Source organism: Streptomyces sp. NPDC005551 (assembly GCF_042871785.1).
Lineage (GTDB): Bacteria > Actinomycetota > Actinomycetes > Streptomycetales > Streptomycetaceae > Streptomyces.
Map to the genome: position 1 here is coordinate 111,606 of NZ_JBIAJE010000010.1, position 56,719 is coordinate 168,324.

The following is a 56,719-nucleotide window of genomic DNA, read 5'->3' on the forward strand; positions in this document are numbered from 1 at the left end:
CGACCCCGCCCCCCGCCGGAACCGAAGCCCCCGGAAACGCCGCGTGCCCCGGCCACAGGGGCCGGGGCACACACACAACGGGGCGAACGCGAGGTCACTCGTCGTCGTCGGGATCCTCGGCCTCCGTGGCGGTGGACGCACCACCGGCCTCCAGCAGGCGGCCGAGCTGCCGCCCGGTGATGCGCTTGAACTTGCGCTGCTGCGGACGCGTACGGTCCAGGACGGCGACCTCCAGGCGCTCCACGGGAATCTCCCGCTCACCGCCGTTCGGCTCGCGCGACAGGGACTGCACGGCCAGCTTGAGCGCCTCGGCGAGCGTCATGCCGTCCTCGTGACGCTGGTCCAGGTAGCTGCTGATCTGCTCGGCGTTCCCACCGACCGCCACCGAGCCGTGCTCGTCGACGATCGATCCGTCGTGCGGCAGCCGGTAGATCTGGTCGCCCTCGGCGGTCTCCCCCACCTCGGCGACCACCAGCTCCACCTCGTACGGCTTCTCGGCGGCCGAGGAGAAGATCGTGCCCAGGGTCTGTGCGTAGACGTTGGCGAGACCGCGGGCGGTCACGTCGTCCCGGTCGTAGGTGTAGCCGCGGAGGTCGGCGTAGCGCACACCGCCGATCCGCAGATTCTCGTACTCGTTGTACTTGCCGGCGGCGGCGAAGCCGATCCGGTCGTAGATCTCGCTGAACTTGTGCAGCGCGCGGGACGGGTTCTCGCCGACGAAGACGATGCCGTCGGCGTACTGCAGCACGACCAGGCTGCGGCCACGGGCGATGCCCTTGCGGGCGTACTCCGCCCGGTCGGCCATCGCCTGCTGGGGAGAGACATAGAACGGCGTCGACACCGGTTAACCGTCCCTTTCTGTCGAAGTCACAGGGTCACCTGGGCCAGGAGGAAGCGGGGTCAGAGCAGCGCGGCCCGCGGGCCGTCGGGCTGCTCGAGGCGCCGCTCCAGGATCGCGCGGGCGATCTCGGAGGACTCCGGCTCGGTGAGCCTGCGGAATCCCTCTTCGGTGATCACGGTGACGATCGGGTAGATCCGGCGGGCGACATCGGGACCGCCTGTCGCGGAGTCGTCGTCCGCCGCGTCGTACAGGGCCTGGACGACGAGCGTCGTGGCCTGCTCCTCGGTCAGGTCGTCGCGGTACAGCTTCTTCATGGCGCCGCGCGCGAAGATCGAACCGGAGCCGGTGGCGGCGAAGCCGTGCTCCTCGGAGCGGCCGCCGGTGACGTCGTAGGAGAAGATGCGGCCGCGCTCGCGGTCCACGTCGTACCCCGCGAAGAGGGGGACCACGGCAAGACCCTGCATGGCCATGCCGAGGTTGGAGCGGATCATCGTGGAGAGACGGTTCGCCTTGCCCTCCAGGGAGAGCGTGGCACCCTCCACCTTCTCGAAGTGCTCCAGCTCCAGCTGGAACAGCTTCACCATCTCGACGGCCAGACCCGCCGTGCCGGCGATGCCCACCGCCGAGTACTCGTCGGCCGGGAAGACCTTCTCGATGTCCCGCTGCGCGATCACGTTGCCCATCGTGGCGCGCCGGTCACCGGCGAGTACCACACCGCCGGGGAACGTGACGGAGACGATGGTGGTGCCGTGCGGTGCCTCGATCACGCCCTGGGTGGGCGGCAGCTGCCGGTTGCCCGGGAGCATGGCCGGCTGATGCTCGGACAGGAAGTCCATGAAGGACGACGACCCGGGCGTCAGGAAGGCAGCTGGTAGACGCCCGGTGCTACGAGTGTTGGCTTCCACGCGATTCCTTCCACGTAAGCAGCAGCCCGCCTTATGGCATCGGGCCGATCCTTGAACTGCCCCAGTGCGGCGTTGCAGCTGAAGCACAGTACGCCTCGGACCCTACCCGTGCTGTGGCAGTGATCAACATGCTCGGCCGGGGCTACGAGGCAGATGCAGCAGAGACCATGCTGCTCCGCGACCATTGCTTCCAACTCAGCGGGCGTCAGGCCGTACTTGCGCTGGAAGTAACTGATCCGGTTGCGCTCCGCCCGGCACTCCCGGCAGTAGCTCGACCAGCCATCCGAAGAGGACTTGTTGCGTTCCCATTCCGAATGCGGCTTCACCTCGGTGCACTGCGGGCAGCGCTTGTGCCCTCGCGGCACCGGCACCTTCACACGCACCGACCTGCCCTTGGCCTCCTGGCGCTGCCGGTAGTACTCGGCAGAGCACTCCCGGCAGTACGCCTGGAGACCGTCGCGCATGGATCTGTTGCTTGCGAACCTCGCCCGCGGCAAGTACTGCTTGCACCGCGAACAGCGCCGCAACTCCGGACTTCCGGTCAACTCCAGCCCCCCGCGTCCACCTTCGTTTCGAAGGTGAAAGTCGCCTACTCCCCGCCCTTCTGAACGAATGACCTCACGAAATCCTCAGCATTCTCTTCGAGCACATCATCGATTTCGTCCAGTACGGAGTCGACGTCGTCGCTCAGCTTCTCCTGGCGCTCCTTGAGGTCCTCGGAGCCCTGCGCTTCCTGCGTCTGCTCCTCGGCCTCCTCGGTGGAACGCGTGGCCTTCTGCTGCCCGCCGCCGGTGTCCTTGGTCGCCATAACCCTCACCCCGCTCGGTTCGACGTTCTTGATCAGACCCTACAAGCAGGGTCCGACATCGGCCCCGCTGTTGCTACAACATCCCGGAGCCACCTCGATGATTCCCGGACGCCGCCTGTTTCCACCCCGCCGCGGCCACCCGGCCGCGGCGGGGCACATCAGCCGCTCAGTGGCCCGACAGGACCCTGACCAGGTCTTCCGCCGTCCGGCAGCGGTCCAGGAGCTCCTTGACGTGATTACGCGTTCCGCGAAGCGGCTCCAGGGTTGGGACGCGCTGGAGCGAGTCCCGGCCGGGCAGATCGAAGATCACCGAGTCCCAGGAGGCTGCGGCGACGTCGTCCGCGTATTGCTCGAGGCAGCGTCCGCGGAAGTACGCCCGGGTGTCCTCCGGCGGCTTGGTGCGGGCCCGCTCGACGTCCGTCTCGTCCAGGAGGCGCTTCATCCGCCCCCGGGCCGCGAGACGGTTGTAGAGGCCCTTTTCGGGCCGTACGTCGGCGTACTGGAGGTCGACCAGGTGGAGCCGCGCCGCGTCCCAGTCGAGGTCGTCCCGGCGCCGGTAGCCCTCCATCAGCTCCCGCTTGGCGACCCAGTCGAGCTCCCGGGAGAGGCTCATCGGATCGTTCTCCAGGCGGTTCAGGGTGTCCTCCCAGCGCGTTAGGACGTCCTTGGTCTGGTCGTCCGCGTCGGCGCCGAAGCGCTCCTCCACGTACTTGCGGGACAGCTCGAAGTACTCCATCTGGAGCTGCACCGCGGTGAGGGTGCGGCCGCTGCGGAGCGTGACCAGGCGCTTGAGCGTCGGGTCGTGGGAGACCTGGTGGAGCGTGCGGACGGGCTGGTCGACCGCCAGGTCGACGGCGATGAAGCCGTCCTCGATCATGGAGAGGACCAGGGCCGTCGTGCCCAGCTTGAGATAGGTCGAGATCTCCGACAGGTTCGCGTCGCCGATGATCACGTGCAGGCGGCGGTACTTCTCGGCGTCCGCGTGCGGTTCGTCGCGCGTGTTGATGATCGGCCGCTTCAGGGTGGTCTCCAGGCCCACCTCGACCTCGAAGTAGTCGGCGCGCTGGCTGAGCTGGAAGCCGTGCTCGTGGCCGTCCTGGCCGATGCCGACGCGTCCGGCGCCGGTGACCACCTGCCGGGAGACGAAGAACGGCGTGAGGTGGCGCACGATGTCCGAGAACGGGGTCTCCCGCTTCATCAGGTAGTTCTCGTGCGTGCCGTAGGAGGCGCCCTTGTTGTCGGTGTTGTTCTTGTAGAGGTGGATCGGCTGGGCGCCCGGCAGCTGGGCCGCGCGCTCCGCCGCCTCGGCCATGATGCGCTCGCCGGCCTTGTCCCACAGGACCGCGTCCCACGGGTTGGTGACCTCGGGCGCGCTGTACTCCGGGTGCGCGTGGTCGACGTAGAGACGCGCGCCGTTGGTGAGGATGACGTTGGCCAGGCCGATGTCCTCGTCGGTGAGCTGGCTGGAGTCGGCGGTCTCACGGGCGAGGTCGAAGCCTCGCGCGTCCCGCAGCGGATTCTCCTCCTCGAAGTCCCACCGGGCGCGGCGCGCCCGGTGCATCGCCGCCGCGTAGGCGTTGACGATCTGGGATGAGGTGAGCATGGCATTGGCGTTGGGGTGGCCGGGGACGGAGATTCCGTACTCCGTCTCAATGCCCATTACTCGCCGTACGGTCATGCGGCCCTCCTTGCCCGGCGGCGCCCCCGGTCGGGGGCGCTGCTCAAGTACCGCTGGTGCTCCGGTGCGTGCGCGGTGCCCGTCCCCGCATCACGCGACTCGGCGGTACGAAAGAGCCTAGAACGCCTTTGCGCTGGTGGGGAGATCATTTGCGTCATTGCCTTGCTCCGGCCGTGGCCGTGGCCTGAAAAGCAGTCGGCTGCGGATACCCGCGAAGGGCACCCGCAGCCGCCCTGTCTTTTACAGGTACTGACCCGTATTCGCCACCGTGTCGATGGAGCGCCCGGTGTCCGCGCCCTGCTTTCCGGTGACGAGGGTGCGGATGTAGACGATCCGTTCGCCCTTCTTGCCGGAGATGCGGGCCCAGTCGTCCGGGTTGGTGGTGTTCGGCAGGTCCTCGTTCTCCTTGAACTCGTCCACGCATGCCTGGAGGAGGTGGGAGACCCGGAGGCCCTTCTGGTTCGCGTCGAGGAAGTCCTTGATGGCTGCCTTCTTCGCGCGGCCGACGATGTTCTCGATCATGGCGCCGGAATTGAAGTCCTTGAAGTAGAGGACTTCCTTGTCGCCATTGGCGTAGGTGACCTCGAGGAAGCGGTTCTCCTCGGATTCGGCGTACATCTGTTCCACCGCGGTCTGGATCATGCCGTGGACCGTGGCCTCCCGGTCCCCGCCGTGCTCACCGAGGTCGTCGGAGTGCAGCGGGAGGCGCGCGGTGAGGTATTTCGCGAAGATGTCCTTCGCGGCCTGGGCGTCGGGACGCTCGATCTTGATCTTCACGTCGAGCCGGCCGGGGCGCAGGATCGCGGGGTCGATCATGTCCTCGCGGTTCGAGGCGCCGATCACGACCACGTTCTCCAGGCCCTCCACACCGTCGATCTCGGCGAGCAGCTGGGGGACGATGGTGTTCTCCACGTCCGAGCTGACACCGGAGCCGCGGGTGCGGAAGAGGGACTCCATCTCGTCGAAGAAGACGATGACGGGTGTGCCCTCACTGGCCTTCTCCCGTGCACGCTGAAAGACCAGGCGGATCTGCCGCTCGGTCTCGCCGACGTACTTGTTCAGGAGCTCGGGGCCCTTGATGTTGAGGAAGAAGCTCTTGCCGGTGGCCTGTCCGGTCACCTCGGCGACCTTCTTGGCGAGCGAGTTGGCGACCGCCTTGGCGATGAGCGTCTTGCCGCATCCGGGGGGCCCGTAGAGCAGCACGCCCTTGGGCGGCCGCAGTTCGTGCTCCTTGAAGAGGTCGGGGTAGAGATACGGGAGCTCGACCGCGTCGCGGATCAGTTCGATCTGGTTTCCCAGGCCGCCGATCTGCTCGTAGCCGATGTCCGGGACCTCTTCGAGGACGAGCTCCTCGACCTCGCTCTTCGGCACGACCTCGTAGACGTAGCCGGACCTGGGTTCGAGCAGGAGGGCGTCGCCGGGGCGGATGGTGACGTCCAGCAGCGGCTCGGCGAGCCGTACCACCCGTTCCTCGTCGGTGTGCCCCACCACGAGGGCGCGCTCGCCGTCCTCGAGGATCTCCTTGAGGGTGACGATGTCGCCGACGCTCTCGTACTCCATGGCCTCGACCACGTTGAGCGCTTCGTTCAGCATCAGTTCCTGGCCGCGGCGGAGCTCTTCGAGCTCCACGCTCGGGCTGACGTTCACCCGGAGCTTGCGGCCCCCGGTGAAGATGTCCGCCGTGCCGTCCTCGTTCGCCGTGAGGAAGACACCGAAGCCGGCCGGCGGCTGGGCCAGCCGGTCGACCTCCTCCTTGAGGGCCACGATCTGGTCGCGGGCCTCACGGAGCGTATTGGCGAGCCGCTCGTTCTGAGCGGACACGCCGGCCAGGTTGGTCTGCAGCTCGACGATCCGCTCCTCGAGAATCCTCGTGTGCCGCGGAGAGTCGGCGAGCTTGCGTCGCAGGACGGCGATCTCCTGCTCAAGGTAGGCAACCTGCCCGGCGGGGTCATCGGACCCTCTTCCCGGGCGGATGCCGCGGTTCATGTCGTCGTCGTGGGCTGCCACGGTCCTCACCTCCTCCAAGGGGAGCTGGACGCTTCCAGACCCTACCTGGGTGGGTGTCGATTGAAACCCCTAGATCACAAAGACTGTCGAGGAGTGTCCGATCTTCACCCTTGCGCTCTCCCTCACGCCAGGGGAATACCCACCCAACATGATTGGGAAGCGGACGGAGGTAGGGTCGAAGTGTTCAACACCCGTCAGAGCTGGCCCGACTTGCCGGCGAATCGGATCGCTCGACGCAGGAAACGGCAGGAGAAATGACCGTGCAGCAGGAGGCAGGAGTCGGCGGCGAGGCGCTCGAGGTCTGGATCGACCAGGATCTGTGTACCGGCGACGGCATCTGTGCCCAGTACGCGCCCGAGGTCTTCGAGCTGGACATCGACGGTCTGGCCTACGTGAAGAGCGGGGACGACGAACTGCTCCAGGCGCCGGGCGCCACAACGCCCGTACCTCTGCCGCTTCTGCGGGACGTCGCCGACTCCGCGAAGGAGTGCCCGGGCGACTGCATCCACGTGCGGCGCGTTTCGGACAGGGTCGAGGTCTACGGGCCGGACGCCGGGTGATCTGACGGGCACCGGGCGTCACCGCCGGTGCGGATACCTCACACGGTCCGCGCCTCGGCCGGCTTCGAGCGGACGAAAGCGCCGTCGTTCCACTGCCACTTGGCTCGCTGCTTCACGTCCGGGCAGCAACTCGGTACGGCGGCCGAGGAGTAGCCGAGCAGGGTCGCCGTGACGGCTCCGTCGCGCAGCGCGAAGTCCGAGACGCTCAGGCGGTCCTCGGGATCGACCAGGGTGGCCACGATCCGCGGCTTGTCGGCGCCCTCGCCCCGGGTGAGCACGTAGACCCCGTTCGGCGGGGTGCCGGAGCCCGCGTCGCAGCGGACGACGGCCACGGTCTCCGGGCGGCCGTCCCCGTCGAGGTCCCCGGACGCTGTCTTCTGCACCAGCACCTTCGCGGAACCGCACTCGATCGGGAAGGCGACCGCCGCGGGGTCGGGCGGCGCGGTCGCGGCCGGGGCGGCCTTGTGGTCGGTGCCCGCCGCCTGGGCCGCTGTCGCCGCGTCGGGCTGCAGGACGGAGGACAGCGCGACGACTCCCGCGAGGGCGGTGGCCGTGGCGACCCAGTGGACGGGGCGGGTGTGCGTGTGTGCCAGTTCCGGGACGGCGGATTGCTGCACTCGGAGCGTCTCCTGTGAGGGCTGTACCGGTGGGGGTGGCCTGCATGGTGCCACACGTCACAGTGCGGCGGAACCGCGGGGTGGGTACCCGTACGGGTTCTTCAACGGAAAAGCACTGTGGCCGAGTTCCCGGTCGTTTCCGGGAACTCGGCCACAGCGGTGGTGCGTTGGGTATGCCGAGGGCTGTGCCCGTCGGGTCAGCGGCCTCCGCCGTCGGCGTTGGGGCCCGCGTAGTCCTCGCCGTAGGCGCCCTTGGCGGGGCGGCGGCGGCGCATGGGCGGCTCGACGCCGTCCGCGAGACGGCGGGCGGTGAGCAGGAAGCCGGTGTGGCCGATCATCCGGTGGTCCGGGCGGACGGCCAGGCCCTCGATGTGCCAGTTGCGGACCATCGACTCCCAGGCGGTCGGCTCGTTGAAGCAGCCGATCTCGCGGATGGACTCGACGGTGCGCGCGAGCTGGGTGGTGGTGGCGACGTAGCAGCACAGGATGCCGCCGGGCACGAGCGCCTTGGAGACGGCCTCGAGGCACTCCCAGGGGGCCAGCATGTCGAGGATGACCCGGTCGACGTCCGTGTCGCTCAGGTTGTCCTGGAGGTCGCCGACGGTGAGCTGCCAGGCGGGGTGCGGGCCGCCGAAGTAGCGCTCCACGTTCTGCTTGGCGATCTCGGCGAAGTCCTCGCGGCGCTCGTAGGAGTGCAGCATGCCCTGGTCGCCGACGGCGCGCAGCAGGAAGCTGCTGAGCGAGCCGGAGCCCACCCCCGCCTCCACGACGCGCGCGCCGGGGAAGATGTCCGCGAAGGACAGGATCTGCCCCGCGTCCTTGGGGTAGACCACGGCGGCGCCGCGGGGCATGGACAGGACGTAGTCGGGGAGCAGGGGGCGCAGCGCGAGATAGGCGACGTTCCCCGTGGTGCGGACAACGCTGCCCTCGGGAGCGCCGATCAGCTCGTCGTGGGGGAAGGAACCCTTGTGGGTGTGGAAATTCTTCCCGGCCTCGAGCGTGAACGTGTAGTGGCGGCCCTTGGGGTCGGTCAGCTGAACCTGGTCCCCGACCTCGAAGGGCCCGCGCCTGCGGGCGGCACCGGTCGGTTCGGACATGTGACCAGCCTACCGGTCCCGGCGGGGGCCGCGGACCACCCGCAGGGGGTCCCGGCGGGCGGGCCGGGAGCCGCCGTGCGCTGCTCCGCGGCCGCCCGGGGTGATCGCTAGGAGGGGCGGGCCATCGCCTTGACGAAGGCGCGCTCGACGTCGGCCGCCGAGAGGACGCCGTAGATCTCGCCCGAGTCCTCCACCACCAGGTACTCGGTGGCGGGGGTGGCCCGCAGCACGTCGAGGAGGTCCTCCCCCGCGAGCTCGGCGGAGATCCGCATGCCGTCGGTGAGGTCCTGGGCGAGTCCGCCGACCGCGACCCAGGGGCGACGGTGTTCCGGTACGCCGACGATGGCTGCCTCGCGGACCAGCGAGAGGGGTTCGCCGTCGGCGCCGACGACGACCAGGGCGCGGGCCCCGGCCTCGTTGGCGCGGCGCAGGGCCTCGGACAGGGGCGTGGTGGTCTCCACCGGGACCGCGCGGCGGGTGAGCGAGCGGGCGCGCAGCTCCGGCAGGTGCTCCCGCAGGCGGGCCATGCGCAGGCTGTTGCCCGCGCCGGTCCAGATGATCGCGGCGAGGATCGCGGCGAGCAGGGCGTCCATGACGGTGTCCATGCCGCCGATCTCGTCGGGTGCGTCGCCGAGCGCGCCGGACTGGGTGAGCAGGGGCAGTCCGATCAGTACGGACACGGCGAGCGCGCGGCCGACCCAGGCCGCGGCGATCGTGCCGCTCATGGGCCTGCCGGTGATCTTCCAGACCACGGCGCGCAGCATCCGGCCGCCGTCCAGGGGCAGTCCCGGCAGCAGGTTGAAGGCGGCGACGATCAGGTTGGAGATCATCAGGCCGGCCAGCAGTACGCCGGGGACGGTGCCCGGTTCGACGGCCTGCACGGCCAGGTAGAAGAGGCCCGCGAGGATCAGGGAGAGCAGCGGGCCGACGAAGGCCAGCACGAATTCCCGGCCGGGTGTCTCGGACTCCTTCTCGATCTCCGAGACCCCGCCGAAGAACTGGAGCTGGATCCGGCGCACCGGCAGCTTGAAGCGCAGGGCGGCGACGGTGTGGGCCAGTTCGTGCACCAGCACGGAGGCGTAGAAGGCGACGGCGAAGAAGAGGGACACGAGGTAGCGCAGGTTGCCGAGTTCGGGCAGCACCCGGTCGAGCTGGCCGCCGAACACCCAGGTGATGAGCGCGGCCACGAGGAACCAGCTGGGGGCGACGTAGACGGGGACGCCGAAGGGGCGTCCCATGAGCAGCCCGCCGCCGGGCTCCTTGCCCCGTCGGGGCGGTCGGCCCTTGCGGTTGCCGGGCGGGGGCGTCCGCCGGCCGCCTCCCGTCGGGCCGCCGGTGCCCTGCGCGTCGGCTCCCGGGGGAACCGTCGGGGCCGGACCGCCGGCCGGGCCGTCACCGCGGTCGCGGTCGGGCCGGGGCTGGGGGCCTTCGGGACCGGCGCCGGCCGGAGTGGTTTCGGCGCGGGGCTCGGGCCGGCCTGTGGGGCCGGAGGGCGCCTCGGGTGTTCCGGGATGTTCCGGGGCGGCCTCGGCGTGACCGGCCCGCGCCGGGGCTGCGGGGCTGACGCCGGGTGCGGCCCCGGCGTTGTCCTGGCCGGCAGGGGTGTCGCCGGGCACGTCTCCGTGGGCGCCCGCGCCGGCCGGGCCGACGCCGGGTGCCGTCCCGTGGGGGCCCGCGGCCGCAGGGTCGGCGCCGGGAGCGCTCCCGTGCCGGGCCGGTCCCACAGGGCTACCGAGCGGAGGCGTCGGGTGGTCGCCGGGCATCGGATGGCCGTCGCCGGAAGGTGTCACGCCGCCGAGCGCCGCCTCGTGGGGGCCCGCGCCCGCAGAGCTGTCGCCGGGAGCCGTCCCGTGGGGGCCCGCGGCCACAGGGACGGCGCCGGGAGCGCTCCCGTGCCGGGCCGGACCCGCGGGGGTGTCGGACACAGGCCTGTCATGGTCGCCCGGGGCGGCAGCGCCGGCGGCGTGGGCCGTGCCGTGGTCGCCGGTCGCCGAGGCGGCCGGAGTCGCCTCGCGAGCGTCCGGCGTCGCGGCGCCGGGGCCGTGGGTGCCGCCTTGGGCGTCCGCAGCCGGAGCACCCTCGGGTGTCGTCCGGGCGCCGGGCGCCGTCCCGTGGCCGACTGGTGTCGCGGTGGTGTCACCCGGGAGCGTCACCTGCGTGCCGGCCGGGGCCGGAGCACCGCCTGTCGGCGCCGGGGTGCCGTCGCCGGGAAGCGTCTCGTGGGTGTGGCCCGGGGGCGCGGGCGTGGGTTCCTGGGGTGTGTCGTGCCGCCGCGCCACCGGGCGCCCGGTCCCGGCGGCCGTGGGTGCCGACGGATCCGTGTGAGCCCCGGTCGCCCCGTCGTTGCCGGACCGCGGCTGCCCGCTCCCGCCGCTCTCGTCCACGATGTCCCCTCGTTCGAAGCGTCCCCCACTCCCGATCATGCAGGGCGGGAGGGTCTGCGGTCGATGGTATGCGGCCGTCGCGGCGCGTTCCGCCCCGGCACCCCCTGGGTTTTCCGCGCCGTCGCCCCAGCCGCGGCTGGGGGACTGTCGGTGCCGGGCCGTATGGTCTGTCGTCATGGACACCAGCACCGAGGACGCGGCTGCAACCGGCGTCGGCGACGTGGCGCGGACCGATGCGGCCGGCACCCCGCAGGCCCCGGCGGACGGCATCGGCACGGCCGCGCCGTCGGAGGTGGCCGGGGCCCCGGTGACCGTCGTGGCGGACGCCGTGCCCGCCCGGGCGGCAGAGCCGGTGACGCCCGCCGCCCTGACCGCCGTCGCCGAACCGGTCGCCGTCGCCGGACCGGTCGCCGTCGCCGGACCGGTCGCCGTCGCCGGACCGGTCGCGAGGGCCGCGCCCGCGCCCCCCGCGTCGCTGTCGCCCTCACGCGCGGGCGATTTCATGCAGTGTCCGCTGCTCTACCGGTTCCGGGTGATCGACAAGCTGCCGGAGAAGCCCAGCGAGGCGGCCACGCGCGGCACGCTGGTGCACGCGGTGCTGGAGCGTCTCTTCGACGCACCGGCCGCGGAGCGCACGGCGCCGCGCGCCAGGTCCCTGATCCCCGGTCAGTGGGACCGGCTGCGGGAGACCAGGCCGGAGGTCGTGGAGCTGTTCGCCGACGACCCCGAGGGCGAGCGCCTGGCGCGCTGGCTCGGCGAGGCGGAGCGGCTGGTCGAGCGCTGGTTCACGCTGGAGGACCCCACCCGGCTCGAACCGGCCGAGCGGGAGATGTTCGTCGAGGCGAGTCTGGACTCCGGGCTGAAATTGCGCGGCATCATCGACCGCGTCGACGTGGCACCGACGGGCGAGGTGCGGATCGTCGACTACAAGACGGGCAAGGCCCCGCGCCCGGAGTATGCCGAAGGCGCCCTGTTCCAGATGAAGTTCTACGCCTTGGTGGTCTGGCGGCTGAAGCGGGTCGTCCCGCGCCGGCTCCAGCTCGTCTACCTCGGCAGCGGTGACGTGCTGACGTACGACCCGGTGATCGCGGACCTGGAGCGCGTCGAGCGCAAGCTGCTCGCGCTGTGGGAGGCGATCCGGGAGGCGACGGAGACGGGCGACTGGCGGCCGCGGCCCACCAAGCTCTGCGGCTGGTGCGACCACCGGGCGGTGTGCCCGGAGTTCGGCGGTACTCCCCCGCCGTATCCGCTCCCCGTCAGGGCGCCCGAGTCCGCTTCGGGCGCGCAGGGCAGAATGGGGCCGGACTAGCGAAGGAGACTTACGTGGCCATCCGCGTCCTACTGGTCGACGACCAGCCGCTGCTGCGTACCGGCTTCCGGATGATCCTGGAGGCGGAGCAGGATCTTGCGGTCGTCGGCGAGGCCGGAGACGGCCTCCAGGCACTCGACCAGGTACGTGCCCTGCAGCCCGATGTGGTTCTGATGGACATCCGCATGCCGAGGATGGACGGGGTCGAGGCGACCCGGCAGATCACCGGCCCCGGCCGGGACGGTCCGGCGAAGGTTCTGGTCCTGACCACCTTCGACCTCGACGAGTACGTGGTGGAGGCGCTGCGCGCCGGCGCCAGCGGCTTCCTTCTGAAGGACGCGCCGGCCGACGAACTGGTGCAGGCGATCCGGGTCGTCGCGGCGGGCGAGGCGATGCTCGCGCCGAGCATCACGCGCCGCCTGCTCGACAAGTACGCGGGCCATCTGCCGTCCGGGGACGAGCAGGTCCCGAACACCCTGCACACGCTGACCGAGCGGGAGGTCGAGGTGCTGAAGCTGGTGGCCCGCGGCCTGTCGAACGCGGAGATCGCGGCCGACCTGTTCGTCAGTGAGACCACCGTCAAGACGCATGTGGGGCACGTCCTCACCAAGCTGGGTCTGCGCGACCGGGTGCAGGCGGCGGTGTACGCGTACGAGAGCGGGCTGGTGCGTCCCGGCGCCCAGTGACCGGCCCGCCCGCGCACCGGGCGGCCGTCGTGGTACGCGAGAGGGCGTCTCCTTCCGGCCGGAAGGAGACGCCCTCTCGCGTTACCGCGGGTCCCGTGGGTGCGTCGGGGGTCAGTCCTTGCTGATCTCCCAGAAGCGGAAGACCGTCGAGGCGTCGAGGCAGTACTCGAGGCCGTAGACGTCGTCCCGCACCACCGCGTACTGCTTGGCCTGCCAGACCGGGATGACGGGGATCTGGTCGGCGACGATGCTCTGGACCCGCGCGTAGTCCGAGTCGGTCGAGGAGCGGTCGCTCTCCGCGGCGGTCCTCGGGATGAGCTGGGACGTGATCGTGCTGTTCGTGTAGTTGTTGCCCAGCACGTTGCCCTTGCCGAAGAAGGGAGCCGTGAAGTTGTCCGGGTCCGGGTAGTCGGGTACCCAGCCCTTCACGTACACGCCGTACCTGCCCTCGGCGATGTCCTTCTCGTACTGGTCGAAGCCGACGGACCGCACGGTGGCGTCGAACAGCCCGCTCGCGTTGAGCTGCCGCGCGATCGCCCTGAACTCGTCGTCGGTGGCCGGGCCGTAACGCGAGGGAGTCGACCAGAGGGTCAGTTTCACCTTGCCGCTGACACCCTCCTCCCGGAGTGCGGCCCGCGCCTTCGACTCCGAGGGGCGGCCCCCGTAGGTGTCGAAGAACGCCGTGTCGTGGCCGGTGACGCCGGCCGGGATGATCGAGTACAGCGGTGTCGCCGTGTGCTCGTAGACATCGCCGACCAGGGCCTCGCGGTCGAGCAGATACGCGATGGCCTTGCGCACGCCGAGCTTGCCTGCGACCGGGTCGTCCATGTTGAAGACCAGGTGCTGCACCTCGGCACTGGCGCCCTCGATGACCTCGATGCCCTTGCCGGTGGAGGTGGCGTTGTCGAGGTCCGCGATGTCGTCGGCGGCGAGGCCTCGGTAGGCGACGTCGACGCGGTCGGCGAGCAGCGCGTTCTTCAGGGCGGAGCGGTCGCCGTGGAAGAACTTCAGGGTCACGCCGGAGTTGTGGACCTCGGCGGCGCCCCGGTAGTTGTCGTTGACGGAGAAGACGGCCTGGTCCTTGTCGAAGGAGTCCAGCTTGTACGGGCCCGAGCCGACCGCCCCGCCGTCCGTGCGCAGTCCGTCGGCGGAGTACTGCCGGTGGTCCACGATCGAGCCGGCACCCGAGGCGATCTTGCTCGGGAAGGTGGCGTCGGCGTACTTGAGCCGGAAGACGACGGTCTTCGCGTCCGGTGTGGTCACCTCGTCGAGCATGGGGAACATGATCGCGGGGCCGGTGTCGTCGTTGATCTTCAGCAGGCGGTCGAAGGAGAACTTGACGTCCTTCGAGGTGAGCACGTCGCCGTTGCTGAATTTGAGACCGTCGTTCAGGGTGCAGCGGTACACCGTGGTCCCGGTGTCCGTGAAGGCGCACTCCTTGGCGGCCTCGGGCTCGGGTTCCGTACCGCCCTTGGGGAAGCTCAGCAGCGACTGGAAGACGTTGTTGAACAGCAGCCACGATCCGGGGTCGTAGCCGGCGGCGGGGTCGGTCGCGAGGACGTCGTCGGACATCCCCATGACTACGGAGGAGCCGGCGCCGGCGCCGCCCGTGTCGGCGCCGCATCCGGCGAGCAGGCCGGCGGCCAGCCCCGTCACGACGGACAGGACCGGCCACTGGTTACGCGTATTCACTTGCATGTGCCTTGTCGTTGGAACGTGCGGCCCGGAAGACCGCCGAGGGTCCCGGGGGCCGGGGAAGCCGTCGGCGGGTCAGAGACCGCGGCCGAGCTCCCACAGCTGGAGGGTCGAGGAGGAGTTGATGGCCCACTCGGCGCCCGTGATGTCGTCGCGGGTGGCGATGTACTGCTTGCCCTGCCACAGCGGCAGCAGCGGTACGTCCGAGGCCACGATGTCCTGGATCTCCGAGATGCTCTTCGACGCGCTGAGCCGGTCGGCCTCGCGACGCGACTCCGGGATCAGCGTGTTGCGGATCTCGCCGTTCGCGTAGGGCGAGCCGAGGGTGTTGTTCTTGTCGAGGAACGGCGCCAGGTAGTTGTCGGCGTCCGGGAAGTCGGGGAACCAGCCCATGCCGTAGACGTCGTACTTGCCGGCCATCTCGGCGGGACGGAACTTGTCCCAGCCCTCGCCCTTGATGTCGACGTCGAACAGGCCGCTGTTGTTGAGCTGCGTCCTGAGGACCTCGAACTCGGCCTTGGTGGCCGTGCCGTAGTGGTCCGTCGTGTAGTGCAGGGTGAGCTTCACCGGGGTGGAGATGCCGGCCTTGGTGAGGAGCCCCTTGGCCTTCGCGGCGCTCGGGTCGCCGTACTCGTTGAAGAACGAGTTGCTGTGGCCCGTGATGGTGGCGGGGACCATCGAGAAGAGGGGCTGGGCCTGGGTGCCGTACACCTTGGAGATGAGCTCGCCGCGGTTGACGAGCTGGGCCATGGCCTGGCGGACGGCCTTGGACTTGACCGTCGACGCGGTGGTGTTGAAGCCGAGGTAGCGGATCTCCAGACCGGGCATCTCGACCAGGTCGACGTCGCCGGACTTCTTGGACAGCTGCTGGATCTGCTTCGGCGTCATCTGGCGGGTCATCAGGTCGATGTCGCCCTTGTCGAGCGCGGCGCCCATGGCGTCGGCGCTCGTGAAGGAGCGCAGCTCGACCTTGTCGTTCTTCGGCTTCAGGAGCCCCTTGTAGTGGGGGTTCTTGGTGAAGACGGCCTTGACGAGCTCGTTGTCCTTGACCTCGGACTCGAGGGTGTACGGACCGGATCCGTCGACCTGGAACCCGTCGCGCAGCTTGCCCTTCTCGTAGTCGTCGGGGTTGACGATGCCGGCGACCGGCGTCGACAGCTTGAACGGGAAGGTGGCGTCGGCCGTCTTGAGGTGGAAGACGACCTCCCGGTCTCCCTGGGTCTCGACGGTGTCGATGGTGGACAGCAGTGCGTACACCTCGCTGTCGGCCTTCAGGGAGAGCGCGCGGTTGATGGAGAACTGCACGTCCTTCGCGGTGATGGGGTCACCGTTGGAGAACTGGAGGTCCTTGCGCAGGGTGCAGACGTACCGTTCGTTGCCGGAGTCGGTGAAGCCGCACTGCTCGGCCGCCTCGGGCTGCGGATCGCCGTCGCCGCGCGGCTGCGTCATGAGGGTCTGCACGGTCTGGCGAAGGATGTTCCAGGTGCCGACGTCGTACGCGTACGCCGGGTCGAGCGGCGCGGGAGCGTCGCTCGAGACGGTGAACCGGTCCGTGGTGCCGACGACGATCGCGTCGCCGTCCTTGCTGCCGCTGTCGGACCCACCGCAGCCGGCGAGTACGGGGCCGAGCAGGCCGACGATCGCCGGCAGCACCAAAGTCTTGCGGTTCATGCTCGAGTTTCTCCAGAGCTGTCGAGTCCGTGTACCCGGCATGCAGGGGTGGTGCTGCGGATCACGGGGAGTTGTGGCGAGGTTCTCGCGACGAGATTAGTCCGCGCCTGCGCGGCGGCTCACAGGGACGGGAGCCACCCTGCCATCACGCTGCGAAACCGGGCGCGGACGCACCGAAAACCCGACAGCGGAAGGAAACGCGCACGGTTCCACCAATCAGGACACAAGGGCACACCCGGTACCCCCGAAAAGGGGGATTCAGCACAACGCCGCCTTGTTGTCGACCCCCGGATGCGTGAGGAACGTCACAGTGTCAACTCGGCTGACAGGTACCGGAATTCGGCCATCCGGCTTGGCTGTCAATTGCCCGGGCCGTCACTCCGGCAATTTCCGCGCATTCGGTCCCACACGCTGAGTGAACTTCTAGCGCATTTCCGCCGTCACGAGGCCCCGCAGAAATCGCAGATCCACCTCTTCGAGAGACGACACGACGGTGCGCCGCGGGGCGGGCGCGATGGGCGACACGGACGGCACGGCGACCACGTGGCAGCCGGCCGACTCGGCGGCCGCGACGCCGGTCGCGGTGTCCTCGATGACCGCGCACCGGGCCGGGTCGGCGCCGAGCCCCGCAGCCGCCAGCAGATACGGGTCGGGGAACGGCTTGGTCCGCTCGACCTCGTCGCCCGCGACGGTCAGCGCGAAGTACTGGGGGCCCACGGAGGCCAGGACGCGGTCGATGATGCGCCGGTGCGAGGCGGAGACCAGGGCGGTGGGGATCTCGTGCGCGGCGAGTTCCGCGAGGAGTCGGGCGGCCCCCGGCATCAGCGGGAGCGTCCGGCCGATGCGGTCCTCGAACCCGTCGTTGAGGAGCACGCTCAGCTCGGCCAGGGTGATGTCGGCGCCGGTCGCCTCGATGAGGAAGCCGGCGCTGCGGGTCATGGGGCCGCCCACCACGACATGGCGCCAGGAGTCGTCGAGGACGTGGCCGAGGGAGGCGAAGACCTCGACCTCGACGTCCCACCAGAAGCCCTCGGTGTCCACCAGGGTGCCGTCCATGTCGAGGAGTACGGCCTGCAGGGCTGAGCCCTCGGCCGTACGGGTTCCGAGCGCGGGGACCGTACTGGTCATCCGGGCGCACCTCCTTGAGGGACGGTCAGGCCGGCTGCCCCTTTCGATCAGGGGGCAGCCGGCCTGCAGTGGACCGACCAGTGTACGACGTGTCCGGCGGGTATGCCTCGGCGGACGCTCGCACATGCCTCCAGGGACGCCCGGGCATGCCTCGTGTCACGCCTGAGCCCGCCCTCGCGGGGGCGGGCTCAGGGCGTCCGGCGTGCCGGGCGTGCTCGGGAGGACTCAGCGTGCGTTGAAGTACTTCGCCTCGGGGTGGTGGATGACGATCGCGTCCGTGGACTGCTCCGGGTGGAGCTGGAACTCCTCGGAGAGGTGGACGCCGATGCGCTCCGGTTCGAGCAGCCGGGCGATCTTGGCGCGGTCCTCCAGGTCGGGGCAGGCGCCGTAACCGAGGGAGAAGCGGGCGCCGCGGTACTTGAGGTCGAACATGTCCTCGACGGCGGCGGGGTCCTCTCCCCCGAAGCCGAGTTCGGCACGCACGCGTGCGTGCCAGTACTCGGCCAGCGCCTCCGCCAACTGCACGGACAGGCCGTGCAGTTCGAGGTAGTCGCGGTAGGCGTTGGCCTCGAAGAGCCTGGCGGTCTCCTCGCCGATCCGGGATCCGACGGTGACGACCTGGAGGCCGACGACGTCCGTCTCGCCCGACTCCTCGGGCCGGAAGTAGTCGGCGAGGCAGAGGCGACGGCCGCGGCGCTGGCGCGGGAAGGTGAAGCGGGTGCGCTCGTTGCCCCGCTCGTCCAGGAGGATCAGGTCGTCGTCCTTGGACACGCAGGGGAAGTAGCCGTAGACCACGGCGGCTTCCAGCAGGTTGCCGGTCTGGAGCTGGTCCAGCAGTCCGCGCAGCCGGGGCCTGCCCTCGCTCTCCACGAGCTCCTCGTACGTGGGGCCGTCGCCCGTGCGTGCCTGCTTGAGGCCCCACTGGCCCTTGAACAGGGCGCCCTCGTCGAGCCAGGAGGCGTACTCCTTGAGCTGGATGCCCTTGATGACGCGCGAGCCCCAGAACGGCGGCTCGGGCACGGGGTTGTCGACGGCGACGTCGGAGCGGACGTGCCCCTCCTCCGGCCGTTCCTCGGTCACGACGGTGGCCGCCGGCCGTACCCGGCGCTGCTTGAGCTCCGGCAGCGCGGCCCCCGGCACACCGCGCTTGACGGCGATCAGCGCGTCCATCAGGCGCAGGCCCTCGAAGGCGTCGCGGGCGTAGCGGACTTCGCCCTCGTAGATCTCGTGCAGGTCCTGCTCCACGTATGCCCGGGTCAGGGCGGCGCCGCCGAGGATGACGGGGTAGTCGGCGGCCAGCTTGCGCTGGTTCAGCTCCTCCAGGTTCTCCTTCATGATCACGGTGGACTTGACCAGGAGGCCGGACATGCCGATGACGTCGGCGCGGTGCTCCTGGGCGGCCTCCAGGATCGCGGAGACGGGCTGCTTGATGCCCAGGTTGACGACCGTGTAGCCGTTGTTGGACAGGATGATGTCGACGAGGTTCTTGCCGATGTCGTGCACGTCGCCGCGGACGGTGGCAAGGACGATGGTGCCCTTTCCCACCGCGTCTTCGCCGTCGGCGACTTTCTCCATGTGCGGCTCCAGGTGGGCCACCGCGGTCTTCATGACCTCGGCCGACTGGAGCACGAAGGGGAGCTGCATCTGGCCGGAGCCGAAGAGTTCGCCGACGACCTTCATGCCGTCGAGGAGCGTCTCGTTGACGATGTCGAGGGCGGGACGCTCCGTGAGCGCCTCGTCGAGGTCCTGCTCCAGGCCGTTCTTCTCGCCGTCGATGATGCGGCGCTTGAGCCGCTCGTCCAGGGGCAGGGCGGCCAGTTCCTCGGCGCGGCCGGCCTTGAGGGACTTGGTGGTGGCTCCCTCGAACAGGGCCATCAGCTTCTGGAGCGGGTCGTAGCCCTCGCGGCGCCGGTCGTGGATCAGGTCGAGGGCGGTGCTGACCTGATCCTCGTCGAAGCGGGCGATCGGCAGGATCTTGCTGGCGTGGACGATCGCCGAGTCGAGGCCCGCCTTGACGCATTCGTCGAGGAAGACCGAGTTGAGCAGGACGCGCGCGGCCGGGTTGAGACCGAAGGAGATGTTCGACAGGCCGAGTGTGGTCTGTACGTCGGGGTGGCGGCGCTTGAGTTCGCGGATCGCCTCGATCGTCGCGACGCCGTCCTTGCGGGACTCCTCCTGGCCGGTGCAGATCGTGAAGGTCAGACAGTCGATGAGGATGTCCGACTCGTGGATGCCCCAGTTGGCCGTCAGGTCCTCGATCAGCCGCTCGGCGATGGCGACCTTGGTCTCGACGGTGCGGGCCTGGCCCTCCTCGTCGATGGTCAGCGCGATCAGCGCGGCGCCGTGCTCCTGGGCGAGCCTCGTGACCTTCGCGAAGCGGGACTCGGGGCCGTCGCCGTCCTCGTAGTTGACCGAGTTGATGACGGCGCGCCCGCCGAGCTTCTCCAGTCCGGCACGCAGCACGTCGACCTCGGTGGAGTCGAGGACGATCGGCAGGGTGGAGGCGGTGGCGAAGCGGCCGGCGAGTTCCTCCATGTCGGCGACGCCGTCACGGCCCACGTAGTCGACGCAGAGGTCGAGCATGTGCGCGCCCTCGCGGATCTGGTCGCGGGCCATCTCCACGCAGTCGTCCCAGCGGCCCTCCAGCATGGCCTCGCGGAACTTCTTGGAACCGTTGGCGTTGGTGCGTTCACCGATCGCCATGTAGGCGGTGTCCTGGCGGAACGGCACGGTCTGGTAGAGGGAGGCGGCGCCGGGCTCGGGGTGCGGGTCCCGGGGGGCGGGCGACAGCTCGCGGACCCGCTCGACGACCTGGCGCAGGTGCTCCGGGGTGGTGCCGCAGCAGCCGCCGACCAGGGAGAGGCCGTACTCGCGTACGAAGGTCTCCTGGGCGTCGGCCAGTTCGGGAGCCGTCAGCGGGTAGTGCGCGCCCTCCTTGCCGAGGACGGGCAGGCCAGCGTTCGGCATGCAGGAGAGCGGGATGCGCGAGTGGCGGGCCAGGTAGCGCAGGTGCTCGCTCATCTCGGCGGGCCCGGTGGCGCAGTTCAGGCCGATCATGTCGATGCCGAGCGGTTCGAGGGCGGTCAGTGCGGCGCCGATCTCCGAACCGAGCAGCATGGTGCCGGTGGTCTCGACGGTGACCGAGACGATGACGGGCAGGTCCAGTCCGGTGGCGTCCAGCGCGCGGCGGGCGCCGAGGACGGCGGCCTTCGTCTGGAGCAGGTCCTGGGTGGTCTCCACCAGCAGGGCGTCCGCGCCGCCGGCGATCATGCCCTCGGCGTTCCGCTGGTAGGCGTCGCGCAGGAGGGTGTACGGGGCGTGGCCGAGGGTCGGCAGCTTGGTGCCGGGGCCCATGGAGCCGAGCACCCAGCGCTGCTGTCCGCTGGACGCGGTGAACTCGTCGGCGGCTTCGCGGGCGATGCGGGCACCGGCCTCGGACAGCTCGAACACGCGCTCGGGGATGTCGTACTCGCCGAGCGCGGAGTGGTTGGCGCCGAAGGTGTTCGTCTCGACGCAGTCGACGCCGACGGCGAAGTACGCCTCGTGGACGGAGCGGACGATGTCGGGCCGGGTGATGTTCAGGATCTCGTTGCAGCCTTCGAGGTTCTCGAAGTCCTCGAGCGTCGGTTCCTGTGCCTGGAGCATCGTGCCCATCGCGCCGTCGGCCACCACCACCCGGGTGGCGAGCGCTCGGCGGAGGGCGTCGGTTCGGGTCCGGCTCTCCGCTGCCGCGGACGAGGGGGAAGAGGGGTTCGGCGACGAGGCCATGAATGATGCTCCCTGGAGTGCGACGGCTGTCGGCTTTGCGCTTCCCATGGAAGGCGCACGCCGTCAGGGTAGCCCGGAGCGCCACGGTCCGGACGGGACGTCCACGGGGCGGACGGGCGTGGCGTGCGGAAAGGACCCCGTGCGTACGAGTACGACGGCGGCGCGGTCCCGGGACGCCCCGGGCGGGCCGCGCGCGCCGAACTCGACCGGGTGGCGCCGGACAAGGGAAGGAGACGGATGTGCGCCGCGTATTAGCGGGAGGTCGGCAAGGACCGGTAGTGTTCGACATTGCCGAACGGCGGCAGCGCAGAGGCTCGTCGACGGCCGAAGGGGACGGAGGGCAGCACGGCGATGGCACGGAACATCCAGTCGCTCGAGCGGGCGGCCGCGATGCTGCGCCTGCTCGCGGGCGGTGAGCGGCGGCTCGGCCTGTCGGACATCGCCTCCTCGCTTGGCCTCGCCAAGGGTACGGCCCACGGCATATTGCGGACCCTCCAGCACGAGGGCTTCGTCGAGCAGGACACCGCGTCCGGGCGGTACCAGCTGGGCGCCGAGCTGCTCCGGCTGGGCACCACCTATCTCGATGTGCACGAACTGCGGGCGCGCGCCCTGGTGTGGACGGACGACCTGGCCCGTTCCAGCGGCGAGAGCGTCTATCTCGGGGTGCTCCACCAGCAGGGTGTCCTGATCGTGCACCACGTGTTCCGGCCGGACGACAGCCGTCAGGTGCTGGAGGTGGGCGCCATGCAGCCGCTGCACTCCACGGCTCTCGGCAAGGTCCTGACGGCGTACGACCCGGTGGCGCACAGCGAGGTCCTGGAGGCCGAGCGCAAGACGTTCACGGCCCGGACCATAAGCGAGCCGGACGAGTTCGAGGGTGTCCTCGACCTGACGCGCGCGCGGGGGTACGCGGACGACGTCGAGGAGACCTGGACGGGTGTCGCGTCGGTGGCCGCCCCGATCCACAACCGGCGCCGGATGCCGGTCGGGGCCGTGGGCATCACCGGGGCCGTCGAGCGGATCTGCAAGGACGGGGAGCTGCGTCCCGAGCTGATCGCCGCGGTGCGCGACTGCGCCCGCGCGGTGTCGCGCGATCTGGGTGCCGGGCGGTTCTGAGGACACGTACGTGAGGCCGGGACGCCAGGGGCGTCCCGGCCTTCGTCGTGCCACCCCGGGGAGGCCTGTCGGCGCACGTCGGCGGCCTGCTCGGGGGCTCGGCGGGACCGATAGCCCGCAGCGATCAATAACGATCGTGTTTTCGATAACAGAACCCTTGACGATCCGCAGACGGCGGAGCGAGACTCCCGTCCATCGGTCGGCATTGTCGAACACCTACCGGCAATAAGCGTTAGGGTGTGACAGTGCCAAGGGCCGAATCGCTCTCACTCCCCGAGAGCACGAACCACCGGCGGGACCCGGGGTTCGGCTTCCCCTGGACGAAGGACAAAGGAGTCGCGGGTGTCCAGCTCCGACATCTTCATCGGCGAGACCATCGGTACCGCCGTACTCATACTGCTCGGCGGTGGCGTGTGCGCCGCCGTCACGCTGAAGCGCTCGAAGGCTCTCAACGCCGGCTGGCTCGCGATCACCTTCGGGTGGGGTTTCGCGGTCCTGACGGCCGCCTACCTCGCGGGCGGCGTCTCCGGCGCTCATCTCAACCCCGCGGTCACGATCGGCCTCGCCATCGAGGGCGGCACCGAGTGGAGCGATGTCCCGCTCTACCTCGGCTCCCAGCTCCTCGGCGCCATGATCGGCGCCGTGCTGGTGTGGATCACGTACTACGGGCAGTTCCAGGCCCACCTCACGGACCCGGAGATACTCGCGGCCCAGCCGGCCGAGGAAGCCCTGGTCGACCAGAAGGCGGCGCCCAAGGCCGGTCCGGTCCTGGGCATCTTCTCCACCGGCCCCGAGATCCGCAACGTGGCGCAGAACCTCGTCACCGAGATCATCGCCACCGTCGTCCTGGTCCTCGCGATCCTGACCCAGGGCCTGAACGACGGCGGCAACGGACTGGGCGTCCTCGGCGCCCTGGTGACCTCGCTCGTGGTCGTCGGCATCGGCCTCTCGCTCGGCGGTCCGACCGGCTACGCGATCAACCCGGTCCGTGACCTCGGTCCCCGTATCGTGCACGCCCTGCTGCCGCTGCCGAACAAGGGCGGGTCCGACTGGGGCTACGCCTGGATCCCCGTGGTCGGACCGCTGATCGGCGGCGCCGTCGCGGGCGGTCTCTACAACATCGCCTTCAAGTGAGCCCCCGGCCCATCACCGCCGACGGCGGCCCGAGCACGCCACCCGAGACTTCCTGGAGCACACCGTGACCGACGCACACACCGCCGGCCCCTTCATCGCCGCCATCGACCAGGGCACGACGTCGAGCCGCTGCATCGTCTTCGACCGGGACGGCCGCATCGTCTCCGTCGACCAGAAGGAGCACGAGCAGATCTTCCCGAAGCCGGGCTGGGTGGAGCACAACGCCACCGAGATCTGGACCAACGTCGAGGAGGTCGTCGCCGGAGCCATCGAGAAGGCCGGCATCACCCGCGACGACATCAAGGCCATCGGCATCACCAACCAGCGTGAGACCACGCTGCTGTGGGACAAGAACACCGGTGAGCCCGTCCACAACGCCCTCGTCTGGCAGGACACCCGCACCGACGCCCTCTGCAAGGAGCTCGGCCGCAACGTCGGCCAGGACCGCTTCCGCCGCGAGACCGGCCTGCCGCTGGCCTCCTACTTCGCCGGTCCGAAGGCCCGCTGGCTGCTGGACAACGTCGAGGGCCTGCGCGAGCGCGCCGAGGCCGGAGACATCCTCTTCGGCACGATGGACAGCTGGGTCATCTGGAACCTGACCGGCGGCGTCAACGGCGGCAGGCACGTCACCGACGTGACCAACGCCTCCCGCACCATGCTGATGAACCTGCACACGCTGGAGTGGGACCCGAAGATCGCCGAGTCGATCGGCGTCCCGCTGTCGATGCTCCCGGAGATCCGCTCCTCCGCCGAGGTGTACGGCGAGGTCACGGGCGGCAAGCTGGGCGACCTGCTCGGCGGCATCCCGGTCGCCTCCGCGCTCGGCGACCAGCAGGCGGCCCTGTTCGGCCAGACCTGCTTCTCCGAGGGCGAGGCCAAGTCCACGTACGGCACCGGCACGTTCATGCTGATGAACACCGGCGACAAGATCATCAACTCGTACAGCGGGCTGCTGACCACCGTGGGCTACCGGATCGGCGACCAGGACCCGGTCTACGCCCTGGAGGGCTCGATCGCCGTCACCGGTTCGCTGGTCCAGTGGATGCGCGACCAGATGGGCCTGATCAAGTCGGCCGCCGAGATCGAGACGCTCGCGTCGTCGGTCGAGGACAACGGCGGCGCGTACTTCGTGCCGGCCTTCTCCGGCCTGTTCGCCCCGTACTGGCGCCCCGACGCCCGCGGTGTGATCGCCGGCCTGACCCGCTACGTCACCAAGGCGCACATCGCGCGCGCCGTCCTCGAGGCCACCGCCTGGCAGACCCGTGAGATCAGCGACGCCATGACGAAGGACTCCGGCGTCGAGCTCGCGGCCCTCAAGGTCGACGGCGGCATGACCTCCAACAACCTGCTGATGCAGACCCTCGCCGACGTCCTGGACGCACCCGTGGTGCGCCCGATGGTCGCCGAGACCACCTGCCTCGGCGCCGCCTACGCCGCCGGTCTCGCCGTCGGCTTCTGGTCCAACACCGAGGACCTGCGCGCCAACTGGCGCCGGGCCGCGGAGTGGACCCCCAACATGGCCGCGGAAACCCGCGACCGCGAGTACAAGAGCTGGCTCAAGGCCGTGGAGCGGTCCATGGGCTGGCTCGACGATGGAAACACTGGCGAGGAGTAAGACCCGCATGAGTACCCAGACCACCCTGCAGTCCGTGCCTGCCCTCGGTACGCACCCGGCCTCCGGCTCCGCCCCGAGCCGCGCCGAGACCCGGGAGCAGCTCTCCAAGGCAACGTACGACCTTCTCGTCATCGGCGGCGGCATCCTGGGCATCTCCACCGCCTGGCACGCCGCGCAGTCCGGGCTGCGGGTGGCTCTGGTCGACGCCGGTGACTTCGCCGGCGCCACGTCCTCCGCCTCCTCCAAGCTCCTCCACGGCGGCCTGCGCTACCTGCAGACCGGTGCGGTGAAGCTGGTGGCGGAGAACCACTTCGAGCGCCGCGCGGTCTCCCGCCAGGTGGCTCCCCACCTGGCGAACCCGCTGACCTTCTACCTCCCCGTGTACAAGGGCGGCCCGCACGGCGCCGCGAAGCTCGGCGCGGGCGTGTTCGCGTACTCGGCGCTGTCCGCCTTCGGCGACGGCGTCGGGCACCTGCTCTCCCCCGCCAAGGCCCAGCAGGACGTCCCGGAGCTGCGCACCGAGAACCTGAAGGCCGTGGCCGTGTACGGCGACGACCAGATGAACGACGCCCGCATGGCGCTGATGACGGTCCGCGCGGCCGTCGAGTCCGGCGCCGTCGTGCTCAACCACGCCGAGGTCACCGGCCTGCGCTTCACCCGGGGCCGGGTCACGGGCGCGGAGCTGAAGGACCGTACGACCGGGGACGAGTTCGGCGTCGACGCGCGTCTCGTCCTGAACGCGACCGGCCCCTGGGTCGACCACCTGCGCAAGATGGAGGACCCGAACGCGGCGCCCTCCATCCGGCTGTCGAAGGGCGCGCACCTGGTCCTCAAGCGCACCTCCCCCTGGAAGGCCGCGCTCGCCACCCCGATCGACAAGTACCGCATCACCTTCGCCCTCCCCTGGGAGGACATGCTGCTGCTCGGCACGACCGACGAGGAGTACGAGGGCGACCCGGGCGAGGTCGCCGTGAACGAGAAGGACATAGCCCAGATCCTGGACGAGGCCGCGTTCTCGGTCCGCGACCAGCAGCTGTCCCGTGACCTGATCACCTACTCCTTCGCCGGCCTGCGGGTGCTGCCGGGCGGACCCGGCGACACGTCGAAGGCCAAGCGGGAGACCGTGGTGACGGAGGGCCGCGGCGGCATGCTGTCCATCGCCGGCGGCAAGTGGACCACCTTCCGCCACATCGGCCGTACCGTCATGCAGAAGCTGGAGTCGCTGCCGGGCCACCCGCTCGGCGAGGACTTCGAGCCGGTCAAGGCGCTGCCGAAGAAGCTGCCGCTGCCGGGTGTCGCCAACCCCCGTGCCGTGGCGCACCGGCTGCTGGTCGACGGCCCGGCGCCCGGCCCGCGCATGGCGGCCGACACCGCCAGGCACCTGGCCACGCACTACGGCTCGCTGGCCTTCGACATCGCGCGCCTGGCCAACGAGAACCCGGAACTCGGCAAGCGCGTCCACCCGGACGCCCCGGAGATCTGGGCCCAGGTCGTCTACGCCCGGGACCACGAGTGGGCCGAGACGCCGGACGACGTGCTGCGCCGCCGTACGACGCTGACGATCCGCGGGCTCGCCACCGACGAGATCCGCGCCAGGGTGCAGGGCCTGCTCGACGAGAAGTAGGCGTCCGAGCGGGAGTGAGGGGCGGATCCCACGGGGGGATCCGCCCCTTCCGCGTGCCCGGGCCGGCTGCCGCGCCGAGGCGGCCTGCGCGCCCCCATACTGTCGTGAGACATCGGATGTCTGAGCGACAGGGGCTCCGCCATGGCAGTCACGGACGAGGCGATCGAGAAGATCAAGGAGATGATCGTCTCCGGTACGCTGCGGCCCGGCGACCAACTCCCCAGGGAGAGCGAACTCGCCGCCGTGCTCGGGCTGTCCCGCAACTCCCTGCGCGAGGCGGTGCGCGCGCTCTCCCTCATCCGCGTCCTCGACGTACGGCAGGGCGACGGGACCTACGTCACCAGTCTGGACCCCCAACTCCTGCTGGAGGCGCTGAGTTTCGTCGTCGACTTCCACCGCGACGACACCGTCCTCGAGTTCCTGGCGGTGCGCCGGATCCTGGAGCCGGCCGCGACGGCACTGGCCGCCCCGCGCATCGCCGAACAGGAACTGGACGCGCTCACCGCCCGGCTGGACGCACTCGGCGGCACGCCCTCGGTGGACGAACTCGTCGCCTGCGACCTGGAGTTCCACCGTGTCATCGCGCGGAGCTCCGGGAACACGGTCCTGAGCTCCCTGCTCGAAGGGCTGTCCGGGCCGACCACCGGGGCCCGCGTCCGGCGCGGACTGGCCCAGCGGGACGCGGTCGGCCGCACGCTGCACGAGCACCGGGCCATCCTCGCCGCCCTGCGCGACCGGGACGGGGAGGCGGCCCGGTCGTGGGCGACGGTGCACATCGCGAGCGTGGAGCAGTGGCTGCGATCGGCCCTCTGACCCCTCGTCGGCCGGCTGCTGCCGACGGCCGCGCGTGGTGCCGTGCGGCCGGCCGGGCACAGCTCGGATGACTGACGGGTGTTCCCGGGTGGTGTTCGGGGCAGTGATCCGTTCACTCCCCCGTGCAAGGGGGCTGCGGAGGCGCCCCGCGCACGCCGTAAGGTTGGGACGTACGCGAGGGCACGTCGGAAGGAGGCGCTGGGTGATCGAGCTCGAGGGGGTTCCCGAGCTGGTCGACCCGGTCATGGTGGCCGCGTTCGAGGGCTGGAACGACGCCGGTGACGCCGCCTCCGCCGCGGTCGCGCATCTCGACCGGGAATGGAAGGGCGAGGTGTTCGCGGCGCTCGACGCCGAGGACTACTACGACTTCCAGGTCAACCGCCCCACCGTGTGGCTGGACGGCGGCGTCCGCAAGATCACCTGGCCGACGACGCGGCTGTCCGTGGTCCGGGTCGGCGGCGACAGGCCGCGCGACCTGGTGCTGGTCCGGGGTATCGAACCGTCCATGCGCTGGCGCTCGTTCTGCAACGAACTGCTGGGGTTCGCGCACGAGCTGGGCGTGGAGCTGGTGGTGATCCTGGGCGCCCTGCTCGGCGACACCCCGCACACCCGTCCTGTTCCGGTCAGCGGTGTCACCTCCGACGCCGACCTGGCCCGCACGATGGATCTGGAGGAGACCAAGTACGAGGGCCCGACGGGCATCGTCGGCATCCTCCAGGAAGCGTGCACGCACGCGGGCGTACCGGCGGTGTCGCTGTGGGCGGCGGTGCCGCACTACGTGTCGCAGCCGCCCAACCCGAAGGCGACCCTGGCCCTGCTCAACCGTCTGGAGGACCTCATCGACCTGCGCATCCCGCTGGGCGATCTGGCCGAGGACGCGCGGGCCTGGCAGCTGGGCGTGGACCAACTGGCCGCCGAGGACAGCGAGGTCGCCGAGTACGTGCAGACGCTGGAGGAGGCCCGGGACACCGCCGAGCTGCCCGAGGCGTCGGGTGAGGCGATCGCCCGCGAGTTCGAGCGTTATCTGCGGCGCCGGGACGGCGGCGGTCCCGCGGCACAGCCCGGGGGGCACGCCACGGAGAGCGGCGAGCCCGCGTCGTACCTGCGCGACACCCCCGCGGGCCGGGGCCGTCCGAAACCGCAGCGGCCCGGCCCCGAGCCCGAGTCCGACGCCGGGGCCGGCGCGGAGACGGGCGCCGGGGACACCGGCACCGAGGGCGCCCCGGGTTCGCCGGGATCGCCGGGTTCTCCAGACGCGACGGGCTCCCCGGGGACTCAGGGTTCCTCCGGTTCGCCGGACTCCCCGGACTCCTCCAACGGCACGGAGGACTGAACGGCAGGGGCGGTGCGCGCGACGCGCACCGCCCCTCGGCCGCCGTACGCCTTCTCGATCCCCCGGCCGCCGTACGCCTTCTCGATCCCCGTGCGGCGGGTGAGGCGCCGCGCCCGGTGGCCGTCGGTTACAGCGCGACGCCGAGCAGCGCGTCCACCGCACGCGAGGCCACGCCGGGCGCGCCCTCGTCCGTGCCGCCGTGCTCGTGCTGGACCGCGGCCCAGCGGTCGACCGCGGCGAGCGCGGACGGCGCGTCCAGGTCGTCGGCGAGAGCGGCGCGGATCTCCTCGACGAGCGCGTCGGCGGAGGGTCCGTCGGGCCGCGACACCGCGGCGCGCCAGTCCGCCAGCCGAGCGACCGCTTCTTCGAGGACCGCGTCGGTCCACTCCCAGTCGGCCCGGTAGTGGTGCGCGAGGAGCGCGAGCCGGATGGCCGCCGGGTCGACGCCGTCGCGCCGCAGCTTCGAGACGAAGACCAGGTTGCCCTTGGACTTCGACATCTTCTCGCCGTGGAGCGCGACCATGCCGGCGTGGACGTACGCCTTGGCCATGGGGAACTCGCCGGTCAGCACCTGGGCGTGCGAGGCGCCCATCTCGTGGTGCGGGAAGGCGAGGTCGGAGCCGCCGCCCTGGACGTCGAAGCCCATTCCGAGGTGGTCGAGCGCGATGGCCACGCACTCGATGTGCCAGCCGGGGCGTCCCCGGCCCAGCGAGCCGCCGTCCCAGCTCGGCTCGCCCTCGCGGGCCGCCATCCAGAGCATCGGGTCGAGGGGGTTCTTCTTGCCCGGCCGGTCGGGGTCGCCGCCCCGCTCGGCGGACAGCAGGCGCATCGCGGCGGCGTCCAGATTCGACACCTGGCCGAAGTGCGGGTCGGACTCGACGGAGAAGTAGACGTCGCCTTCGAGCTCATAGGCGGCGCCGGCGTCGCGCAGCCGCTCGACGAGCGGGACGATGCCCGGTATCGCCTCGACGGCACCGATGTAGTGCTTCGGCGGGAGCATCCGCAGGGCCGTCATGTCCTCGCGGAAGAGGGCGGTCTCCTTCTCGGCCAGTGCCACCCAGTCGACGCCGTCGCGCTCGGCCCGCTCCAGGAGCGGATCGTCGACGTCGGTCACGTTCTGGACGTAGTGGACCTGCCGCTTCGTGTCGAGCCACACGCGCTGCACGAGGTCGAACGCGTTGTAGGTCGCCGCGTGTCCCAGGTGGGTGGCGTCGTACGGCGTGATGCCGCAGACGTAGATACGGGCGACGGGACCGGGGTCGAGGGTGACGAGCCCACCGGTCGCGGTGTCGTGGATCCGGAGGTCGCGGCCCTCACCGGGCAGGGCGGGGACCTCAGAAGCGGGCCAGGCATACATGCCCTGAGCCTAACCGGACGGGAGTTCCGTATACGAACCGGACCGGGAACGACGGCCGCGAGGGCGGTCCTGCCGGACCTCTCGGCACCGACGCGCGGCACGGGCCGAGGTGCCTGGTGCGGCGCGGCAGACGTGCCTGTGTGCGGCGCGGGCAGACGTGCCGACGGGCGGTGCGGGCGGTCGCACCCCGGCGACGTGCCCGCGGCAGGTGCTCCCGGCCCGTCGGGTGCCTGGTCCCGTCACACCGGTGGCCAGGGAATCGCCGGCCACTCCCCGCTCGGCTCCGGGTGCTTTCCCGAGGCGAGCAGGGCGTCGACCCGCGCCCGGGTGGCGTCGGTCTCGGCGGGCGTGACGAGTTCCGCCAGCCGGGTGGCCAGCGGTGCGCCGGGCGCCAGGGAGCCGCGCAGTGACGTGAGCACCTCGACCGCCTCGGAGGTGAGCGGCTCGCCCGCCCAGCCCCACAGGAGCGTGCGCAGCTTGTTCTCGGCGTTGAAGGTGACCCCGTGGTCGATGCCGTACAGCCGGCCCTCACCCGCGGGCAGCAGATGGCCGCCCTTGCGGTCCGCGTTGTTGATCACGGCGTCCAGCACGGCGAGCCGTCGCAGCCGCTCGTCGTCGGCGTGCACGAGCAGGGCCGTACGCCCCTCGCCCACGTCGGCGAACGCGATGGCCTTCCAGCCCGCCCCGGGCTCCTCGCCGTCCACCAGCGCGAGCAGCTCGGAACCGGCCTCCCCCTCGATCCACAGCTGGCACATGCCCTCGCCGTACGGCCCGTCCCGCAGCACGGTGGGCGGCACGAGCCCCCAGCCGGTCGCTTCGGAGACCTCGTACGCAGCGACCTCGCGCTGCGCCAGCGTCCCGTCCGGGAAGTCCCACAGGGGCCGCTCCCCGGCGACCGGCTTGTACACGCAGAACGCCTCCTGCCCGTCGTGGGAGACGGAGCAGTGCAGCACCGCGTTGGAGGCCTCACGGATCCGTCCGCGCACCGTGAGCTCGCCGCGGGCGAGCAGCTCGGTCGTGGTCACGCTCCGCGGCGGTATCCGTTCTGGCGCGGACATACGTGTCCTTCCGGGTCGAGCGGGAGGCTGCACAGCGGGCAGGGCGGCCGGCCCGCGTTGACGACATCGAGGGCGCGTTTGGCGAAGGCCCGGGCCTGCGCCCCGGTGAGCCGGACCCGGAGCATCGGCGGGCCGTTCTCCTCGTCCTGGAGGAGCCGCTCCTCGGCCTCCGCGAGGTCCTCGTCGGAGTCGGCGTCCAGCTCCACCAGGGCCTGCGCCTCGACGATCATGCGCTGCTCGTCGCCGTCCCAGGCCAGGGCCATGGTGCCGACCCGGAACTCCTCCTCCACGGGGGTGTCCAGCGGGGCGGTGTCGGAGACCTCGGCGGGAGCGACGGCGGGTACGGGCGCACTGCCGCCGGTCCGCCGTACGACCTCGTCGAGCAGCTCTTCCATCCGCTCGGCGAGTGCGGCCACCTGCGTCTTCTCCAGGGCCACGCTGGTCACCCGCGGGCCCGAGGTGGCCTGCAGGAAGAAGGTACGGCGCCCGGGCAGCCCGACCGTACCGGCCACGAAACGGTCCGGGGGGTCGTAGAGGAACACCTGACGGGACACGTCCTGTCTCCATGGGGATCTGCGTCGGGACCGGCCGGACGGATCAGCCGTCGGTCCGCACCGGTTGCTGACAACTGCTGCGCTGCTTCGAACGCTTCACCCTACTGCGGCCGACGATCACGGTGCGCCCGCACCGCCCCCGACCGGGGCGTCACCGCCCGGGCTCTCCTCGCGCGGCGCCAGCGAGGCGAGATCGCCGGTGTCGCCGAGCCGGACGAGAAATGGCCGCATACGGGTGTAACGGATCACGGTGATGGAAGACGGTTCCACAGAGATCCGCTGGAAGAGGTCGAGATGAAGTCCGAGTGCGTCCGCGACAAGGGACTTGATGATGTCGCCGTGCGAGCACATGAGGTAGACGGCGTCACCGCCGTGATCGCGCTCCACGCGCGCGTTCCACTCGCGTACCGCCTCGGCGGCACGCGTCTGCATCGCGCGCATGGATTCCCCGCCGGGGAACGCCGCGGCGGAGGGGTGCGCCTGCACGACCTCCATGAGCGGTTCGTCCTTGAGCTCGGCGAGCTTGCGGCCGGACCAGTCGCCGTAGTGGCACTCGCCGATGCGGTCGTCGCTGTGCAGGCGCAGTCCGGGGCGGGCGTCGAGCAGGGGGCGTACGGTCTCCTGGCAGCGCTGGAGCGGGCTGGCGACGACCTCGGAGATCGGCAGGCCGTCGAGTCTGCCGGGGAGCGCGGCGGCCTGTGCGCTGCCGCGTTCGTCGAGGGCTACGCCGGGCGTCCAGCCGGCGAGGAGCCCCGCGGTGTTGGCGGTGGAACGTCCGTGCCGGACGAGGATCAGGGTGGGCATGCGGCCCAGCCTAGGACGGGGCCGGTGTGTCGGACGGCTCGGAAGGCAGGAGAATACGCTCTGTGATCGTCGACTGTGCCATCTACCGCGACGGGCGCCGCTCTCAGGGCCCCGACGACCTCTCCGACGCCCTGGACGCCGCCCGCGACCAGGACGACACCTTCCTCTGGATCGGTCTCCACGAGCCGACCGCGGAGGAGTTCGCCCACGTCACCAGCGAGTTCGGGCTGCACCCGCTGGCGGTCGAGGACGCCCTGAAGGCGCACCAGCGCCCCAAGCTGGAGGTGTACGACGACTCGGTCTTCATGGTCCTGAAGCCGGTCACGTACGAGCAGGACAGCGACGCGGTGTCCTCCGGCGAGCTCATGATCTTCCTGGGTGACTCCTTCATAGTCACCGTGCGGCACGGCGAGGGGGCGCCGCTGAAGGAGGTGCGGCACCGGCTGGAGCAGGACCCGGAGATGCTCAGGCACGGTCCGACGACGGTGCTGTACGCGATCGCCGACGCCACGGTCGACCACTATCTGGACGTGGCGACCGAGCTGCAGACCGACCTGGAGGAGCTGGAGAGCGAGGTCTTCTCGCCTTCCGACGGGGGAACGCGCCACACCGCGTCCCGCATCTACACGTTCAAGCGGCAGATCCTGGAGTTCCGCCGGGCCACCGGCCCGCTGGCGATCCCGATGACCCGCCTCGCGGGCACCGGCTCGTTCAGTACGGGACTGCCGTTCGTCGCGGAGGAGACGCAGCCCTTCTTCCGGGACGTCAGCGACCACCTGACGCGTGTGAACGAGTCGGTGGAGGGCCTGGACCGGCTGGTCTCCGACATCCTCTCCGCTCACCTGGCGCAGATGAGCGTCCGGCAGAACGACGACATGCGGAAGATCTCCGCCTGGGCCGCCATGGCCGCGCTCCCGACGATGATCGCGGGAATCTACGGCATGAACTTCGAGCACATGCCCGAGCTGCGCTGGGTGTGGTCGTATCCCACCGTGATCCTGCTGATGGCGGTCCTGGAGGTCGGGCTCTACCGGATGTTCAAGCAGCGGGGCTGGCTGTAGCGGCCCGGTCCGCGCGGGCCCGCGCCTGCGGGGTGCGCGGGCGGGAGCCGTCCGGTTCAGGCGAACTCGGGCGCCGTCGCGGGGGGCCCGTCGAGCGCGCCGCGCCGCTCGGGCATCGCCAGCCGGACCATGCGCCGCCAGCCCGCCAGCCGTTCGTAGGCGTACACGGCGTGGATGCCCGCGGCGAGCGTCGCCGACCTGGCCTTCGACCAGCCGAGGATGCGCCCCATGTGGCTCATCACGGCGAGGCTGACGTCGCGGTAGACGCGGATCTCGGCCAGCGCGCACTCCCGCAGCGTCCGCTGGATGGTGCGGCCGTGTCCGGCGTGCGCGAAGCGCAGCAGTTCCTCGTGGCAGTAGGCGAGGTGGTTGTCCTCGTCCTGGGAGATCATCCGGACCGCGCGGCCGATGTCGGGGTCGTCGGCGAAGTGCTTGCGCAGCAGCTCCATCTGCTCGGAGGCCCGCTGCTCGGTGACCCTGCTGTGCGCGAGGTAGGTGACGACGTCCGGGACGGTCAGCGGCCGGTCGGCCCTGAGCTTCTCGTGCGGCAGACCGATGCCGTGCCGTTCGAGGAGCATCGTGTAGTCGGTGTCGGGCGGGACCTCGACGGGCCGCAGGCCGCGTTTCTTGATGAGGGCGTGGAAGATCCGCCCGTGTTTGTCCTCGTCGGCGCCGTGCCGGGCGATCTTGGGGGCGAGTCCGCGTTCGCCCGGCGGCACGAGCGCGGCGATGCGGGCGTTCTCCCAGCCGCCCTGCGCCTCGCCGCTGGCAGCGATGGAGCAGAAGAGCCGGAACGACTCGTCGTTGTCGAGGATCTCCTGGAACAGACTCCTGGCCGAAAGCATCACTGCCCACCTCTCTGCGGGACTCCGCAGAGAACGAGTCAAATGCCGTCGGGAGGGGGCGGCAACACCTGCGCCGGACGGCTCCGCCGAACGGGGGACGGTGCCGCCCGTTCCGGGGCGTAACCGAAGGGGCGGGTGGCGCGTTGTTCTCCGTGACGGCCGTGGCGGGGAAGACCCCCGAGCCCCCACCACGGCCGCAGACTCATCGCTCCGGCTCGCTCCGGCTCGCTCCGGCTCGCTCCGGCTCGCTCCGGCTCGCTCCGGCTCGCTCCGGTCGCGTCAGGCGAGTCCGGCGCGCTCCAGCGCCTCGGTGCCGGCCCGCAGCGAGGCGACGCGCTCCTCCAGAGTGAAGCCCGCGGGTGCGAGCGTGAGGGTGGTGACCCCGGCCGCCGCGTAGGCCTGCATCCGGTCCGCGATGCGGTCCACGGACCCGAGCAGGGTCGTCCGGTCGATCAGCTCGTGCGGTACGGCGGCGGCGGCGCCCTCCTTGTCGCCGGACAGGTACCTGTCCTGGATCTCGGCGGCCTCCTTCTCGTACCCCATGCGCCGGGCGAGCTGGTTGTAGAAGTTCTGCTTGCGGCTGCCCATGCCGCCGACGTACAGCGCGGTGTACGGGCGGAACATGTCGGCGAGGGCGGCCACGTTCTTGTCGTCGCCGAGCGCGAGCGGGAGCGTCGGGCAGACGTCGAAGCCCTCCATCGTCTTCCCGGCCTTCTCCCGGCCGGCCCGCAGGTGACTGATCGCGGTGTCCTCCAGGTGCTCGGCCGACGGGAAGATCAGCAGGGCGCCGTCGGCGATCTCACCGGTCTGTTCGAGGTTCTTCGGACCGATCGCGGCGATGTACAGCGGGATGTGCTCGCGCTCCGGGTGCACCGTCAGCTTGATCGGCTTGCCCGGACCGCCGGGCAGGGGCAGCGTCCAGTGCTCGCCCTCGAAGGAGAGGCGCTCGCGCGTCATCGCCCGGCGCACGATCTCCACGTACTCGCGGGTGCGCGCCAGCGGCTTGTCGAACTTGACGCCGTACCAGCCCTCGGAGACCTGTGGCCCGGAGACGCCGAGACCGAGGCGGAAGCGGCCGCCGGACAGCGAGTCCAGGGTGGCCGCCGTCATCGCCGTCATCGCGGGCTGGCGGGCGGGGATCTGGAAGATGGCCGAACCCACGTCGATGCGCTCGGTCCGGGCGGCGACCCAGCTGAGCACCGTGGCCGCGTCGGAGCCGTAGGCCTCGGCGGCCCAGCAGACGGCGTATCCCAGTCGGTCGGCCTCCTGGGCGACGGCGAGATTGTCCGCGTCCATTCCGGCGCCCCAGTAGCCGAGGTTGATCCCGAGCTGCATGACCGTTTCCCCTTACCGATCAGTAACGTCCCTTGTGCCGGAGACACTAGCGCTCTGGCGGGCACAACGGCAGGGACAGGCGCGCTCCCCCGTGATCCCGGTTGTCCACAGGGCCACCACACACCGAGTTCCGGCCAGTAATCTCGGCGTCCATGGAGCAGAGGCATCTCGGCCGGACCGGCCTTCGCGTGTCCCGGATCGGGCTCGGCACCCTCACCTGGGGCCGGGACACCGACGAGCATGACGCCGCGGAGCTGTTGAAGGCGTTCTGGGAAGCGGGCGGGACCCTCGTCGACACGGCCGACGTGTACGGGGACGGGGAGTCCGAGTACCTGCTCGGACGCCTCATGGACGGCCTGGTGCCGCGCCGGGACCTGGTCGTCTCGACGAAGGCGGGGAGCGTGCCGGACCCGGACCGGCGCTTCGACGCCTCGCGCGGGCATCTGCTCTCCGCGCTCGACGCCTCCCTCAAGCGGCTCGGCACGGAGTACGTGGACGTGTGGCACGTGCACGCCTACGACCCCGTGACCCCACTGGACGAGACTCTCCAGGCCCTGGACCTGGCGGTCAGCAGCGGTCGCGCCCGGTATGCCGGGGTGTCCGACTTCTGCGGCTGGCAGCTGGCCAAGGCGGCGACCTGGCAGCTCGCGGTGCCCGGGACCCGGACCCGGCTGGCCAGTACGCAGATGGAGTACTCGCTGCTGCAGCGAGGGGTGGAGCGCGAGGTGCTGCCCGCCGCCCTCGACCTGGGCGTGGGTCTGCTGCCCTCCTCACCCCTCGGGCGGGGCGTGCTCACGGGCAAGTACCGCAACGGGACACCGTCCGACTCCCGGGGCGGCACGGAGCACCTCGCGCCTTTCGTCGCGCCGTATCTGGACGACGCGGCCCGCCGCATCGTCGACGCGGTGGCGACCGCCGCCGACGGGCTCGCCGTGACCCCGCTCCAGGTGGCCCTCGCCTGGGTCCGCGACCGGCCGGGGGTGACCGCCCCGGTCATCGGCCCGCGCAACGCGCAGCAGCTCACGGCGGCGTTGTCAGTGGAGACCCTTAGTCTTCCTGACGAGATCTGCCGGGCGCTCGACGACGTGTCGGCGCCGGTGCACCACTATCCCGATCACGACTGGAGCACGCTGTGAGCACGGAGCCCGAGACCACGGAGGAAGCGGAGCCGGGGGCCCCGGGCGCGGGCACGGAGGACGGCGCCGCGGCCCCGGAGGGCGAGCCGACGGGTGCTTCCGGCGACGTGAGCGGGGGCGGCCGCGGGCCCGCGTCCCCGGCCGCCGGGGACGGCACCGGGGCGGCCGCGGGCGAGGCGCCGGGGGACGGCGAGGACACCGGAATCCCGTCCGCGCCGCCCGCGGACCGGGACGACGACGCCCCGGCGGCGACCGATGCCGGGGACACGGAGGACTCGTCCGACGCCCACGGCGACGGAGCCACGGAGGACCGGGCCGGGGACGCGTCCGCCGGAGCCTCCGGAGACCGGGCCGGGGACGCGTCCGCCGGAGCCTCCGGAGACCGGGCCGGGGACGCGTCCGACGGAGCCTCGGGAGACCGGGCCGGGGACGCCGGGGAGGCGTCCGACGGAGCTTCGGGCGACGAGGCCGGGGATGCCGGCGGAGCCGGGGGCGAGGACGGCGCCGGTGCCGCCGGGAAGCTGGCCGAGGCCGAGGCCGAGCTGGCGGCCCAGCGCGAGCTCCGGGAGCGGATCGAGCGGCGCAAGGCCGAGAAGCAGGGGCCGATCCCGGCCGGGACCAAGCTCAGCGGGACGGCCGCCGACCTGCTCGCGGCGATCCGTGCGGTGGAGAGCGGCGAGAAGCCCGTGGCCACGGCGTTCCGCGAGCCGGAGCCGACGCCTCGCAGGTCGGCGCCCGAGCCGGTGCGGCGTCCGCAGCCGCCGGCTCCCGGCGCCGGCACGCCCGCGGCCGAGACGGTCGATGCCGTGAAGGCCGTCCTGACCGAGGGCGGCGCCCCGGACGCGCTCGCACCGCAGGTCGCCGCCACCCTGGGGGAGAGCGCCGACGGGCAGCTGCGCGAGGACCCGTGGCAGCTGCTGCGGATCGCCGGTGTACGGCCCGAGCAGGCCGACGGCTTCGCGCGGGCGCTGCTCGGCGCGGAGTGCGGCCCGGACGACGAGCGGCGCGGCCGGGCGGTCACGGTGTGGCTGCTGGAGCAGGCCGCCCTCGCCGGGCACACCGCCCTGGAGGCCCCGGTGCTCACCGCCGCGCTGGCCCAGCGCGCGGTGCCCGACCCGGACGCCGCCGTGCAGAGCACCGTCGCCGAGGGAGAGGCCCTGGTCTTCCAGGACGCTCTCGACGCGGTGGCTCCCGCCCCCGAACCGGACGCGGACGCGGAGGAGGGCGAGGAGCGCCCGGTCCGCGTCCTCATCGGTCTGGAGCGGTACGCGCTCGCCGAGGAGAGCCTCGCCGACGGTCTCGCCCGTGTCGTCAACGCCCTGCCCAAGGACGCGTCCCCCGACTGGGAGCCGGCCGCCGAGGCCGCCTCACGCTCCACCGCCGAGCTGATCCGTGCCGTCGCGGGACACGGACTCGTCCTGCACACGGGCGGCGAGGCGTCCCGCGGGGAGCCGGCCGAGCTGCTCGCGGCGGCCCGGACGCTCGGGCTGCGCGCCTGCGCCGCCGCGCACACGACGGACGGCCGGGACCGCTTCGCCTCGTCCCTCACGGCGGTCCAGGGCGACCCGTCCGGGGTCGTCACCACCGTCGCAGGCCTGCTCTCGGGCGCGGAGGGGCCGGGACGGGACGCGGACGGTGCCCTGGCGCTCGACCTGCTGGTGCTCCTGGACGCTCCGCAGCTCGACGTCGAGACCGCGGCGGTGCTCTCCGAGTCGCTGCCCGACGGAGCCCGGCTGGTGCTGAGCGGGGACCCGGGTGTGCTGTGGTCGGCCGGACCCGGCCGCGTCTTCGCCGATCTGCTGGCCGCCCGGGTCTGTCCGCAGGTCGCCTCGCGGACACCGGATCCCGGTCCCCTCGGGGAGCTGGTCTCGGGCATCGGCATCGGGGAGCTGAACCAGGTCGAGGCGCCCGGCAAGGAAGTGGTGATCGTCCCGGTGCGGGACGCCGGGGAGGCGGTGCACCGGACCGTGCAGCTCGTCGCGGACTCGGTGCCGCGAGCCATCGGCATCCCGGCGGAGCAGACGCAGGTGATCACTCCGGGGCACGGCGGCGCCGCCGGCACCCGCGCGTTGAACACCGTGCTGAAGGAGCGCCTCAATCCGGGCCCCGGCCGCTTCGGCGGCTTCGACCCCGGTGACCGGGTCGTCCACTCCCCCGCCCCGGGCCGTACGGTGCCCGGGCACGTCGTAAGGGCCGACGCCGAGGGGCTGCACCTGGAGTGCGCCGGCACCCCCGTGGTCGTACCGAAGGAGCGGGTGGAGCAGTCCGTGCGGCATGCCTGGGCGCTGACCGCGCACCAGGCGGTGGGCCACCGCTGGCCGGCCGCGGTCGTGGTGCTGCCGGGTGACGCCGCGGCAACCCTCACCCGCCCCTGGGTGTACACGGCCTTCGGCCGGGCGGCCCGCCACCTCTCCGTCGTGCACGGGGTCGAGGGGGCACTGCCGCATGCGGTGGCGGAGGTCCCGCAGAAGCCGCGCACCACGCGCCTGCCGGCGCTGCTCAAGGCCCAGATGCCGACCGCCGGGTGACGGAGCACGGACAGCGAGGTGGCGGCCACCGGTGATCCGGTGACCGCCACCTCGTGCGTCCGGGCGGCCACCGGTGATCCGGTGACCGCCACCTCGTGCGTCCGGGGGTCCAGGTCCGTACGGCCCCCGTACGGGCTGCCTCAGCGATCCGCGTCGAGCGGCTCCAGGTCCTCGTCGTCGTCCAGGATCCCGTCCAGCCCGGGGCCGACGCCGCGGCGCGGATCGTCGTCGAGGTCGTCGTCGGTCTCGTCGTCGAAGACGGCGCTGACGTCGAAACGGCAGACGATCCGCTGGGTGTCGGCCTGCTCGAAGGGCGCCTCCAGCCACTCCCCCGCCTCGGCCGGCTCGTCCGCGGCGGTCACCCACAGCGTCGAGTCGCCCTCCTCCAGCCCGAACTCCTTGTGCCGGGATGCGATCTCGTCCGGCTCGAACTCGCCGAAGAGCAGACCGACCGCTCCGTGCACCGTGCCGGAGGCCGTGGTCTCCACGTCCGCGTCGTCGTCCACGGCCTCGATGCGCCGGGCCTGCGCCAGCAGTCGCTGCGGCTCCACCACCGAGTAGTCCCGGCGGATCAGCACACTGAGCGCGTTCGGCTCCTCGGGGCCCGTGTACGGCGGCAGCTCGTCGTCCGTACCGGGAATCTCGAAGGGAGTGACCTCGTCGTAGCGCTCGTACAGCAGTTCGTCGTACTCCTCGGCGGCCGCGGCCAGCTCGTTGAACGCCTCGTACACAGCCGGGTCGTCCTCACCCGTCCTGCGCTCGACCGCGGCCAGGTGGCGGTCGAGAGCGGTCTTGACCGCCTCGGCGGCGGCACGTACCTCGGCAGCGGTGGGCTGCGCAGCATCAGACATAGTGCAGACGCTATCCGTACACGGCCTCTGCCCGCACAATAGATGCGATGCCGGAATACGAATTTGTCGACGTGTACGTACCGCGCGGGGTCTCCCGCAAGGAAGCCACACGTCTGCTGACGGACCATGCGGAGTACGGACACTGGGAGTTGGACCGCCTGAGCCTGCATGCCGACGGCAGCCGCAGAGTGCGGTTGCGTCGGCGGATCATCCGCCAGGTACGCGCCACGTGGTGAGCGGGACCCGGCTGAAACGGAGCGGGTCCGCCCGTGCGGGCCCGCTCCGGTCCACCGCGTCGCCGTGACGTGATGCGGCCCGACGCCGGGGCGTCGGGGCGTCATGGGGCGTTCCGGCCCTTTCAGCAGGTCCTACGCCGCCGAGCGTGCCCTGCGGTAGAGGAGCGCGCCCCCGAGCAGCGCGCCCGCGCCCGCCGGAAGCAGCAGGCCCACCGGCAGGTCACTGCCGGTGTGGGCGAGCTGTCCCGCTCCCTGCCGCGCAGCGTCGGACCGGGCGCCGGCCGCGCTGATCCGCGAGGCACCGGTGCGGTCCTCACCGCCCGCCGGGGACGCCGCGCCCCGGTGGCCGCCCTGCCCCGACCCGCCCGGCTGGTCCGGGTGGCCCGGGTGGTTCGGGTGGCCTGGGTGGTTCGGGCCGCCCGACGGCGGGGTTCCGTGGCCGCCGGTGCCGGAGTGACCGCCGCCCGCGTTGCCGCACGTGTTGGCCGCCGCGGGGTTGCCGACGCCGGCCGCGTCCACGCTGTTGCCGCAGACGTTGACCGGTGCGTCGACCGGCACCTGGACGTGGTTGCCGGAACCGACGCCGGGCGAGCCACCGGTGTGTCCGCCCGCGTGCGCGCCGCCTCCCGGGTGCGAGCCGGTGCCGTGGCCTCCGGCGGAACCGCCCCGGCCGCCCTGCTGGACGCACGTGTTGCCCATCGCGGGGTTGAGCAGCCCGATGACGTCCACGGTGTTGCCGCAGACGTTGACCGGTGCGTGCACCGGCGCCTGGACCGTGTTGCCCGACAGCACGCCGGGCGAGTGCTCACCGGCGCCGTGCGCTCCCGAGTCGGCGTGCGCGTAGCCGCCCGCGGCGGCGAGCACGCCGGTCGCGGCCGCCATCGTCATCAGGCTCTTCCGGGTGACCTGTCGCATTGCTGATACCTGCCTTCGACCTTGCCTGGGACCTTGCGGTGCGTGTCCGCGCAGTGGACGCGGACACGGAAAGCCCGGTCGGCCCCGGGGCGCGTGGTACGCGCTCCGGGGCCGACGAGGACTCAGAGCCTCACGGGACGAGGCACAACGTCACTTGTTGACGCAGGCGTTGCCGAAGGCGGGGTTCAGCAGCCCGATCACGGAGACCGTGTTGCCGCAGACGTTCACGGGGATGTGAACGGGCACCTGGACCACGTTGCCGGACAGGACACCGGGGGAGTTCACGGCGGCACCCTGGGCACCCGAGTCGGCGGCGGCCAGGCCCGCACCGGCGAGAACGAGACCACTGGTGGCAACGGCGGCGGCGACGATCTTCTTGATCATTATTCCTCCTCGTAGACAAGTGCGACCCCAGCTTCGGGTCACACGAGCTGTAACGAGGAGGGAGTAATCGAGCTACGAGCTTATGGTCGCATTCACTCTTCTCAGTCGGCTCCGCACGCGCTGGCGATTATGGGAGTGTCGTTTTACCTGCGCACCGCACGACGCGCTCCGCGGCGCCCGCGGAGCGGCGTTCAGGACGCGTCGATGAAGCGGTCCAGCACGCGCACGCCGAACCGCAGGGCGTCCACCGGCACCCGCTCGTCGACCCCGTGGAACATGCCCGCGAAGTCCAGCTCCGGCGGCAGCTTCAGCGGCGCGAAGCCGAAGCAGCGGATCCCGAGGTCGGCGAAGGACTTGGCGTCGGTGCCCGCCGAGAGCATGTACGGGACGGCGCGCGCGATCGGGTCCTCGGCCGACAGCGCGATCTGCATGGCGTCGACCAGCGCGCCGTCGAAGGTCGTCTCCAGCGCCTTGTCCGCGTGCACGTCCTCACGCTTCACCCGCGGGCCGAGGATCCGGTCCAGGTCGGCGAGGAACTCGTCCTCGTAGCCCGGCAGATAGCGGCCGTCGACGTGCGCGGTGGCCTGCCCGGGGATCACGTTGACCTTGTAGCCGGCGCCCAGCTGGGTCGGGTTGGCCGTGTTCTGCAGGGAGGCGCCGATCAGCTTGGCGATACCGCCGAGCTTGGCGAGCGTCGCGTCCATGTTCTCGGGGTCGAGCTCGGTGCCGAGCGCGTCGCCGAGTTCGTCCAGGAAGTGCCGGAGCGTCTTGGTGACCCGGACGGGGAACTTGTGCCGGCCGAGCCGGCCGACCGCCTCGGACAGCTCGGTGATGGCGTTGTCCCGGTGGATCATCGAACCGTGGCCGGCGGTGCCGTCCACGGTCAGCTTCATCCAGTGCATGCCCTTCTGCGCCGTCTCGACGAGGTAGAGCCGCAGGTTCTCGTTGACCGTGAAGGAGAAGCCGCCGACCTCGCCGATGGCCTCGGTGACCCCCTCGAAGAGGCCCGGGTGCTTGTCGACCAGGTGCCGCGCGCCCCACGTGCCGCCCGCCTCCTCGTCCGCGAGGAAGGCGAGGACGATGTCGCGCGGGGGCTTGCGGCCGGTGCGCAGCCGGTCACGGACGACCGCGAGGGTCATCGCGTCCATGTCCTTCATGTCGACCGCGCCCCGGCCCCACACGCAGCCGTCCGCGATCTCGCCGGAGAACGGGTGGTGGGTCCAGTCCGCCGCGTTGGCCGGTACGACGTCGGTGTGGCCGTGGATGAGCAGCGCGGGCCGCGAGGGGTCCTCCCCCTCGATGCGGGCCACCGTGGAGGCGCGCCCCTGGTGCGACTCGAAGATCTGCGGTTCGAGCCCCACCTCGGCGAGCTTCTCGGCGATGTACTCGGCGGCCTTGCGCTCGCCCGGCCCCGAGTGGTCTCCGTAGTTGCTGGTGTCCATCCGGATCAGCTCGCGACAGAGGTCGACGACCTCGTCCTCGCCGGAGACACCCTTTGCCGTGTTCGACTCGCTCACGCTGCTTCCTCCCGCTGTCACTGCTGGTGGTCCCCCTCATCCTCTCTCCGGCACCCTGTCCGCCCCAAGGGCGGGCCGGGCCCGTCACACGTCGTTCACGCCCCGACGGGGTGTGATCGGGCGCCCGTGGAAGCCTGGTAATGTTTCCTCTGTCGCCGCGAGGGAAACCCCGCGTGACAGACACCTTGTCCGGGTGGCGGAATGGCAGACGCGCTAGCTTGAGGTGCTAGTGCCCTTTATCGGGCGTGGGGGTTCAAGTCCCCCCTCGGACACATCACAGAGCGAGGCCGTGACCGCGAGGTCACGGCCTCGCTCGTCGTGTGCCGGTCCCCGGCGCGAGGGGCGGGGGCGGCACGACACAATGGCGGGCATGATCACGCGTTCCTGCCCGTGCGGACTCCCCAAGCCCTACGCCGCGTGCTGTGGCCGCTTCCACCGCGGCGAGGCCGCCGCGCCCACGGCCGAGGCGCTCATGCGCTCGCGGTACAGCGCCTTCGTCAAGCGCGACGAGGGGTATCTGCTGCGGACCTGGCACCCCGGGACCCGCCCGCCGCGGGTGGAGTTCGAGCCGGGGATGCGCTGGACCGGGCTGGAGATCCTGGAGACCGGTGGGGGATCCGCGTTCCACTCCTCGGGGACCGTGACCTTCCGGGCGGCCTACGCCGGAGGTGTGCTGCACGAGCGCAGCCGGTTCGAGCGGGTCGAGGGGGCCTGGGTGTACGTCGACGGTGACTTCGTGGAGTGACCCGGGCGCAGGCGGCCCTCGGGGCGAAGGCCGTTCAGGGGGCCAGGATGTCCAGTTCCCGCAGGGCGCCGACGGTGATCTCGCGGGTGAGTTCCTCGGCGCGGGCCCCGTCGCCCGCGCGGACCGCCTCGGCGACCCGGACGTGCAGGGTGACGGCTGCCGGGGCGGGATCCTCGAACATGACCTCGTGGTGGGTGCGGCCCGCGAGGACCTCGGCGACGACGTCACCGAGCCGGGCGAACATCTCGTTCCCGGACGCGTCCAGGATCACGCGGTGGAAGGCGACGTCGTGGACGAGGTACTTCTCCAGCTGCCGGCCGCGTGACGTGGCGACCATGCCCAGCGCGCACTCGGTGAGTTCGGCGCACTGGGCGGGCGTGGCGTGCCGTGCGGCCAGGCCCGCGGCGACGGGTTCCACGGCGGAGCGCAGCACGGTGAGCGAGCGGAGCTGGTGGGGGCGGTCGGCGCCGGCCAGCCGCCACCGGATGACCTGCGGGTCGTAGACGTTCCACTCGGCCCTGGGGCGGACCGTGACGCCGACGCGGCGGCGGGACTCGACCAGGTACATGGATTCGAGGACCCGGACCGCTTCGCGCATCACCGAGCGCGACACCTCGAAGCGCTGGGCGAGTTCGTCCGTGCGCAAGACGCTGCCGGGCGGGTAGTCGCCCGCTGTGATGGCCGGCCCGAGGGTGTCCAGTACGTGTCCGTGCAGCCCCCGGCCCCGTGTGCTCATGGGGTCAGCGTACGAGGACTCCACCCCCGGGAAAAAGTCAGACTTATATGTCACAGACTCTTGAATTCGTCATACCTAATGGGTTTCAGTGTCGTCGACATCAGGTGTCGACGAGGACAGCGGGAGCATGATGCAGCAGACGCACACCCCCTACGTGGTCGTGGTCATGGGCGTATCGGGGACCGGCAAGACCACCATCGGCCCCCTGCTGGCCGACCGGCTCGGTGTCCCCTACGCCGAGGGCGACGACTTCCACCCGCCGGCCAACATCGCCAGGATGTCGGCGGGGACGCCGCTGACCGACGAGGACCGCGCGCCTTGGCTGGACGCGATCGGCGCCTGGGCGCACGACCGGGCCGGGCTCGGCGGCGTCGTCAGCTGCTCGGCGCTCAAGCGGAGTTACCGCGACCGGCTGCGGGCCGCCGCGCCCGAGGTCGTCTTCGTCCACCTCGCGGGCGACCGCGAGCTCATCGAGGACCGGATGTCGCAGCGGCAGGGGCATTTCATGCCGACCGCGCTGCTGGACTCCCAGTTCGCCACCCTCCAGCCGCTGGGAGCGGACGAGGCGGGTGTCGCGGTCGACGTGTCCGGCGGCCCCGGCGACATCACCGAACGGGCCGTGACCGCGCTGCGCGGTCTGTCCGAGCCCCCGCAGTAGGTCCCCCGAGGGCTCCGCCGGAGCCCGGGGTCTTTCCGACCATCCCGTACACGCAAGGGAAGCACCGTGACCAGACTCAGCGTCGAGATGCTGGCAGCGGACGCCGTCGAGCCGATCACCTCGGCAGGCCATGCCCGGCTGGGCATAGCCGTCCTGGCCGGCATCGCCGTCATCGTCCTGCTCATCACGAAGTTCAAGCTGCACGCCTTTCTCGCCCTGACCATCGGATCGCTCGCACTGGGCGCCTTCGCCGGGGCTCCGCTCGACAAGACGATCCTCAGCTTCACCGCGGGACTCGGCTCGACCGTCGCGGGCGTGGGCGTCCTCATCGCCCTCGGCGCGATCCTCGGCAAACTGCTCGCCGACTCCGGCGGCGCCGATCAGATCGTCGACACGATCCTCGCCAGGGCGGGCGGGCGTGCCATGCCGTGGGCGATGGTGCTGATCGCGTCCGTGATCGGACTGCCGCTGTTCTTCGAGGTCGGCATCGTCCTGCTGATCCCCGTGGTGCTGATGGTCGCCAAGCGGGGCAACTACTCGCTGATGCGCATCGGCATCCCGGCCCTCGCCGGACTGTCCGTGATGCACGGCCTGATTCCGCCGCACCCCGGCCCGCTGGTCGCCATCGACGCGGTCAAGGCCAACCTCGGCATCACCCTGGCGCTCGGCGTCCTGGTCGCCGTCCCGACGGTGATCATCGCGGGTCCCGTCTTCTCCAGGTACGCGGCCCGCTGGGTGGACGTCCCGGCGCCGGAGCGCATGATCCCCGCCCGCGCCTCCGAGGATCTCAAGAGGCGCCCCGGGTTCGGCGCCACGCTCTTCACCATGCTGCTGCCGGTCGTGCTGATGCTGGCCAAGGCGCTCGTGGACATCGTCGTGGACGACCCCGCGCACATGGTCCAGCGCGTCTTCGACGTCGTCGGCTCGCCGCTGATCGCGCTGCTCGCGGCCGTCATCGTGGGCATGTTCACGCTGGGCCGGGCGGCCGGGTTCACCCGGGAGCGGCTGTCGACGACCGTCGAGAAGTCCCTCGCCCCGATCGCCGGGATCCTGCTGATCGTCGGTGCGGGCGGCGGCTTCAAGCAGACGCTGATCGACTGCGGGGTGGGCCGGATGATTCTGGACATCTCCGAGGACTGGTCGATCCCCGCGCTGCTGCTGGCCTGGCTGATCGCGGTGGCGATCCGGCTGGCGACCGGCTCGGCGACCGTGGCGACGATCTCGGCGGCCGGTCTCGTCGCGCCCCTGGCCGCGGACATGTCGACCGCCCACACCTCGCTGCTGGTGCTGGCGATCGGTGCGGGCTCGCTCTTCTTCAGCCATGTCAACGACGCCGGGTTCTGGCTGGTCAAGGAGTACTTCGGCCTGAGCGTCGGACAGACGGTCAAGACCTGGTCGGTCATGGAGACCATCATCTCCGTGGTCGCCGGCGGGCTGGTCCTGCTGCTGTCCCTCGTGATCTAGCGGAACCGTGCGCCGGCCGGGACAGACACGGCCGGCGTACCGCGGACAGAATGGCCCGGGAGAGGGCACCCGCGTCCGGGACTACGGGCGCCAGAGCGAGTGCTCCCGCTCCGCCCACTCCCGGGACACCGAGCCCGTGCGCAGCCCCCGGCGGGCCTCCGGGTCCGCGAGGGCCATCCCGATGTGCCCGGCGAGGACGATGCCGGTCGTCAGGGCCAGCCAGTCGTGCACGAAGGTCGCCGAGGTGCGCCACAGCAGGGGGGTGAGGTGGGTGAACCACATCAGCAGCCCGGTGCCGAGCATCACCAGGCTCGCTCCGGCGATCCAGGCGGCGTAGGTCTTCTGTCCGGCGTTGAACTTGCCGGCGGGGCGTTCGGCGCGGCGGGTGCCGCGGCGCAGGGCCGCACGCAGCCACGTCCGGTCGTGCGGGCCCCAGCGGTTGAGGCGGCCGAGGTCCGCCCGGAAGGCGCGCGAGAGAAGGCCCGCCAGGACCGGGACGGGCAGCAGCAGGCCCGTCCACTCGTGCACCCGGACGACGAGTGCGCGCCGGCCGACGAGTTCGGCGAAGGCCGGCAGGTAGAGGCAGGCCGCCGTCGCGACGCACAGGCCCATCAGCGCGGCCGTCGCGCGGTGGACCCAGCGTTCGGCGGGCGTGAAGCGCCGTACGCGGGAGGCGAGGGCCGGGGCGTCAGCCGGTGGGCGCATCGTCACGTCCGTTCGAGCGGCCGACCCACGCGTCGACGTCGTAGCCCCGCTTCTCCCAGTACCCGGGCTCGACGTCCTCGGTGACGGTGATGCCGGAGAGCCACTTGGCGGACTTGTAGAAGTACATGGGCGCCACGTACAGGCGGACCGGGCCGCCGTGCGCGTGCGCGAGGTCCTTGTCCTGCATGCGCAGGGCCACCAGGACGTCCCGGCGGCGGGCCTGGTCGAGCGTGAGGCTCTCGCTGTAGGCGCCGTCGAAGCAGGTGAAGCGGACCGCGCCGGCCGACGCGTGCACGCCCGCGGCGTCCAGGAGCCGGGACAGGCGCACCCCCTCGAAGGGAGTGCCGGGCACCCGCCAGCCGGTGACGCACTGCACGTCGTGGACGAGCCGCGTCCGGGGCAGGGCCCGCAGGTCGGCGAGGGTGTAGGCGGTGGGGCGGTCGACGAGTCCGTCGACCATGAGGCGGTAGTCCGACGCGCTCTTGCGGGGGACCGAAGAGGTCACCGAGTAGTACCGGAAGCCGCCGCCGTTGGGCAGGAGCCCGGTGAGGCCGGTGGGGTCCTTGTCGGCGGCGCCGCCCAGGAAGCCTTCCAGGCCGCGCTGGAGCGTGGGCGCGGTCAGCACGCCCAGCGCGCCGAGGCCGAGGGTGCCGAGCAGGACCCGCCGGCCGACGGGTTTGCCCTGCTCATCGGGCCGTTCGGAGTTCACGTACTGATTCGACCACCCGCGACCCCCTTCGGGCCAGGGGCCGCGGGTGCCCGTCAGAATTCCGTAACCACTTCCCGGGCCGTGCTCAGGGCGCCGATCCCGCGGCCTTGTCCAGCTGGAACGCCTCGTTGCCCAGTCCGATCCTGGCGTGCGCCTCGGGCCTGCGGGAGCGCAGGACGAGCCCCTGGACCAAGCCGGCGACCAGAGCGGCCCCGATGGCGGCGGGCAGTGCCCAGTTCAGCGCGGAGTCCGGGCCCGTGCCGACGAGGACGTCGAAGTCCTTGATGGTGTAGCCCGCGATGACGAGCAGGGCGAGGCCGGCGAGCACCGAGGCGACCAGGCGCCAGGCCTGGGCGCGGGCGGCGCCGCGGCGGGCGAAGAAGACGACCACCGAGAAGGAGGCGGTGGCCATCAGGAGGATGACGCCGAGGGCCCCGACGTTGCCGCCCCAGGTGAACAGGTGCAGTACGGGCGCGGTCGGGTCGCCGGCCGGGCCGTCGTCCGCCACCGCGAAGGCGCCGATGATCAGCACCGACACGGTCGTCTGCAGCAGCGAGCCCGTGCCGGGGGCGCCACCGGCGACGGTAGTGCGTCCGAAGGCGGCCGGGAGCAGTCCCTCGCGGCCCATGGCGAAGGCGTACCGCGCGACGACGTTGTGGAAGCTGAGCATCGCCGCGAACATGCCGGTCACGAACAGGATGTGCATGACGTCGGTGAAGGTGTCGCCGAGCCGCGGTTCGGTGAGGAAGAACAGCAGCCCCGCGCTCTGCTTCTGGGCGGCGGGCACGATCGCGGCGGGTCCGGCGGCGACGGTGAGCGCCCAGGAACTGATCGCGAAGAAGACGGCGACGAAGGCGATCGCCAGGAACATCACCCGCGGTACGAGGATGTGCGGACGGCTGGTCTCCTCGGCGTACACCGGCGCCTGTTCGAAGCCGGTGAAGGCCGCGATGCAGAAGCACAGGGCGGTGCCGACGCCCGCGCCGGTGAGGGTGTCCGGGTTGAAGGCGTGCAGTGACAGGCCTTCCCGGGCCGGGTCGGCGACGGCCGCGATGTCGAAGATGACGACCAGGGCCACCTCGATGAGCAGCAGCACGCCGAGCACGCGCGCGTTCACGTCGATCTTCAGCCAGGCGAGCGCGCCGACCACGAGCACGGACAGCAGGGCCGGTACCCACCAGGCGATGTCGACGTCGAGGTAGGTGGCGCAGAGGTTGGAGACCTCGAAGCCGAAGATGCCGTAGATGCCGACCTGGAGCGCGCTGTAGGCGACGAGGGCGACCAGGGCCGCGCCGGCGCCCGCGGTGCCGCCGAGGCCGCGGGAGATGTACGCGTAGAAGGCGCCCGCGTTGTGGACGTGGCGGCTCATCTCGGCGTAGCCGAAGGAGAACAGGGCCAGCACCACGCCGAGGATGACGAAGAGCAGCGGCTGCCCGACGATCCCCATCACCCCGAATGTGGTGGGCATGACACCCGCGACGACCATGAGGGGGCCGGTCGCGGCCAGCACGGAGAGCAGGAGGCCGGCCGTGCCCAGCCGGTCGGCGCGCAGTGCGCGGTCCTGCCCCTTGAACGTGCTGATGCCGGTTCCGGCGGTGGGTCTGCTGCTCTCACTCGTGCTCGAACTGCCCGTCGTCATGGCGGGGTCGTCCTCTCAGGTGGTGTGCGGATCAGGGCGTGCCAAGCGCGCTGTCGCGGGCGGCACGGAAGGCTCTGTACGGATCGCGGTCGGGGTACGACCAGGGCGCCGGGGTGGCGTGCGGTCCGATGCGGTGGAAGAGGGCGGCGGCCTCGGCGCCCCGGCCCTCGCAGGACTTCGCGTGAGCGAGGAAGTTGAGGTCGATGTGGCGGCGCGGGTGGTCGTCGCGCTCCCACTCCAGCCACCAGTCGAAGGCCGCCTTCATCACCTGGCGGGCCCGGCGTCCCACCCAGTGCCCGGAGGCGGCCGGGTCGGCGGGTTCGAGGCCCGCCGCGGCCAGCACGCGGTAGCGCTCGGCGTGCGCGACCACCGGGAGGATGGCGAGCGGCGAGTCGGCGGGGGCCTGTTCGGCGGCCCAGTTGGCGAAGTCGTAGACCTCGTGCAGCGGGTCCTGGCCGGCGTCGGCGCGGCGCTCGGCGAGGCGCGCGACCATCAGGTGGTGCGCGTGGTGGTGGTCGGGGTAGCGGTGGCGGACCTCGTCGAAGAGGCGGACGACGTCCTCCTCGCTGCCGATCGAGCGCTCCAGCATCAGCATTCCGAGCCACGGGGTGGGGTCGGCGGGCGCGAGCGCGGCGGCGGCGCGGCATGCCTCGCGGGCGCCGTCCGGCCGCTCCTTGCCGTCCAGCGCGCGCTGGACCGTGGCGACCGCGAGGAACACGGAGGCGCAGGTCGACTCGGGTTCGGCGAGCAGCCAGTCGCGCGCCCAGACGAGGGCGGTGGGTTCCTGGGCGAGCACGGTGACACGGTGCCCCCGGCGGTCCCAGTCGTCCCCGGTCGCGCCGAGCAGTGCGCGGACGCCGGCCCACCGGCCCTGGGCCAACGCGGCGCGCGCGGTGACCAGTTCGACGTCGTCGAGTGCGGCGTCGAAGGCCTGGGGCGCGCGCTTGCGGCCGCGGCCGAGAGGGGGTGGGGGTGGGGGCACCGCGGGCGGTCCTTACGCGGGTGGTCCAGACAGAGCGGGGCCCGGCGGGGCCTGATCACGCAAAGCAAACCCTCAGCCAACGGTTGGCGTCAAGGGCGGCTTGATTTCCGACACGTGTCAACTGTGCACCACGGCAGCGGGGTTGGCCCCCGCCGCTCACCGGTTCCGGCCGGGAGGCCCTGCCGCGGGCCGAGTTGGTTCGCGTGGGGCGGGGGGCGGGGCAGGTGCGTTCCGTGGCCGACGGGCGAGGGTCGGGCCCGCTCCCGCGCAGCGGAGGCCGGACCCTCGCCGAGGGGCGGGACCCGGGCCGCCCCGGGCGGACCCGGTCCGCTCCCACCACAGGCGTGGACCCCGGGCCGCCCGCGCGCGGCGGAGGCCGGTGCGCCGTCGCCGGGCGGGAGGGTCTCACCCTCGGCCGGGTTCGGGCAGCCCCCTCCGGGACGGGTCCCGGAGGGGTACGGCCGGGACGGTCGCGTCCGGGACGGTGGCCCCCAGGGGTCAGCTCACGGACCTGGCCGCGGCTCGGCCCGCCGTGCGGCCGGAGAACAGGCAGCCGCCGAGGAAGGTGCCCTCCAGGGAGCGGTACCCGTGCACCCCGCCGCCGCCGAACCCGGCGGCCTCCCCCGCCGCGTACACCCCTGCCAGCGGGTCGCCGCCCTCCGTCAGCACGCGTGAGGAGAGGTCGGTCTCCAGGCCGCCGAGGGTCTTGCGGGTGAGGATGTTCAGGCGGACGGCGATCAGCGGCCCCGCCTTGGGGTCGAGGATGCGGTGCGGCGTCGCCGTCCTGATCAGCTTGTCCCCGAGGTACTTGCGGGCCCCGTGGATCGCGGTCACCTGGAGGTCCTTAGTGAACGGGTTGGCCATCTCCCGGTCCCGGGCGACGATCTCCCGGCGCAGCGCGGCCTCGTCGATGAGCGGCTCCTCGGTGAGCGCGTTCATACCCCGTACCAGCGCGCTCAGGTCCTTCTCCACGACGAAGTCGACGCCGTTGTCCATGAACGCCCTGACCGGTCCCGGCACCTCGGTGCGGGCCCGTTCCAGGACCCCGCGCACGGACTTGCCGGTGAGGTCGGGATTCTGCTCCGAGCCCGAGAGCGCGAACTCCTTGCCGATGATCTTCTGGTCGAGCACGAACCACGTGTAGTCGTACCCGGTCCGCATGATGTGTTCCAGCGTGCCGAGGGTGTCGAAGCCGGGGAAGAGCGGCACGGGGAGCCGGTTGCCGCGGGCGTCCAGCCAGAGCGAGGAGGGGCCGGGCAGGATGCGTATGCCGTGGTTCTCCCAGACGGGGTTCCAGTTCTGGATGCCCTCGGTGTAGTGCCACATGCGGTCGCGGTTGATGAGGTGCGCGCCCGCCTCCTCGGCGATCGCGAGCATCCTGCCGTCGACGTGCGCGGGCACCCCCGCGACCATCTTCTCCGGCGGGCTGCCCAGCCGCTCCGGCCAGTTCGCACGGACCAGGTCGTGGTTGCCCCCGATGCCGCCGGAGGTCACGATCACCGCCTGCGCCCTGAGTTCGAAGGCGCCGGTGACCGTGCGGCTGCTGGCCCGGCCGCGCTCGATACCGGTCGGCTCCAGGATCTCGCCGGTGACCGTGTCGACGGCGCCCGCGCTGCGCGCCAGACCGGTGACGCGGTGGCGGAACCTGAGCTGCACGAGGCCGCGGGCGACCCCGGCGCGGACCCGGCGCTCGAAGGGGGCGACCAGGCCGGGCCCGGTCCCCCAGGTGATGTGGAAGCGCGGCACGGAGTTGCCGTGCCCGTTGGCGTCATAGCCGCCGCGCTCGGCCCAGCCGACCACGGGGAAGAACCGGACACCCTGCCGGTGCAGCCAGGACCGCTTCTCGCCGGCCGCGAAGTCCACGTACGCCTCGGCCCAGCGGCGCGGCCAGTGGTCCTCGGGCCGGTCGAAGCCGGCCGTGCCCATCCAGTCCTGGAGCGCCAGCGCGTGACTGTCCTTGATCCGCATGCGACGCTGCTCGGGGGAGTTCACGAAGAACAGGCCGCCGAAGGACCAGTGCGCCTGGCCCCCGAGCGACTGCTCGGGCTCCTGGTCGAGGAGGATCACCCGGCGGCCGGCATCGACGAGCTCCGCGGTCGCCGCCAGCCCCGCGAGGCCGGCTCCGATCACGATCACGTCTGCGTCGTAGGCCATGTACGCGTCCTCTCGGCATTCCGACCGGTCGGGATCGCCGCCCCCACGGGACGGCGGCCCGCGGCCGGCAGGTGAGACAGTGGTAAGAGTCGACCAGCGGCGCCGGAGGCGTTGTTACTGGTCGGTCAGATCCTTCGGCAGATGGCTGACCGAGTCAACTGCCGGGCTCCGGGTTCTCCCGTGGGCGGGGCACAGCCCGGAGCGCTACAGTCGGCGGGATACGCACCGTGGCCCGTCCGAGTCATCGAGGTACGCAGCGTGTCGGTTCTGGTTCTGGTCCTCTCCGTGAGTGCGGCCTGTTGTCTGGGCTTCGGCTTCGTACTCCAGCAGAAGGCCGCCTCCCACGCCCCGCTGAGCGACTTCCTCTCCCCCCGGCTGCTGCTCGACCTCATCCGCGTCCCCACCTGGCTGGGCGGCATCGCGCTCATGGTGGCCGGCATGGCGCTCGGCGCGGTCGCCCTGAGCCGCGGCGAGCTGTCCCTGGTGGAGCCCCTCCTCGCCACGAACCTCCTGTTCGCGCTCGCCCTCTCGCGCCACCAGACCAAGCAGCCGCTCGGTCGGCAGGGCTGGGCGGGCCTCGTGCTGCTCGCGGGCGGGGTCACCGCGTTCATCGTGGCGGGTCAGCCGGAGGGCGGCGACGCGGTCACCGATCCGCTGCGGCACTGGCTGATCATCGGGATCATGGTCGGGATCGCGCTGCTGCTGACCGCGTACGCGAAACGGACCCGGCTCAGCTCGGCGCCGGTGCTGCTGGCCACGGCCGCGGGCCTGCTCTACGGCGTGCAGGACGCGCTGACCCGAATCTGCGGGGAGCGGTTCGCCGAGGGCGGATGGGCCGGACTGCTCACCGGATGGCAGCCGTACGGCGTGCTGGTGCTCGGCGTCACCGGGCTGGTGCTGGTGCAGAGCGCCTTCGAGACGGGCCCGCTGCGGATGTCGCTGCCGGCGCTGACCGCCGCCCAGCCGCTGGCCGGGATCGTCTGCGGCGTGGGTTTCCTCGGGGACCGGCTGCGTACGGACACGGGCGCGCTCGCCTGGCAGGCGGCCGGGCTCGCGGCCGTCGTGGCCGGAATCGTGCTGCTGGGCCTGCATCCGGCGATGCCCCAGGGGACCTCGGACGCCGAGCGGGCCCAGGACCTCCAGCCGCGCTGAGTGCCCGCGGCCCCCGGCACGAAGGCGGCCGGCACGAAGGCGGCCGGCACGAAGGCGGCCGGCACGAAGCGGCCGGCACGAAGGCGGCCGGCACGAAGGCGGCCGGCACGAAGCGGCCGGCACCTGCTTGGATGGGGCCATGAGCGCCGCCGACGAGATCCTCGACATCGTGGACGAGAACGACCGGGTGATCGGACGGTCGCCCCGCGGGGAGGCGTACGCGCGCGGCCTGCGCCACCGCTGCGCGTTCGTCCAGGTCCGTGACGCCGAGGGCCGGATCTTCGTCCACCGCCGCACTCCGACGAAGCTGGTCTTCCCCTCGCTGTACGACATGTTCGTGGGCGGCGTCGTCGGCGCCGGTGAGACGTACGACGACGCGGCGCTGCGCGAGGCCGAGGAGGAGCTCGGCGTCCAGGGGCTCCCCCGCCCGCGGCGGCTCTTCACCTTCCTGTACGACAACGGCAGCGGGCAGAGCTGGTGGTCGGCCGTGTACGAGGTGCGCTGCGAGGCGCCGGTGCGCCCGCAGGCCGAGGAGGTCGCCTGGCACGGCTTCCTCCCCGAGGACGAGGTGGAACGGCGCCTGACGGACTGGGAGTGGGTCCCCGACGGCCTGGCGGCGTACGAGCGTCTGAAGGCCCACCGCTCGCGGCACTGACCCGTTCCCGCGCGCCTGTGCCGGGCCCGGCTCCCCGGCCGGACGGGCCGCGAGCGCCCCGGTAGGGTCCCTGGCGTGATCGAAGTAGGGTCCCTGGCGTGATCGAATTCGTACGGAACGTCCGGCTGTGGTTCGCGCCCGGGGAGATCCGGGAGGAGGGCGGGACGCCCGACTACCGCTTCTCGCTGGCGAACGAGCGGACCTTCCTGGCGTGGCTGCGCACCGCCATGGCGCTCATCGGCGGCGGATTCGCCGTGGACCAGTTCCTGCCCGACCTGCGGTGGGGATGGCGGGTCGGACTGGCCCTCGCGCTGCTCGTGGCGGGCGTGCTGTGCTCCCTGCGGGCGGTCAACCACTGGGTGCGCTGCGAGCGGGCGATGCGGCGGGGCGAGGATCTGCCGGTGTCCCGCTTCCCCGCGCTGCTCGGGATCGCCGTCGCGGTCGTCGCCGTCGCGATGGTGCTGGTCGTCCTCGTCGGCTGGGAAGGGTGACCGCGCCCGCCCGGGACCGGGACCCGGGGCTCCAGCCGGAACGCACGCGGCTGGCCTGGCGGCGTACGACCCTGTCGAGCACCGTGGCCGCCGTGCTCGCCGTGAAGGCCGCCCTGCACGGCGGGCCGTCACCGCTCGGGGTGGTCTCCTGCGCGCTGTGCTGCGCGCTCTGGCTGGGTTTCCTGGTCGTCGCCCACCGCCGTATCCGCACCCTCGCCTCCGGCGCGGGCCGCACGACGGCGCTCGGGCCCCGGGACGCGACGGCGGCGACGCTGTGCACGGTGGCGATCGCGGCGTGCGCGGTGGCCCTGGTGTTCTGAGACCCGGCTGTGCTGAGACCCCGGCTGTTCCGAGACTCCGGTTGTACTGAGACTCCGGCTGTACTGAGACCCAGGCTGTCCGGGACCTCGGCACGGCGCCTGCCGGCCGCCAAAGGACCGGGGAGACGCCGATCACGTTCTGCGCGGGCACTGGACGACATACCGACCGGTCGGCATCATGTGTGTCGTCCTGTTTTCCGTGTGCGTAGGAGCAATGATGAGCCCAGACCACCCCCCGGGTCTCGATCTCGACCGGTTGCGCGACCTGCTCGACGGCGAGCGGCCCGGACTGGTGAACGGCACGCTGTCCGGACGGCTGATCGAGGGTGGACGCTCGAACCTCACGTACGCGGTCACGGACGGCGCCACGCAGTGGGTCGTACGCCGGCCGCCGCTGGGCCACGTCCTGGCCACCGCGCACGACATGAAGCGCGAGCACCGGGTGATCAGTGCCCTGCATCCCACGGCCGTACCCGTGCCGCGCCCGGTGCTGCTGTGCGAGGACGACTCCGTCCTCGGCGCGCCCTGCTACGTCATGGAGTTCGTCGAGGGCACCCCGTACCGCACCGCCGAGCAGCTCGCCCCGCTCGGCCCGGAGCGCACCCGCAGCGCGGTCCTCGGCCTGGTCGACACCCTGGTCGAGCTGCACGCCGTGGACCCCGCCGAGGTCGGCCTCGCGGACTTCGGCCGGCCCGAGGGTTTCCTGGACCGGCAGCTGCGCCGCTGGGGCAAGCAGCTGGACGCGTCCAGGAACCGCGAGCTGGCGGGGATCGACGAGCTGCACGCGGCCCTGGGACGGGAGCTGCCCACCTCCGGCGCCCCGGCCGTCGTGCACGGCGACTACCGGCTGGACAACGTGCTGATCGGCACGGACGACCGGATCAAGGCGATCCTGGACTGGGAGATGTCCACGCTCGGTGACCCCCTCACCGACCTGGG

50 protein-coding genes and 1 tRNA gene (1 of these 51 running past the window's edge) are annotated in these 56,719 nt (G+C 71.6%); 22 read left to right on the forward strand and 29 right to left on the reverse strand.

The window, feature by feature from the left end; all coding sequences use genetic code 11:
- Nucleotides 1–94: 94 nt before the first annotated feature.
- The 6 genes from prcA to arc form a co-directional block, all read right to left on the reverse strand.
- The gene (gene prcA, locus ACFYP4_RS27685) at nt 95–841 is read right to left on the reverse strand and encodes a proteasome subunit alpha (protein WP_358854627.1); all 747 of its coding nucleotides are present in this window, start codon (nt 839–841) and stop codon (nt 95–97) included.
- Between the two features lie 59 nt (nt 842–900).
- Nucleotides 901–1,746 carry a proteasome subunit beta gene (prcB, locus tag ACFYP4_RS27690; RefSeq protein ID WP_358854626.1) on the reverse strand — a complete coding sequence of 282 codons (846 nt, stop codon included), beginning with the start codon at nt 1,744–1,746 and terminating at the stop codon, nt 901–903.
- On the reverse strand, nt 1,698–2,210 hold the full coding sequence (locus tag ACFYP4_RS27695) for an endonuclease VII domain-containing protein (protein ID WP_358854625.1): 513 nt from the start codon (nt 2,208–2,210) through the stop codon (nt 1,698–1,700). Before ACFYP4_RS27695 ends, prcB begins: the two co-directional genes overlap by 49 nt.
- Nucleotides 2,211–2,335: 125 nt before the next feature.
- On the reverse strand, nt 2,336–2,554 hold the full coding sequence (locus ACFYP4_RS27700; protein WP_358854624.1) for a ubiquitin-like protein Pup: 219 nt from the start codon (nt 2,552–2,554) through the stop codon (nt 2,336–2,338).
- Between the two features lie 166 nt (nt 2,555–2,720).
- A complete protein-coding gene (dop, locus tag ACFYP4_RS27705; protein ID WP_358854623.1) occupies nt 2,721–4,232 on the reverse strand; it encodes a depupylase/deamidase Dop in 1,512 nt (503 codons plus the stop codon).
- 240 nt (nt 4,233–4,472) lie between these two features.
- Nucleotides 4,473–6,239: a proteasome ATPase gene (gene arc / locus ACFYP4_RS27710; protein ID WP_358854622.1), complete on the reverse strand. Its 1,767-nt coding sequence runs from the start codon at nt 6,237–6,239 to the stop codon at nt 4,473–4,475.
- Nucleotides 6,240–6,493: 254 nt separating this feature from the next.
- On the opposite strand from arc, the gene ACFYP4_RS27715 reads away from it, so the two are divergent.
- Nucleotides 6,494–6,799 (forward strand): ferredoxin, encoded by a 306-nt coding sequence (locus ACFYP4_RS27715; protein WP_358854621.1) that lies wholly within the window; start codon nt 6,494–6,496, stop codon nt 6,797–6,799.
- A 38-nt stretch (nt 6,800–6,837) separates the two neighbouring features.
- Here the strand turns inward: ACFYP4_RS27715 and ACFYP4_RS27720 are convergent, their stop codons facing one another.
- The 3 genes from ACFYP4_RS27720 to ACFYP4_RS27730 form a co-directional block, all read right to left on the reverse strand.
- On the reverse strand, nt 6,838–7,416 hold the full coding sequence (locus ACFYP4_RS27720; protein WP_358854620.1) for a hypothetical protein: 579 nt from the start codon (nt 7,414–7,416) through the stop codon (nt 6,838–6,840).
- Between the two features lie 197 nt (nt 7,417–7,613).
- Nucleotides 7,614–8,513, reverse strand: a complete 900-nt coding sequence (locus tag ACFYP4_RS27725; protein WP_388788964.1) for a tRNA (adenine-N1)-methyltransferase — start codon at nt 8,511–8,513, stop codon at nt 7,614–7,616.
- A gap of 107 nt (nt 8,514–8,620) precedes the next feature.
- Nucleotides 8,621–10,276 carry a site-2 protease family protein gene (locus ACFYP4_RS27730; protein WP_388789205.1) on the reverse strand — a complete coding sequence of 552 codons (1,656 nt, stop codon included), beginning with the start codon at nt 10,274–10,276 and terminating at the stop codon, nt 8,621–8,623.
- Between the two features lie 796 nt (nt 10,277–11,072).
- On the opposite strand from ACFYP4_RS27730, the gene ACFYP4_RS27735 reads away from it, so the two are divergent.
- Together ACFYP4_RS27735 and ACFYP4_RS27740 are read left to right on the forward strand one after the other, a co-directional pair.
- Nucleotides 11,073–12,206 (forward strand): RecB family exonuclease, encoded by a 1,134-nt coding sequence (locus ACFYP4_RS27735; protein ID WP_388788967.1) that lies wholly within the window; start codon nt 11,073–11,075, stop codon nt 12,204–12,206.
- A 14-nt stretch (nt 12,207–12,220) separates the two neighbouring features.
- Nucleotides 12,221–12,892, forward strand: coding sequence for a response regulator transcription factor (locus ACFYP4_RS27740; protein WP_358854617.1), 672 nt, complete (start codon nt 12,221–12,223; stop codon nt 12,890–12,892).
- A gap of 111 nt (nt 12,893–13,003) precedes the next feature.
- Here ACFYP4_RS27740 and ACFYP4_RS27745 read toward each other — a convergent pair whose 3' ends face one another.
- The 4 genes from ACFYP4_RS27745 to metH form a co-directional block, all read right to left on the reverse strand.
- Nucleotides 13,004–14,584 carry an ABC transporter substrate-binding protein gene (locus ACFYP4_RS27745; RefSeq protein WP_388788972.1) on the reverse strand — a complete coding sequence of 527 codons (1,581 nt, stop codon included), beginning with the start codon at nt 14,582–14,584 and terminating at the stop codon, nt 13,004–13,006.
- 78 nt (nt 14,585–14,662) lie between these two features.
- Nucleotides 14,663–16,258: an ABC transporter substrate-binding protein gene (locus tag ACFYP4_RS27750; protein WP_358853470.1), complete on the reverse strand. Its 1,596-nt coding sequence runs from the start codon at nt 16,256–16,258 to the stop codon at nt 14,663–14,665.
- Nucleotides 16,259–16,681: 423 nt separating this feature from the next.
- Nucleotides 16,682–17,386: an HAD family phosphatase gene (locus ACFYP4_RS27755; protein WP_358853471.1), complete on the reverse strand. Its 705-nt coding sequence runs from the start codon at nt 17,384–17,386 to the stop codon at nt 16,682–16,684.
- A gap of 225 nt (nt 17,387–17,611) precedes the next feature.
- A complete protein-coding gene (gene metH, locus ACFYP4_RS27760; protein WP_388788976.1) occupies nt 17,612–21,154 on the reverse strand; it encodes a methionine synthase in 3,543 nt (1,180 codons plus the stop codon).
- 351 nt (nt 21,155–21,505) lie between these two features.
- Here metH and ACFYP4_RS27765 point away from each other — a divergent pair, with 351 nt between their 5' ends.
- The 6 genes from ACFYP4_RS27765 to ACFYP4_RS27790 all read left to right on the forward strand — a co-directional run bounded on the left by ACFYP4_RS27765 (nt 21,506) and on the right by ACFYP4_RS27790 (nt 28,789).
- A complete protein-coding gene (locus ACFYP4_RS27765) occupies nt 21,506–22,270 on the forward strand; it encodes an IclR family transcriptional regulator (RefSeq protein ID WP_358853473.1) in 765 nt (254 codons plus the stop codon).
- A 342-nt stretch (nt 22,271–22,612) separates the two neighbouring features.
- On the forward strand, nt 22,613–23,404 hold the full coding sequence (locus tag ACFYP4_RS27770; RefSeq protein WP_358853474.1) for an MIP/aquaporin family protein: 792 nt from the start codon (nt 22,613–22,615) through the stop codon (nt 23,402–23,404).
- A gap of 64 nt (nt 23,405–23,468) precedes the next feature.
- Nucleotides 23,469–25,019, forward strand: a complete 1,551-nt coding sequence (glpK, locus tag ACFYP4_RS27775; protein WP_358853475.1) for a glycerol kinase GlpK — start codon at nt 23,469–23,471, stop codon at nt 25,017–25,019.
- 7 nt (nt 25,020–25,026) lie between these two features.
- Nucleotides 25,027–26,643 (forward strand): FAD-dependent oxidoreductase, encoded by a 1,617-nt coding sequence (locus tag ACFYP4_RS27780; RefSeq protein WP_388788981.1) that lies wholly within the window; start codon nt 25,027–25,029, stop codon nt 26,641–26,643.
- A 141-nt stretch (nt 26,644–26,784) separates the two neighbouring features.
- The gene (locus ACFYP4_RS27785) at nt 26,785–27,456 is read left to right on the forward strand and encodes a FadR/GntR family transcriptional regulator (protein WP_388788984.1); all 672 of its coding nucleotides are present in this window, start codon (nt 26,785–26,787) and stop codon (nt 27,454–27,456) included.
- Nucleotides 27,457–27,658: 202 nt separating this feature from the next.
- Nucleotides 27,659–28,789 (forward strand): PAC2 family protein, encoded by a 1,131-nt coding sequence (locus ACFYP4_RS27790; RefSeq protein ID WP_388788986.1) that lies wholly within the window; start codon nt 27,659–27,661, stop codon nt 28,787–28,789.
- A 127-nt stretch (nt 28,790–28,916) separates the two neighbouring features.
- Here the strand turns inward: ACFYP4_RS27790 and mshC are convergent, their stop codons facing one another.
- The 4 genes from mshC to ACFYP4_RS27810 form a co-directional block, all read right to left on the reverse strand.
- A complete protein-coding gene (gene mshC / locus ACFYP4_RS27795; RefSeq protein WP_388788989.1) occupies nt 28,917–30,146 on the reverse strand; it encodes a cysteine--1-D-myo-inosityl 2-amino-2-deoxy-alpha-D-glucopyranoside ligase in 1,230 nt (409 codons plus the stop codon).
- Nucleotides 30,147–30,385: 239 nt separating this feature from the next.
- A complete protein-coding gene (locus tag ACFYP4_RS27800; protein ID WP_388788992.1) occupies nt 30,386–31,204 on the reverse strand; it encodes an SCO1664 family protein in 819 nt (272 codons plus the stop codon).
- Nucleotides 31,168–31,758: a DUF3090 domain-containing protein gene (locus tag ACFYP4_RS27805; protein ID WP_358853481.1), complete on the reverse strand. Its 591-nt coding sequence runs from the start codon at nt 31,756–31,758 to the stop codon at nt 31,168–31,170. Before ACFYP4_RS27805 ends, ACFYP4_RS27800 begins: the two co-directional genes overlap by 37 nt.
- 117 nt (nt 31,759–31,875) lie before the next feature.
- Nucleotides 31,876–32,562 carry a histidine phosphatase family protein gene (locus ACFYP4_RS27810; protein ID WP_358853482.1) on the reverse strand — a complete coding sequence of 229 codons (687 nt, stop codon included), beginning with the start codon at nt 32,560–32,562 and terminating at the stop codon, nt 31,876–31,878.
- 62 nt (nt 32,563–32,624) lie between these two features.
- On the opposite strand from ACFYP4_RS27810, the gene corA reads away from it, so the two are divergent.
- Nucleotides 32,625–33,623, forward strand: coding sequence for a magnesium/cobalt transporter CorA (corA, locus tag ACFYP4_RS27815; protein WP_388788996.1), 999 nt, complete (start codon nt 32,625–32,627; stop codon nt 33,621–33,623).
- Nucleotides 33,624–33,679: 56 nt separating this feature from the next.
- Here the strand turns inward: corA and ACFYP4_RS27820 are convergent, their stop codons facing one another.
- Together ACFYP4_RS27820 and ACFYP4_RS27825 are read right to left on the reverse strand one after the other, a co-directional pair.
- Nucleotides 33,680–34,468 (reverse strand): ferritin-like domain-containing protein, encoded by a 789-nt coding sequence (locus tag ACFYP4_RS27820; RefSeq protein ID WP_388788999.1) that lies wholly within the window; start codon nt 34,466–34,468, stop codon nt 33,680–33,682.
- 279 nt (nt 34,469–34,747) lie between these two features.
- Entirely contained in the window at nt 34,748–35,803 is a 1,056-nt protein-coding gene (locus ACFYP4_RS27825) for an LLM class F420-dependent oxidoreductase (protein WP_358853485.1), read from the reverse strand.
- 152 nt (nt 35,804–35,955) lie between these two features.
- Here ACFYP4_RS27825 and ACFYP4_RS27830 point away from each other — a divergent pair, with 152 nt between their 5' ends.
- Entirely contained in the window at nt 35,956–36,939 is a 984-nt protein-coding gene (locus tag ACFYP4_RS27830) for an aldo/keto reductase (protein ID WP_358853486.1), read from the forward strand.
- On the forward strand, nt 36,936–39,467 hold the full coding sequence (locus tag ACFYP4_RS27835) for a helix-hairpin-helix domain-containing protein (protein ID WP_388789004.1): 2,532 nt from the start codon (nt 36,936–36,938) through the stop codon (nt 39,465–39,467). Before ACFYP4_RS27830 ends, ACFYP4_RS27835 begins: the two co-directional genes overlap by 4 nt.
- 140 nt (nt 39,468–39,607) lie before the next feature.
- Here the strand turns inward: ACFYP4_RS27835 and ACFYP4_RS27840 are convergent, their stop codons facing one another.
- Nucleotides 39,608–40,318, reverse strand: a complete 711-nt coding sequence (locus tag ACFYP4_RS27840; RefSeq protein ID WP_388789007.1) for a hypothetical protein — start codon at nt 40,316–40,318, stop codon at nt 39,608–39,610.
- Between the two features lie 47 nt (nt 40,319–40,365).
- Between ACFYP4_RS27840 and ACFYP4_RS27845 the strand changes: the two genes are divergently transcribed.
- Nucleotides 40,366–40,554: a DUF5703 family protein gene (locus ACFYP4_RS27845; protein WP_016641768.1), complete on the forward strand. Its 189-nt coding sequence runs from the start codon at nt 40,366–40,368 to the stop codon at nt 40,552–40,554.
- Nucleotides 40,555–40,686: 132 nt separating this feature from the next.
- Here ACFYP4_RS27845 and ACFYP4_RS27850 read toward each other — a convergent pair whose 3' ends face one another.
- The 3 genes from ACFYP4_RS27850 to ACFYP4_RS27860 form a co-directional block, all read right to left on the reverse strand.
- Nucleotides 40,687–41,469 carry a chaplin gene (locus tag ACFYP4_RS27850; RefSeq protein WP_388789010.1) on the reverse strand — a complete coding sequence of 261 codons (783 nt, stop codon included), beginning with the start codon at nt 41,467–41,469 and terminating at the stop codon, nt 40,687–40,689.
- A gap of 150 nt (nt 41,470–41,619) precedes the next feature.
- Nucleotides 41,620–41,853, reverse strand: a complete 234-nt coding sequence (gene chpH / locus ACFYP4_RS27855; protein WP_358852473.1) for a chaplin ChpH — start codon at nt 41,851–41,853, stop codon at nt 41,620–41,622.
- A gap of 191 nt (nt 41,854–42,044) precedes the next feature.
- Entirely contained in the window at nt 42,045–43,370 is a 1,326-nt protein-coding gene (locus ACFYP4_RS27860; protein ID WP_388789013.1) for a M20/M25/M40 family metallo-hydrolase, read from the reverse strand.
- A 187-nt stretch (nt 43,371–43,557) separates the two neighbouring features.
- On the opposite strand from ACFYP4_RS27860, the gene ACFYP4_RS27865 reads away from it, so the two are divergent.
- Nucleotides 43,558–43,642 (forward strand) — tRNA-Leu (locus ACFYP4_RS27865).
- 89 nt (nt 43,643–43,731) lie between these two features.
- Nucleotides 43,732–44,115, forward strand: a complete 384-nt coding sequence (locus tag ACFYP4_RS27870; protein ID WP_388789016.1) for a YchJ family protein — start codon at nt 43,732–43,734, stop codon at nt 44,113–44,115.
- Nucleotides 44,116–44,149: 34 nt separating this feature from the next.
- Here ACFYP4_RS27870 and ACFYP4_RS27875 read toward each other — a convergent pair whose 3' ends face one another.
- Nucleotides 44,150–44,851, reverse strand: coding sequence for a FadR/GntR family transcriptional regulator (locus ACFYP4_RS27875; RefSeq protein ID WP_388789019.1), 702 nt, complete (start codon nt 44,849–44,851; stop codon nt 44,150–44,152).
- Nucleotides 44,852–44,981: 130 nt separating this feature from the next.
- Here ACFYP4_RS27875 and ACFYP4_RS27880 point away from each other — a divergent pair, with 130 nt between their 5' ends.
- Nucleotides 44,982–45,509 (forward strand): gluconokinase, encoded by a 528-nt coding sequence (locus ACFYP4_RS27880; RefSeq protein ID WP_358852480.1) that lies wholly within the window; start codon nt 44,982–44,984, stop codon nt 45,507–45,509.
- Nucleotides 45,510–45,575: 66 nt separating this feature from the next.
- Nucleotides 45,576–46,973: a gluconate:H+ symporter gene (locus ACFYP4_RS27885; protein ID WP_358852469.1), complete on the forward strand. Its 1,398-nt coding sequence runs from the start codon at nt 45,576–45,578 to the stop codon at nt 46,971–46,973.
- A gap of 81 nt (nt 46,974–47,054) precedes the next feature.
- Here ACFYP4_RS27885 and ACFYP4_RS27890 read toward each other — a convergent pair whose 3' ends face one another.
- The 5 genes from ACFYP4_RS27890 to ACFYP4_RS27910 form a co-directional block, all read right to left on the reverse strand.
- Nucleotides 47,055–47,678 carry a cytochrome b/b6 domain-containing protein gene (locus tag ACFYP4_RS27890; RefSeq protein ID WP_388789022.1) on the reverse strand — a complete coding sequence of 208 codons (624 nt, stop codon included), beginning with the start codon at nt 47,676–47,678 and terminating at the stop codon, nt 47,055–47,057.
- Nucleotides 47,662–48,387 (reverse strand): molybdopterin-dependent oxidoreductase, encoded by a 726-nt coding sequence (locus ACFYP4_RS27895; RefSeq protein ID WP_388789025.1) that lies wholly within the window; start codon nt 48,385–48,387, stop codon nt 47,662–47,664. Before ACFYP4_RS27895 ends, ACFYP4_RS27890 begins: the two co-directional genes overlap by 17 nt.
- Before the next feature lie 85 nt (nt 48,388–48,472).
- Nucleotides 48,473–50,026: an APC family permease gene (locus ACFYP4_RS27900; protein ID WP_358852466.1), complete on the reverse strand. Its 1,554-nt coding sequence runs from the start codon at nt 50,024–50,026 to the stop codon at nt 48,473–48,475.
- A 31-nt stretch (nt 50,027–50,057) separates the two neighbouring features.
- Entirely contained in the window at nt 50,058–51,008 is a 951-nt protein-coding gene (locus tag ACFYP4_RS27905) for a hypothetical protein (RefSeq protein WP_358852465.1), read from the reverse strand.
- 498 nt (nt 51,009–51,506) lie between these two features.
- Complete coding sequence (locus tag ACFYP4_RS27910; RefSeq protein WP_358852464.1) at nt 51,507–53,162, reverse strand: FAD-binding dehydrogenase; 1,656 nt, start codon at nt 53,160–53,162, stop codon at nt 51,507–51,509.
- Between the two features lie 258 nt (nt 53,163–53,420).
- Here ACFYP4_RS27910 and ACFYP4_RS27915 point away from each other — a divergent pair, with 258 nt between their 5' ends.
- From ACFYP4_RS27915 to ACFYP4_RS27935, 5 genes are all read left to right on the forward strand, one after another.
- Nucleotides 53,421–54,314, forward strand: a complete 894-nt coding sequence (locus ACFYP4_RS27915) for a DMT family transporter (protein WP_358852463.1) — start codon at nt 53,421–53,423, stop codon at nt 54,312–54,314.
- A 139-nt stretch (nt 54,315–54,453) separates the two neighbouring features.
- Nucleotides 54,454–54,969 carry an NUDIX domain-containing protein gene (locus ACFYP4_RS27920; protein WP_358852462.1) on the forward strand — a complete coding sequence of 172 codons (516 nt, stop codon included), beginning with the start codon at nt 54,454–54,456 and terminating at the stop codon, nt 54,967–54,969.
- Nucleotides 54,970–55,067: 98 nt separating this feature from the next.
- On the forward strand, nt 55,068–55,460 hold the full coding sequence (locus tag ACFYP4_RS27925) for a DUF202 domain-containing protein (RefSeq protein ID WP_358852461.1): 393 nt from the start codon (nt 55,068–55,070) through the stop codon (nt 55,458–55,460).
- Nucleotides 55,457–55,780, forward strand: a complete 324-nt coding sequence (locus tag ACFYP4_RS27930; protein ID WP_388789031.1) for a DUF202 domain-containing protein — start codon at nt 55,457–55,459, stop codon at nt 55,778–55,780. Before ACFYP4_RS27925 ends, ACFYP4_RS27930 begins: the two co-directional genes overlap by 4 nt.
- A gap of 217 nt (nt 55,781–55,997) precedes the next feature.
- A protein-coding gene (locus ACFYP4_RS27935; protein ID WP_388789034.1) for a phosphotransferase family protein crosses the window boundary here: on the forward strand, nt 55,998–56,719 show its 5' portion. The gene runs 301 nt beyond the window's last position; 722 of the gene's 1,023 nt are visible here — the first part of the coding sequence; it begins with the start codon at nt 55,998–56,000; the stop codon falls past the right edge of the window.

Coding starts and splice junctions, on each gene's coding strand:
- ACFYP4_RS27695 (WP_358854625.1), bottom strand. CDS start 2,210: ATGCGCGACGGTCTCCAGGCGTACTGCCGGGAGTGCTCTGCCGAGTAC.
- ACFYP4_RS27700 (WP_358854624.1), bottom strand. CDS start 2,554: ATGGCGACCAAGGACACCGGCGGCGGGCAGCAGAAGGCCACGCGTTCC.
- dop (WP_358854623.1), bottom strand. CDS start 4,232: ATGACCGTACGGCGAGTAATGGGCATTGAGACGGAGTACGGAATCTCC.
- ACFYP4_RS27715 (WP_358854621.1), top strand. CDS start 6,494: ATGACCGTGCAGCAGGAGGCAGGAGTCGGCGGCGAGGCGCTCGAGGTC.
- ACFYP4_RS27725 (WP_388788964.1), bottom strand. CDS start 8,513: ATGTCCGAACCGACCGGTGCCGCCCGCAGGCGCGGGCCCTTCGAGGTC.
- ACFYP4_RS27730 (WP_388789205.1), bottom strand. CDS start 10,276: ATGCCCGGCGACCACCCGACGCCTCCGCTCGGTAGCCCTGTGGGACCG.
- ACFYP4_RS27735 (WP_388788967.1), top strand. CDS start 11,073: ATGGACACCAGCACCGAGGACGCGGCTGCAACCGGCGTCGGCGACGTG.
- ACFYP4_RS27750 (WP_358853470.1), bottom strand. CDS start 16,258: ATGAACCGCAAGACTTTGGTGCTGCCGGCGATCGTCGGCCTGCTCGGC.
- ACFYP4_RS27755 (WP_358853471.1), bottom strand. CDS start 17,386: ATGACCAGTACGGTCCCCGCGCTCGGAACCCGTACGGCCGAGGGCTCA.
- metH (WP_388788976.1), bottom strand. CDS start 21,154: ATGGCCTCGTCGCCGAACCCCTCTTCCCCCTCGTCCGCGGCAGCGGAG.
- ACFYP4_RS27765 (WP_358853473.1), top strand. CDS start 21,506: ATGGCACGGAACATCCAGTCGCTCGAGCGGGCGGCCGCGATGCTGCGC.
- ACFYP4_RS27780 (WP_388788981.1), top strand. CDS start 25,027: ATGAGTACCCAGACCACCCTGCAGTCCGTGCCTGCCCTCGGTACGCAC.
- ACFYP4_RS27785 (WP_388788984.1), top strand. CDS start 26,785: ATGGCAGTCACGGACGAGGCGATCGAGAAGATCAAGGAGATGATCGTC.
- mshC (WP_388788989.1), bottom strand. CDS start 30,146: ATGTATGCCTGGCCCGCTTCTGAGGTCCCCGCCCTGCCCGGTGAGGGC.
- ACFYP4_RS27800 (WP_388788992.1), bottom strand. CDS start 31,204: ATGTCCGCGCCAGAACGGATACCGCCGCGGAGCGTGACCACGACCGAG.
- ACFYP4_RS27810 (WP_358853482.1), bottom strand. CDS start 32,562: ATGCCCACCCTGATCCTCGTCCGGCACGGACGTTCCACCGCCAACACC.
- ACFYP4_RS27820 (WP_388788999.1), bottom strand. CDS start 34,468: ATGCTTTCGGCCAGGAGTCTGTTCCAGGAGATCCTCGACAACGACGAG.
- ACFYP4_RS27825 (WP_358853485.1), bottom strand. CDS start 35,803: ATGCAGCTCGGGATCAACCTCGGCTACTGGGGCGCCGGAATGGACGCG.
- ACFYP4_RS27830 (WP_358853486.1), top strand. CDS start 35,956: ATGGAGCAGAGGCATCTCGGCCGGACCGGCCTTCGCGTGTCCCGGATC.
- ACFYP4_RS27840 (WP_388789007.1), bottom strand. CDS start 40,318: ATGTCTGATGCTGCGCAGCCCACCGCTGCCGAGGTACGTGCCGCCGCC.
- ACFYP4_RS27845 (WP_016641768.1), top strand. CDS start 40,366: ATGCCGGAATACGAATTTGTCGACGTGTACGTACCGCGCGGGGTCTCC.
- ACFYP4_RS27850 (WP_388789010.1), bottom strand. CDS start 41,469: ATGCGACAGGTCACCCGGAAGAGCCTGATGACGATGGCGGCCGCGACC.
- chpH (WP_358852473.1), bottom strand. CDS start 41,853: ATGATCAAGAAGATCGTCGCCGCCGCCGTTGCCACCAGTGGTCTCGTT.
- ACFYP4_RS27870 (WP_388789016.1), top strand. CDS start 43,732: ATGGCGGGCATGATCACGCGTTCCTGCCCGTGCGGACTCCCCAAGCCC.
- ACFYP4_RS27875 (WP_388789019.1), bottom strand. CDS start 44,851: ATGAGCACACGGGGCCGGGGGCTGCACGGACACGTACTGGACACCCTC.
- ACFYP4_RS27880 (WP_358852480.1), top strand. CDS start 44,982: ATGCAGCAGACGCACACCCCCTACGTGGTCGTGGTCATGGGCGTATCG.
- ACFYP4_RS27890 (WP_388789022.1), bottom strand. CDS start 47,678: ATGCGCCCACCGGCTGACGCCCCGGCCCTCGCCTCCCGCGTACGGCGC.
- ACFYP4_RS27900 (WP_358852466.1), bottom strand. CDS start 50,026: ATGACGACGGGCAGTTCGAGCACGAGTGAGAGCAGCAGACCCACCGCC.
- ACFYP4_RS27910 (WP_358852464.1), bottom strand. CDS start 53,162: ATGGCCTACGACGCAGACGTGATCGTGATCGGAGCCGGCCTCGCGGGG.
- ACFYP4_RS27920 (WP_358852462.1), top strand. CDS start 54,454: ATGAGCGCCGCCGACGAGATCCTCGACATCGTGGACGAGAACGACCGG.